We start from the raw sequence: 57,671 nt of genomic DNA on the forward strand, positions 1-57,671 counted from the left end.
CGAATGCTATCGCGGCCGGCAACGCCTCGGGTGCCTCCGGCCTCGATGCAGCGGCGTTCGGATACATATCCAAGGCCACGGGTGACTTTAGCACCGCCATGGGCGCTGATGCCAATGCGACGGCCACATCCACTACGGCGATCGGCCAGAACGCGTTCGCAACCGCCGTTCAGGCAACCGCTGTCGGCGTCAACGCCAATGCTAGCGGCGCGAGTGCGCTCGCGCTGGGCGCCAACGCCGCTGCGGGCAACGCGGGCGACGTGGCACTTGGTTCGGGCAGTGTCACCGACGTCGCCGTCGGCACCACCAGCACGACGATCAACGGCACGGCCTACAATTTCGCCGGCACGACACCGACCTCGACGGTCAGCGTCGGCGCAGTCGGAACCGAACGCACCATCACCAACGTCGCGGCGGGGCGGATCAGCGGGTCTTCGACGGACGCGATCAACGGCTCGCAGCTCTTCGCCACCAACCAGGCGGTCGACGCCATCGGCACGACGGTCAACAACATCAACACGGGCGGCGGCATCAAGTATTTCCATGCCAACTCGACGGCGGCGGACTCGTCGGCGACGGGGGCGGACTCGGTCGCGATCGGACCTCTCTCGACTGCGACAGGGGCGAATGCCATCGCGGCAGGCAACGCTTCGGGGGCTTCCGGCCTCGACTCAGCCGCTTTTGGATACATAGCCAAGGCCACGGGTGACTTTAGTACTGCCATGGGCGCTGATGCCAATGCGACGGCCACATCCACCACGGCGATCGGCCAGAACGCGTTTGCGACCGCCGTTCAGGCAACCGCTCTCGGAGTCAACGCCAATGCTAGCGGCGCGAGTGCGCTCGCGCTGGGTGCCAACGCCGCTGCGGGCAACGCGGGCGACGTGGCGCTTGGCTCGGGCTCGGTGACTGCGGTCGCGGTCGGCACGCCCAATGCGGTGATCAACGGCACGACCTATGCCTTCCAGGGTACCACTCCAGCCTCGACGGTCAGCGTCGGCGCAGTCGGCGCCGAGCGTACGATCACCAACGTTGCGGCGGGGCGGATCAGCGGGTCTTCGACGGACGCGATCAACGGTTCGCAGCTCTTTGCCACCAACCAGGCGGTCGACAGTCTTGGTACTCAGGTCACCACCATCGGGGGCCAAGTCACGCAGAACACGACCGACATCAGCAATCTCGGCAATACGATCAACAATATCGCCGGTGACACATCGGCGACCTATACCGACGCCAATGGCGATGGCATCCGCTATGTGCGCACCAATGACAGGACCCTTGCCGTCAGCGACTCCTCCGCGCAGGGCATCGGTTCCACCGCGGTCGGATATAATGCGACTGCCGTCGCCGACAGTTCGCTTGCGCTTGGACGAGAGAGCCAGGCTACCATCGATGGCGGCGTAGCGCTCGGCTCCGGCTCGATCTCCAACCGTGCCCTCGCACCGGCCACCGGCCAGATCGCGGCCGGTCCATCGAACTTCATCGAATACAACACAACCGATAAAACGTTGCTGGGCGCGGTCTCTGTCGGTTCGGATACGTCTTACCGGCAAATCACCAATGTCGCCGACGGCACAAGCTCTCAAGATGCCGTCACGGTTCGCCAGCTTCAGGGCGCCATCGCTTCGGTTGCGGCCTCGCCGAGCAAATACTTCCATGCCAATTCAGCCGCCGGCGACTCCCTTGCCGTCGGCGCCGAGTCGGTGGCGGTCGGCCCGACGACAGTAGTCAATGGTGACAATGGTATCGGTATCGGCAACGGCGCGATCGTCGATCAGGTCGCGCCTGGCGGCACGGCCATTGGCCAGAATGCCCATGTCATGCTGGCGGACGGTGTCGCACTCGGCACGAACTCGACGGCGGCGGGCATTCAATCGGTCGCGCTCGGCGCCGGTGCGCAAAGCAACAACATCAACAGCGTTGCGCTCGGCGCGCAATCCATAACCTCCGTGGGGGCACAGACGAACTATACCGCCTTTGCCCTTGCGAGCCCGCAAACCTCCGTCGGCGAAGTGTCGATCGGTTCGGCCGGATCGGAGCGCAAGCTGACCAATCTCGCGGCCGGTTCGGCAGACACCGATGCCGTGAATGTTAGCCAGCTCAAGAGTCTCGGCACCAATGTCACCAACTTGATCGGCGGCAACACGACCGTAAACCCCGACGGGTCGATCACCGGTCCAACCTACAACATCCAGGGCAACAACTATTCGACCGTATACGACGCCTTCGGCGCGGTCGACAACACGCTGACCAGCATCACCAATGGCGGCGGCATCAAATATTTCCGCGCCAATTCGACGCTGGCGGACTCTGTTGCCTCTGGCACTGATAGCGTCTCGATCGGTCCGGAAAGCGTTGCCAGCGGGACGGACAGCCTGGCTGCCGGTCATGGAGCAGCGGCTACGGGGGCGGGTGGCGTTGCTCTCGGTCAGGGCGCGCAGGCCAATAATGCCAATGATGTGGCATTGGGCTCCGGTTCCACAACACAAGCGGCGGTCGGTACGTCCAGCACCACCATTCAGGGCAAAACTTATGACTTTGCCGGCACCGCGCCTGTCGGAACGGTCAGCGTTGGTGCTCAAGGTGCGGAGAGGACCATCACGAACGTCGCCGCCGGCCGCATTTCCGCCGACAGCACCGACGCCATCAACGGATCGCAGCTCAACGCGACCAATTCGGCGATCAATGATCTGCAGACCGGCGTCGGGACCATCACCAAAAACGCCGTTACCTATGACCTCAATCCGGATGGCAGCAAGAAGAATAGCATCACCCTGCAGGGCGGTGATGTGAACGCGCCGGTGGTCATCTCTAATGTCGGCAAGGGTGTAGCCCCGACCGACGCCGTCAATGTCGCCCAATTGGGCGACAGTATCACCCAGGCCAATTCCTACACGGACACGGCCGTTGCCAATGGCTTGACTTCGGCCAACAACTATACGGACCAGAAATTCGGTCAATTAAACCGGGAGATTGGCGACGTACGGTCGGAGGCAAGGCAGGCGGCCGCAATCGGGCTCGCAGCGGCATCGCTTCGTTATGACGATCGCCCCGGCAAGCTTAGTGTGGCGGTGGGCGGCGGCCTGTGGCGGGGCGAAGGCGCTCTCGCCTTCGGCGCCGGCTACACCAGCGAGAACGGCCGGGTTCGCGGAAACCTGTCGGGTACGGCAGCCGGCGGACAAGTGGGCGTCGGTGCCGGCCTCAGCTTTACTTTGAATTGAGCCCGTCATGTTCAAAGGAGCGCTTTCCGGCGTCCTGGCCTTCATGACCTGCCTGCTCCTGTCCGGCCCACATGCGGCCGGGCAGGAGGCCGCATCTTCCGGTTATCGCATAAAGCCTTCCGAGGTCGTCGTGCCCGCCGAGGCGAAGCTTGGCGACTATCAAAGGACCATCCGTCCATTCGAAAACTGGACACTGATCTGCGATGAGAACCTGAAGGTGCGTCAGCGGGTTTGCAACGTGACCCAGATCATCGAGAACGAGGCGGGACAGGTTGCATTCAGTTGGTCGCTCGCGGCCACCAAGGGAGGCGAGCCCTATATGATCCTGCGTACCGCGCCGGTCGCCAAGAACGATGGTCGGATCTTGCTGAGCTTCGACGGGCGCAAGGAACCGATACAGGTTCGGCTCGACGGATGCAGCAAGACGGTTTGCGTCGGCATGCTGCCGGTGGGCCCCGTCCTGCGTGAACAGATTTCCAAAAGCGCGGCACCGACAATTTCCTATCCGACGATGGATGGGCAGACGATCAGCGTAACCGCAACCCTCAAGGGCCTTTCCACAGCCGTTAAGGCAATCAAGTGACGGATAGATTTTCAATGAACCAGCAATCAATCCACGATCGGATCATGTCCCGGAGCCAGGGTGGCGCTGCTGTCCAGAGCGGAGCAGACGACCAGGAAAAGCCGAAGCCGAACTGGCGGAAAGCGACGATCCTCTCGTTGCTCGCAATCGCTGTCGTCGGTGCTGCCGGTTACGCCGCCTTGCGATACAATGTGGTTGGCAACTTCATATCGCAGCCGGCCGTTGCCGGGACGAATGACGTCAACCCGGCGCTGCCGGATACGCCGTTTCTACAGCACGCCAAGCAGGCTGGCCTGCAATCCTGCTCCACCGTCTTTCCGGTGCTTGGAGATTTGCTGACGAGCGGCACCCAATACAATGTCCAGTCTGTCTGGAACAACGAGGCGGCTGACAAGCATGCGGTGCAGGCGCTTGTGGGCATGAATTATGCCACTCAAGGCTATAGCGGGCCGGCGGCCGGCATCGTCTTCGCGGCACCCGTCGCATCCGGCTGCGAAGGCTCAATGGTTCGTGTCGCGCCGTTCACCGCCTCTTGCCCTGATATTTCGGCCAAGTTTCCGAACGGAAGCAAGCTTGTCAACAATCTCGGGCAGGTCGGCGTCTACCAACTGGCCAATGACGGAGGCGAGGCGATGCTTCTGCCAACCGGAAACGGTTGCGTCGTCATTTCCGTGGCCTCGGCAGCAGGAAAACAAGGAAACGCAAAATGAGATCGAGATTCGTCATTGCAGCAATTGGCATCTTATTGGTCTCCACGGGGCAGCTGGGCGCGGCTGATCTCTTTGCACCGGAGGAGGCGCCGGTTCCGCCGCCTCAAGAGGAACGCGGCATCTGGGCGGCGATCGCCTACTCCACCCCCGATGAAAAGCATGGTTTCTTCTGGGGTGCCGACAAGCGGCAGGAAGCCATGGATATCGCGCTCAAGCATTGCGAACGGGACGGGGGCAGCAAATGCACCGTGGTCACCGTATTCCGCAATCATCGGCATTGGGATGACGACGACAATACCGGTTTTCCCTACAATCATTGCGGCGCGCTCGCTATCAGCAAGGAAGAAAACAATCGCGTCACGCCGTGGGGCGCAAATTCGGCACCGACGCGCCGGGAAGCTGAAGACCTCGCTATCAAGGCATGCGAACACTCGGGAACACAATGCAAGGTTCGCGAGTGGGTGTGTACCTGACCCAGCCATAATCACATACGGCCCGCCAGGATAGAAACCAAATATAAAGGACGTGCCCCTTTGCCGATCTCGACATCGACCTCATTTCATAAGACAAGCGCCGGCACGTCTCGTGCGAAGTTCGCCCTTCTTTGTTCGAGCATTATCTTCATGCTCGCTCCGGCAGCCTTTGCCCAATCGGCTCTGCCAAACGGCGCATCGACGCTGCAGGAGACCTACCAGGACTGGCGGGTTGCATGCAGCCAACGCGACAAGGCGACTGCATGCGCGATTTCGCAGGATCAGACCCAGCAAAATGGTCAGAGGTTGCTTGCAGTCGAGATGCAGGTGCGCCCTGATGGCAGCGCGATTGCAACCTTCCTTCTTCCGTTCGGCATCGTCCTCGACTCCGGTGTGACGCCGAATGTCGATGATCAGCCGCCTTTAAAGCCGGTGCGTTTCCGCACCTGCTTGCCGACGGGATGCATCGCCTTGCTTCCGATCGATGCCGCAACACTTGCCAAATTACGGACCGGCTCACGCCTGAACCTCAGGGTTACCGCCGATGCGGACAAGCCACTGAGCTTTCCGGTGTCGCTGCATGGCTTCTCGGCCGCCGTCGATCGCGTAGCCGCCTTGAACCCCAGATAGGGATGCCGGAAAAGCCAAAGTTTACGATCCCGGTAAACAGATATTCTTAGTCAAGGTGCCGGCTTGAGATGAAAACTTCGAGAGCCCTTGTTCGCGTCAGCTACTCACGATAGCGGAGAATGTCGACGAGCAGGGTCAGGGCCGGTGAAGAGTGCCTCCGGCTCGGATAGTAGAGGTGATAGCCGGGGAAATAGGGACACCAGTCCTCAAGAACCCGGATAAGCCGCCCTTCGGCAACGTAAGGGAGCACCTGATCCTCCGGCATGTAGGCCACGCCCAGCCCGTCGAGAACCGAGTGCAGTCTCATGCCGAGATTGTTGAACACGAGCTGCCCTTCGCCGCGCACCTTCACCTCTCGTCCATCCTTCTCGAGACCCCAGGGAAAGAGCCCGCCATAGGTCGGAAGCCGCATATTGATGCAGCTATGTGCGGTCAGGTCCTGTGGCGTTTGCGGAGCAGGCCGCCTCTCGAAATAGGCCGGCGATCCGACGACGGCCATTCGCATCTGGGGACCAATACGCACAGCAATCATATCCTTTGCCACCTGTTCGCCCATGCGGACACCGGCATCAAAGCCCTCGGCAACAATATCGGTCAGGCCATAGTCGACGATGATCTCGACGTTGATGTCGGGATAGTTCGGCAGAAACCGCTTGAGAGCGGGTTGAAGCACGGAGATGGCCGGATGCTCGCCGGCCGTGATGCGTATTGTGCCGGCCGGCTTGTCGCGCAACGCACTCAACGCCGCCAACTCCGCTTCTATATCCTCGAACCTCGGCGCGACTGTTTGCAGCAGGCGTTCGCCCGCATCGGTTGGAGCCACGCTGCGCGTCGTGCGCGTGAGCAAACGGAACCCAAGCCGTTCCTCCAGGGCGCGGATCGTCTGGCTGAGCGCAGATTGGGAGATCCCTAACTTTGCTGCCGCCTTTGTGAAGCTGCGCTCCTTCGCGACGGTGGCAAAAGCAGCGAGGTCGTTGAAGTTTTCGTGCGGCATTGATTAGCCCATCTTATAGGAACATGTAGATTATAACACCTAATCGCATGGCGCCAGGCGCGTTAAATTCGGGCCAATCCGCAAAATGACGAAACGAATGGCGTTGCGGCGCGTGGTGGCTGCTGACGGGTAGCACCCTCGGACATCAAGGAGAACGACGATGGAAAAGAGACGGATTGGAAATCTCGAAGTGTCCGCGCTCGGCCTTGGCTGCATGAGCATGAGCGCTCTCTACGGGCCGCCGGCCGACAAGGCCGAGATGATCAAGCTCATCCGGGCCGCGCATGATCGCGGGGTGACGCTGTTCGACACGGCTGAATCTTATGGTCCCTTTATCAACGAGGAGCTCCTTGGCGAAGCGCTTGTCCCGATCCGCGACAAGGTGGTTATCGCCACCAAATTCGGCTTCGATATCGACCTGAAGACCGGCGAGCGCCGTGGGGGTATGAACAGCCGACCGGACCACATCAAGGCCGCTGTCGATGCCTGCCTAAAGCGCCTGCGGACCGATCGCATCGATCTCTTGTACCAGCACCGTGTCGATCCGGAGGTGCCGATCGAGGATGTGGCTGGTGCCATCAAAGAGCTGATTTCCGCGGGCAAGGTCAAGCATTTCGGTCTTTCCGAAGTGGGTGTTCAGACGATCCGCCGAGCGCACGCCGTCCAGCCGATTACGGCGGTCCAGAGCGAGTATTCGCTGTTCTGGCGCGGGCCGGAGGTAGAGCTTTTGCCGGTGCTTGAGGAGCTCGGCATCGGCTTCGTGCCGTTCAGCCCGCTGGGTGCCGGTTTCCTAACCGGCAAGATCGACGAGAACACCAAGTTCGATCCGACCGATTTTCGCAACAATGTGCCCCGCTTCTCACCCGAGGCCCGCAAGGCGAACTTCGCCCTAGTCGACCTCATCAAGGCCGTCGGTGAGCGCAAGGGTGCAACGCCGGCTCAGGTCGCGCTCGCCTGGCTGCTCGCCCAAAAGCCCTGGATTGTGCCGATCCCCGGCACCACCAAGCTGCATCGCCTTGAGGAGAACCTTGGAGCGGTCGATCTCGAACTGAGTGCGGACGATCTCGCGGAGATCAACACGGCGGTGTCGAAGATCGAAGTTCAGGGCGAGCGCCTTTCCGAGGCCGCACTGAAGATGACCGGCCGATAGAGGCTGATGGAAAATGGGCACCTCCGGGCTGCACTCTGCCTGCATGGCCCTTTCGATGTTGCTCTCGTCAGCGTCCGTGGAAGCTGGTGGGAGCGACGGCGCGCAATCCAATGGAGACGCTACGATGCGTCTGGAGCGTCAATCAAACGAAAGAGCATCCGCGCATTTGCGCCCTGACAGCCGGATAGCCGACATGCTGGGCAGCCCCGCTTTTGCGGGCTTCGATCGATTGCTGTTGCCCTGGGACAATCGTGGCTATGACCAAAGGATGCGCCTTCGCGATATCGGTTCGCTTCTGCCCTATCACAGTCATGTGGATCCCGTGAATGTCGTCTCGGCGCTCAATCGCATGATCGATGACGTGAACAAGGGCGGAACGATCTTCTACGACTTTTACACCGAGGCGCGGAAACGGGAAGATCCGAGCAAAGAGAATACTGGCTTGTTTTTCTTTCGCGGCGAACCGGGCGCGCCCTTCGCTGTTGTCTCTCCCGGCGGCGGGTTTGCCTATGTCGGCTCTGTTCACGAGGGCTTTCGCTATGCCTCGGAGATCAGCAGCCGCGGATACAATGCCTTTGCGCTGAGATACCGGGCCGGAGGTGGCGGCCGGGTCGCGGCCGAGGACCTTGCGGCCGCCATCTCCTACATCTTCAAGAATGCCGGCACTCTCGGTGTCGACAACAGGGACTATTCCCTGTGGGGCAGTTCGGCCGGAGCGCGGATGGCGGCGGCGATCGGTTCGCACGGCGTCGCGGTTTTCGGTGGCGACGATCTTCCCAGGCCGTCCGTGGTCGTGACGGCTTACACCGGCCATTCAGACCATGCGCCCACGGAGCCTCCCACTTTTGTCGCCGTCGGTGAGCAAGACGGAATCGCACCTCCATCCCTCATGGAAAGACGCATTGCGGCCCTGCGCCAAGCCGGCACCGAGGTCGAATATCATAAATACAGTGGTCTTGGTCACGGCTTCGGACCCGGCATCGGCACCAGCGCCGAAGGATGGATCGCGGATGCCGTCCGGTTCTGGGAACGTCACATGAAAAATAGCAGCCACCAATTGCGAGGAAACGCCATGGGCAAGTCGCGGATTAATTAGCTCAACTTCTAAAGCCTATCAGACTTAGCTGTCTAATAAAAAAGTCACATTGCGTTTAGCGTTGGGGTCGTCTTGATTTGATAGAAGGACCCGACTGTGAGCGCCTGTAAGTATCTATTCGCACCATTACTGGTGTCCACCGGCATCCTGATATCGCCTGTGGCAATGGCTCAGCAGGCGAGCAGGCCCGAGCCGCTCGTCATTCAGGAGCAGGGCAGCTTTGCGGTCGGGGGCAGGGTTGCAACGGCACCCGGCACTTTCGATCCGAGGAAGCCGCTGGAACCTGCCGGGCAGACTTATCACGGCGATCATCTCTACGCCTTCTATCAGGTCCCGGTTAATCCGCGGAAGTTTCCGATCATTATGTGGCATGGCGCCGGCCAGTTCTCCAAGACATGGGAGACAACGGCGGATGGTCGCGAGGGCTTCCAGACCATCTTTCTGCGCCGGCGTTTTTCCACCTATCTGATCGACCAGCCGCGTCGGGGCGATGCCGGTCGCAGCATGATCGAGACGACAATCAAGCCGACACCGGACGAACAGCTCTGGTTCAACCAGTTCCGCGTCGGCCTCTGGCCGAATTACTTTGAGGGCGTCCAGTTCGACCGCAGCCCTGAGACGCTCAATCAGTTTTTCCGATCGATGACGCCCAATACCGGGCCGTTCGACATGAACGTTGTTTCCGATGGTGTCTCCGCGCTGTTCAGCCGGATCGGTCCCGGCATTCTCTTTACCCATTCGCAAGGTGGCGGACCCGGCTGGCTGGCCGCTATCAAGAACCAGAATGTCAAGGCGGTCGTCTCGTTCGAGCCCGGCAGCAGCTTCGTTTTCCCCGAAGGCGAGGTGCCCGCTCCGATCCCAAGCGCCTTTGATACCGTTCAAGGCGCGACGGTCCCCACGGAGCAGTTCATGGCACTGACACGGATTCCGATCCTCATCTTCTACGGCGACAATATTCCAGACCATCCGGTGGACCTGCCGGCGCAGGATAGCTGGCGTGCCCGACTTCAGATGGCCCGGCTATGGCGGGACGCGGTCAACAAGCATGGCGGCGATGTGACCGTCGTGCACCTGCCGGAGATCGGCATCAAGGGCAACACGCACTTTCCCTTTTCGGACCTGAACAACGTCGAGATCGCGGATCAGGTATCGAAGTTCCTCGACGAGAAGAACCTCGACTGATCCCGCGTTGGCGCCTTTCGTCTGTCGATGTTGGCGTCGGCGTTTTTTGCACTGGGACAAAGGAATGCAAATGAAGACAATTGTGCTGACTATCCTCTCGCTATCCCTCCTTGCTTCGGCGGCGTTGGCCGAGCCCGAGCGGGCGGTCGTCGTCACCCGCGCCGGCTCGCAACCCTCTACCTTGGGACCCGCCGACAATTTCACCGGCTCCGTGCGTGTCGATTCCCGGTTTCAGAGGGATGCTCCGGCGCGGATCGGCGGCGGGATCGTGACGTTCGAGCCCGGTGCGCGCAGTGCCTGGCACTCGCACCCGCTCGGCCAGACGCTGATTGTCACGGCTGGGGTCGGCCTGGTCCAGCAGTGGGGCGGTCCCATCCAGGGCATCAGACCTGGCGACGTCGTCTGGATTCCGCCTGATGTCAAGCATTGGCATGGCGCGCCCGCCACCACGGGCATGACCCATATCGCGATCGCTGAAGCGCTTAATGGCAAGTCGGTGGACTGGATGGAGCAGGTTTCGGACGAACAGTACCGGCGCTAGGCCGCATCAATGCGCTTTCCAATTCACTTTGCAAACTCGCTCGAGGTTATTCATGAAGGCATTTGCAAGCCGTTTCCTGGTGATCTCTATGGTCGTTGCCGTTGTGTCGCTTGTCGGATGGCAGGCGGCCGCGGAAACCAATCGCGTGAACTTCCCCGAAAACCTCGATCAGCTGGTGCATTACACGACCGTTCGACGCGGCAATGTGACCGAGCACATCATGACGACACGCGAGGCGATGGAAGCCGTCAGGAACGGACAGCTTACCCGAGCGGCACCTATTTCGTGCTCGTCGACCATTGGGATGGCAAGCTCTACCGATATTTCGTCATGGAAAAGGGCAGCGGCTGGGGCGCCGACTATGACGAACGTCGCCGCACCGGCGACTGGCAATTCCAGTGGTTCTGGCCCGACAAGACGGTCAACATGAGCGAGAATACCGCTCGCTGCCAATCCTGCCATCAAGGGCAAGCGGAGAGCGATTACCTTTATTCCGGTTACCGCATTCCCAGGTTCAACGGCACGCCGGTCGAATAGGTTGAGGGCCAGTGCCTTGAGTGCCGTGGTTGGCATATTCTTCATATAATCAAGCATGCTGATTAATTTTCACGAGATTTAACAAGAAATAATATTCAGAAATACCGGAGTCGTATTGCGGCCCCCGTCGTGTTGAACCGTATGCGAGCGTCGGCGCTGGTTCAGTCATAAGTGGCCAAGCTGCACAGGGGATCAAACACTTGGCTTGTTTGCGGTACGTCGAGGGCTGGGTATGGGTATCTTAGGCTGCATGATCCTGCTTGCCATCCTCATTTTTGCTCTCAACCGCGCTGTTGGGCCCTACCTTCTTGAAGATGATGACGACGATAGCTGGGGCTGGTGAGGTTTCGGCGGCAAATGCCTTCCTGATAACTCGTTCAGTGCAGCCGCTTGCCGCTTGCTGGGTCGAACAGATGTATCTTCCGCGTATCGATCCTGAGCGGGATGGACTGGCCAACGGATACCGAGGGGCGGTCCCTGACGGAGGCGATGATCGATTGGAAGCCGGCCTGCAATTGCAGGTGCGTATCGGAGCCTGTCGGCTCGATCATGGTGACCTTCGCCTGCACGCCGTCCGTGTCGACGGCAATATGTTCGGGCCGGATGCCCAATTGAACGGACTGTCCGATATAAGCGCGTACATGATCCGGCAGCGGCCAATGCACACCCTCCGCTGTTGCCAGCGCCACCGTTCCGTCCCGGTCGACGACCTGACCGTCGATGAAATTCATCGACGGCGATCCGATAAATCCGGCGACGAAACTGTTGGCCGGTCTATCGTAGATTTCGAGCGGCGAGCCGACCTGTTCGATGTGGCCGCCGCGCATCACCACGATGCGGTCGGCCATGGTCATGGCTTCCATCTGGTCATGAGTCACATAGACCATGGTGGTGCCGAGGCGCAGGTGCAGTGTCTTGATCTCGGTGCGCATTTGAACGCGTAACTTGGCGTCGAGATTGGAGAGCGGTTCGTCGAACAGGAACACCGCCGGGTTGCGGACGATGGCGCGCCCCATGGCCACGCGCTGGCGTTGCCCGCCAGACAGCTGACGCGGGTAGCGGTCGAGGAGCGCGGTGATATCAAGAATGCCGGCGGCGTCATTGACCTTTTGTTCGATTTCCTGCCGGCTGCGGCGCGCCAGTTTCAGCGAAAATGCCATGTTGTCGCGAACGGTCATATGCGGATAGAGCGCATAGGATTGGAACACCATGGCGATGTCGCGCTCATTGGGCTCGAGGTCATTGACGACGCGGTCGCTGATTTCGATCTCGCCATCGCTGATGCTTTCAAGGCCGGCAATCATCCGCAGCAAGGTGGATTTGCCGCAGCCCGAAGGTCCCACAAGCACGACGAATTCTCCGTCCTCTGCCGCGACGGATACGCCGTGCAAAACTTCGAGTGCACCGTAGCGTTTGACGGCATTGCGGATTGTCAGTTTCGCCATGTCTTCGCTCCCGAGAGTCTGCAGGCGCCTAGCGCCCGCCCATGCCCGCATTGAGGGCTATACTATTGTAGATGAGCTTCTGGAGGATGATCGCGAGGACAATCCCCGGAAGCATGGAAAGGGCGGCACCCGCCATCAGGTAATTCCACTGCGTCCCCTGCTGCGTCTGGAACAGGGTGAGCCCCACCGGCAGGGTGGCATTGTCGGCTCCGGTCATGACGATCAGCGGCCAGAGAAAGTTGCTCCACTGCCCCATGAAGGTGAATAGCGACAAAAGGCCGATCGCCGGCATCGACAGCGGCACGATGATGCTGACCAGGATGCGCAGTCGCGAGGCACCGTCGATCCGTGCCGCTTCTTCGAGTTCCATCGGAATGGAAAGAAAGAACTGCCGCATCAGGAATGCGCCGAAAGTACCGAAGGCGACCGGCAGGATCACACCCGGAAAGGTGTTGACCAGGCCAAGCCTGTTGACGATCAGAAACAGCGGGATGATGAGCATCAGCGGCGGCACCATGAGCGTGCCGATATAGCCGAGCAGCAGCATCTCGCGTCCCCTGAATTTCAGCCGCGCGAAGGCATAACCCGAAAGGCAGGACACCACGACGGTGATCGCCGTGACGCAGATGGCGATGACGGCGCTGTTGAGGAAAAACCGGCCGAAGGGCAATCTGGTCCAGGCGGCAGCGAAATTGCCCCATTCGAAGACCTCTGGCAGAAGACGCACCGGTATCGCCATCACCTCTGTGTTGGAGCGCACCGCATTCGAGACCATCCAGAAGAACGGGAACAGGAAGGCAAGCGCGACCAGAAGCAGCGCGGCGTGATTGAAAATGTCGAGCGCCAGCTTTCGGCGCGCCCTGGCCTTGGACTTAAGCGTCATAGTGCACCCATTTGCGCTGGAGCCAGAATTGCAGGGCTGTCAGCGCCATGATCAGCGCGAACATCACCCAGGCGATGGCTGAGGCGTAGCCCATCTGGAAGTTCTGGAAGCCGCGCTGGTAGATGGCGTAGCCGAGCGTCGCGGTCGATGATCCCGGCCCGCCCTTGGTCATGACGTAGATCTGGTCGAAGACCTGCAACGAGGTAATTGCCGTCATCACCGTGCCGAAGAACAGGGTCGGCGAGATCAGCGGCAGCCGGATTTTCCAGAACCGGTCCCAGGCCGTCGCGCCGTCGATCCGCGCGGCCTCCAGATAGGTTGCCGGCACCATGTCGAGTGCCGCGTTGAACAGCACCGTATTGTATCCGATGCCGGCCCAGAGCGAGGTGATGATCACCGCCTGCATGGCCAGCGTCCGGTTGTTGAGCACGCCCGAAAACGGCAGCGAGAGCTGTGCCATCAGGCTGTCGAAGAGGCCGCCGCTGGTGAAGATCAACATCCAGACGATGGCAACCGCAATCAGCGGCGTGAAGGTGGGGAGAAAGAAGACCACCCGGAACCATCGCTGGCCGATCTTCAGGCTGGAGATCCATGTCGCCAATCCCAGCGATATTGTGATGTTGAGGATCAGATACTCGATCGTGAAAAACACGGTGTTGCGCATCACCGTCCAGAATTGCGGATCGGTCGTAAACAGCCGCGTATAATTGGAGAAGCCGACGAAACGCGGCGTGCCGAGCAATTGCCAGTTGGTGAAGCTCAGCGCGATCGAAGCCAGGATCGGCAGCACAAGAAACAGGAAAATGCCGATAAGGCCTGGCAACAGGAAGAGCAGGGCTGTCCATCCTTCTCCCCTGAACCATCTTCTGGAACGCGGCCTTGGTCTCGCATTGAGGTCGGTGTGTCTGGCCAGCATCATGGGCCTTTCCTTTCCGGCAAGCGGCCTGCGCCCGGGCCGATGCACTCGGCCGCAGGCCCGCCACGCGCCGAGGGTTATGGAAGCTGGCTCTGAATGTCGGAAAGCACGCCTTCAGGGGTCGAATCTCCCGTCAACGCCACCGGCACATATTGCATCACGAGGTTCTCGAACTGGTTCCATTTCTCGTTGATGCGGAAGGGGGTCGTATGGGCGAACATATACTGCAGCGTATCGCGGGTGCCGGCCACATTCTTGGCCGCTCCGTCATACCAGTATGTCTGCTGAGCTAGCCGGGCCGGTAGCGCCCGACCGGCCGACCCCAGGATTTCCGCCGCCTTCGGGCCGGTCAGCACCTGCAACGCCTTGAAGGCGGCATCCTTATGCTGGCTCGTCGCCGAAATGCCCCAGCCTGAGCCGGCGGTGATGAAGCGCGAGGGGCCGCTGCCACGCGGTAGCGGCGCAATGCCGATCTTGAAGTTGACGTTGGCCTGCGCCGTAATCAGCGTCCACGGACCATCGATATACATGGCCACATTGCCCGAAGCGAAACGGCCGCTGGCGGCCGATGCGTCTGACGCGGAAGCGAAGACCGGCGAAAGCTTGTCCTTGGCGGTGAGATCGGCATATTTGCTGAAGGCTTCGACAAAGCCTGCATTGGTCAGATCGAATTCGTTGTCGGCATTGAAGTATTCCGCGCCGAGCGCGATCGGGCCGGCAATGAAGTCGAAGGCCTGCGTTCCGTAGCCGTAGGTCCCTTCTTTGGTCAGCGCTTTAGCATCCGCCTTGAAGTCATCGAATGTCCAATCCTTAGCCGGCTCTTTCAGGCCAGCCGCCGTGAACTTGTCGCGATTGTAGAACACCATCCACGGACCAACGTCATAGGGCAGCGCATAGAGTTTGCCGTCACGGGAGAGGCCGGACATGATCGAGGTTTCGAAGTCCGCAACCTTCACGTCACTTTTCTTCACATAGTCGTCGAGCGGGTCGAGGATCGAATAGAAGTTCGGCATACGCATGGACTGCATCGAGACGATATCGGCGACCTGGCCCGATGCCGCCAGAACCGGCAGGCGTGTCCAGTACTCCGCCCAGCCGGAAAGCTGCAGCTTGACCTTGATATCGGGATATTGCTGCGTGACGAGATCGGCCAGCTGCTGCCAGAGCTGCGCATCGTTCGGTTCACCCCACATCTGCCATGTGACGGTAACCGGCGCATCCTGCGCCTTAGCGCCGATGCCGAACAGGGAACTTGCCGCCAGGGCAGCCGCAAAGATCAACGAGCGTTTCATGATGGTTCCTCCTCCTCAAGGACTATGGTTGCGATGACGGTCGTCCGTGTCCGGACACTCTCCTCCGGTTTGGTCTTGCAGTCTCCTCAGGCTGCGATCAGCGCCTCCAGATCCGCGATCATTCCGATCAGTTCCGTTCGCTGGCGCCGCCAGGCGTCGGGATCGTCTCCCGGTTCCAGAATGGCGGTCATCCGCGACAGGAAATCGGGTGGCAGCAGGTCGAGTTCGGCTGCCATGGGCAAGTTCCAGCCATCGCCCGGATAATAGGCCCGGTTGAAGGCAAAGACGGTCTGCAAAATGGCGTTGGCCAATTTCCCGGTCAGCCCCACCAGAAAGACGAGGTCACGGCGAACGACCTTGCTTTCATAGTGATAGTCCTTGGCCCAATAGCGCAGAATGTCCATGTGCTGGCGCAGAACCGAGGCCCTGAGCGCCTCGGGATATTGCGCCAATTGTCGCTTCCATCCCGCCAGCAGACCACGCGGATCGGCGATGATCTGCTGGCTGGCAAGGTCCGTCGGTAGATGATAGCCCCAGATCGTCCATTCGAAATTCTTCGGGACTGCAATGCCGGCAAGCCATGCGTCGAGATCGCTCTGCACGCCGGCATAGCGCCGCATCCACACCCCGTCCATCCGGATCCCCTCGGCCTGCCAGCCGCGCATGGCCTCCTCGAAGCGTCTCCATGAGTCGGTCTGCCTAAGGTCCGGCCCGTGATAGGCATCGGCATAGACCCGGAAGTCGAAATCCGATTGGGCATCCGACCGTCCCTTGCCGCGCGAGCCGGCCAAAGCGACGGCGCCATTGCCGTCTTCGGCCAGATCGGCGATCAACGGCGTCATTGCGGCAATGAGTTCGGCTTCGCGGCTCATGACAGCACCGACCGGAGGACGCTCAATCCTTCAGGATCAGTTCGATCACTGGAACCACCACATCGGGCTTCAGGACCGGCAATTCGAGGGTCAATATGCCCTCTCCGACGGCAACGCCGATGTTGGAATCCACCTCGGCATCCGGATCCAGCCAGTGCAGTTCACTGGCGTCGTGCAGGAACTGCGCATATTTCACCTTGCGCCCCAGTCCCTCGATATGGATATGCCGGAACGGCCAGGTCTGCACATGCAAATAGAGCCGGTTACCCTTCTGGGTAAAACGGCATCCGTTCGGCGCCTTGTACGTGGACGGTCCGGCGCCATAGATGGCGCGCCCGTTGAGCCGCATCCAGTCTCCATAGGTGTCAAGCGCGGTGATGGCGCGGGTGTCGAAGGTGCCGCGTCCGGTCGGGCCGACATTCATCAACAGGTTGCCGCCGAGCGAGACCGTGTCGATCAGGATATTGATGAGCTGGCCGGCATCCTTCCAGGTCGTCTCGTCGCGATAATAGCCCCAGGAGCCGCTGAAGGTGTGGCAGGCTTCCCAGCGCACCGGCAGCCCCGCGACGGTCGGCGCGACACGCGGCGTGTATTGTTCCGGGGTCACCAGATCGGGCATGTGATCCGCGTCGCGCGGCAGGTCGAGGCGGTCGCCGACGATAATGTCGGGCTGCAGCTCACGCACCAGCTTGATCAGGCGATCGCTTTCCCAATCGGAGCGGCCTTTGCCGGGAAGTCCCTTGTGCACGCGGCGAGGATAGCTGAAATCGAACCAGATAACGTCGATCTTGCCGAAATCGGTCAAAAGCTCGGTCACCTGATCGCGCATATATTGGGCGTAACGGGAGATGTCGCGGCCTTCATTGAGTTTGGCCGCATCGGGATGGTTGCGCTGCGGGTGATGCGTATCGATCGGGAAGTCTGGGTGGTGCCAGTCGAGCAGCGAATAATAGAACCCGACCTTGAGCCCTTCGGCCTGCAAGGCTTCGACATAGGGTCCGATCAGGTCCTTGCCGTAGGGCGTATTGGTGACCTTGTAGTCGGTGACTTTGCTGTCCCAGAGGCAGAAGCCTTCGTGGTGTTTAGCGGTCAGTACGACATATTTCATGCCGGCCGCGCGGGCGCGTCGTGCCCATTCGCGGGCGTCGTAGAGATCCGGATCGAAATTGTCGAAATACTTCTGATAGGCCTCGGTGGTGAATTCCTCTCGGTTCTTCAGCCATTCGTGCCGCGCGCCGAGCGCGTAAAGCCCGAAATGGATGAACATGCCGAAGCGGTCATGCGTAAACCACGACTTGCCATCGACCGCATCGCGGCCACCACTGATCGTTGCTGCGTTGGTCACACTATCCTCCCAAGGTTTCCAGCTTTATCGAACCGGTTCGATTAATCATTGATTCTCTCATCCCGGATGTCAAGCGTACTGTTGAAATCGTCGCCCGGCATATTGTCTGGGCGCCAGCAAATGATAGATATGTGACAGAGGATTGCTTAAAAGCGTGCCTTCAACGGGAAGGCTGAAGGCGATAGAAACGGTTCGAAAATCTGATGGCCACAATTCGCGATGTCGCCAAACTCGCTGACGTATCCGTATCGACGGTCTCGTTGGCTCTGAGCAATCCGGCTCGCGTCAGCCAGAAGACGCTTGAAAAAATCCGCCATGCCGTCGCGGCGGTCGGCTACGTTGCCGATCCGCTCGCCCAGAGCCTGGCGCGCGGACGCAGCCGCATGGTCGGCTTTGTCGTTGGCAATGTCGGCAACCCATTTTTTGGCGACATCCGGCGCGAACTGGAGAACTACGCGCTCGACCATGGCCATTTCGTGCTCGTCACCGATTCCTCCGGCAAGACGGAGCGTGAAAGGGCCATGGTCGAACACCTGATTGGCCTCAAGGCGGCAGGCTTGGCGCTTGCGCCATCGGGATATGATCAGGACTATGTCGACTTCATCGGCGGATTGAACGTGCCGGTCGTCTGCTTCGACCAGAAGGTTGCTGGCATCGAGCGCGACTTCGTGGGCTCCGACAACCACCTCGCCGGAGCGATGCTCACCGAACATCTCCTGCAGCTTGGCCACCGGCGCATCGCCTTCATTGCTGGTCCGAGCCATATGCACACGGCGACCGAACGTTATCGCGGTTTCGTGGACACCATGGCGAATGCCGGCGTCGAGGTGAATCCGAATTTCGTCGTCGACGGACAGTTCACCCGTACCGCCGGCTACGAGGCGGCAATGCGCCTGCTCGTCCAGCTCGAACGGCCCACGGCCATCCTCGGGGCCAACAACGCGGTGGCTTTGTCGGCGCTACAGGCTATGCAGGAATTGGGCTTCCGCTGCCCCGAGGACATTTCGCTGGCCATGATCGATAATGTGCAATGGAGTTCTGTCATCACCCCACGGATCACCATGGTGGTCCAGGATACGCTGGCCTTGGGGGGTATCATTGCCCGGCGCCTCATGCACCGGATCACCAGCCCACAAGCTGCCATCGAGCCACCGCAGGATTTCGTTCTCACTCCCAAATTCGTCCCCGGCAATTCCTGTCGAAGGATCTAAGGGGTCTTTTGACCGGACTATTCCAAATTACTTGGTCGGCGACTCGATGCGTTCAAGGCGGTCGCAAGGAAAAGGGCCAGCTCGAAGCTGGCCCCGATCATCATTTCTTCAATTTGGAATAGTCGAGCTTCGGCGCCTTCGAGAGATCATCCTTCGAGGTGTCGACATAAGCCTTCCAAGTGCTGTTGTCCTGTGCCAGCGCGATCGAGGATGGATCGAGAACGACATAGCTTTCGCCGATGCCGAGGAAACCGCCGACACTTGCGACAATGCCAATCACCGACTTGCCGTCCCCGATGACTACGTCGGATATTTCACCGATGGCCTCGTTTTGCTTGTTGTAGATGCCGACGCCGACCAACTTGGACGTGACGAGATCGTTATCCTGGATGTTGACATATTTTAAGGGGCCGCTTGCCGTCTTGCCCATCGTGATACCGGGGCCGGCCAGGGCGGCATCTGCACCGGTTGCAGCGGTCGTCTGAGCGAAGGCCGCGCCGCTGATGAGCGTGAGAGCCAAACCCGAAATGAGCGAACGAATTTTCATGCGATACTCCTGTAAAATGCGGCAGACGAACATGCGTGCCGTTACAAGAAGGTAACTCCTGCCAGCAAAAGACGTTCCATAACTCATTGATTTATCTTATTTTCCGGCTTCTTCGTGAGGATTGCCGACAATGCCACCTGCGCGGTAACAAAAGCTGAGCCGATATGGATGATGACCGGTGGCGGCCTTTCTCAGGCCGCCACCATTTCCCTTATGGTGTTGATAATTTTTTCGGGATCATAGGGTTTGCTGAAAAACCGCCCATCGACTGGAAGGTTCTCTTCCCGAATGGATTGGTGGCCGGACGTCACGATAATCTTGATGGGCGGCCATCGATCGCGAACGGCGAATGCCAGCTTCAGCCCGTCCATGCTGCCGGGCATATCGATATCGGTGAACAGGGCCCGGATTTCTGCGTGTTCCGCGAGGATGACAATGGCTTCATCGGCGTTTGCAGCCTCGAAGACCAGGAACCCGCCATCCTCCAGCGCACCGGCAATGTCCATCCTCATCAATGGTTCGTCCTCGACCACGAGAACGGCAATACGGGCATCGGTCATTGAGGTCTCAATTCTCTTTGGTCACCTCACTTGCGAAGCTGGTGACAGCAGGTATGAATCGGCGCGGTTCAAGACAGGCTTCAGAGCATGGGTAACGCGGCGTGCCTCGGAATTGATCCGTGCCTTTCAATTATATTGACGGTAAGCGCACCGTGACCATCGGCGGATTCAGGCAAGCCGATGGGTCACCGGCGCTTCTCTTATTGCAAGACGTCTCTATTTAACCGGAGAGAAGCGATGTAAGGATTTGCATGACCGACGAGCTGCAGCCGCCAAATGTGAATGGGAATGTACTACGGGAACTCGTTGCCGGGTTGAGCGATGGCATTATCCTGCTTGACCCGGAAGGAGGGATCTCTTGGGCAAACAGTGCGGCGCTTCAAATGCACAGGGTCTCCGCAATCGAAGAGCTTGGCGGCGATGTTGAAGGCTACCGGAAAGCCTTCAAGCTCAGATACCGCAACAACCATCCGCTGGACGAGGGCCAATATCCGATAGAGCGCCTGCTCGATGGCGAGACGGTCGAGGAGGTGACGGTCGAGATATCGCCAGTCTCCGAGCCGGATCTCGTCTGGGTTCATACAGTCCGCAGTCTGATCATCGTGGATGCCGGTGACCGACCAAATGTGCTCGCGCTCGTGATCCGGGACGACACGCCGCTCTTTGAGGCGGAGGAGCGTTTCGAACGCTCCTTTAATGCCAATCCCGCGCCTGGTTTGATTTGCCGCCTTGACGATCTTCGTTTCATTCGCGTCAATCCGGGCTTCGTAGAGATGACGAATTATACCCGGGAAGAGGTCATCGGAAAGACCGTCGATCAGATCGGCCTCTTTGCCAATTGCGATACAGGCGAGGACGCCACGGCGAAGCTCATGGAAGGAAAGATGATCCGGCAGCGGGAGGCCCTGCTTCCTCTTCCGGGCGGTGGTGATTGCCTGGTGATCGTTGCCGGCGAACCGATTGCGGTCGGTGAAGAGCCATGTATGTTGTTCACATTCGCGGATCTTGATGCGCGGAGAAAGGCGCAGAACGCACTTCGCCAGAGCGAAGAGCGGTTTTCGAAGTCATTCAGGCTCTCGCCCACGGCCGCGGCGATCTCTCGTCTCGATGATTTTGTCTTCACGGAGGTCAACGATGCTTTCGTCCAGCTCTCGGGTTATAGCCTGGAGGAGGTCGTCGGAAAGACGGCAAGCGAGTTGCACTTATGGGACAATATCGCCGCCCGGCGTGCTGTGGAAAAGAAGCTTACCGACACTGTAGCAGTTCGCGACGAAGCGATGCGGATGAAGCAAAAGGATGGAGGGATGGCGGATTGTCTCGTATCCGCCGAGCGCGTCGAAATCGGCGATCAGCAATGTGTGATCTGGTCGCTGCAGGATGTCACCGAACGCAACCGCAGCGAAGCGGAACTGGTTGAGGCGATAGAGAGTGTCATGGCCGATACCTCGTGGTTCAGCCGCTCGGTCGTCGACCGTCTCGCCACATTGCGCCAGGTTTCGAACGGCAAGGCTCCCTCGGCGCAATTGCTCGATCTCAGCGATCGTGAAAAGGAGATACTTGCCTTGATCTGTCGCGGTCAAAGCGATGCGGAGATGAGTGAAACGCTTCGTCTGTCCAAGAATACCATCCGCAACCATGTCGCATCGCTTTACGTAAAGATTGGCGTAAACCGGCGAGCCGCCGCCGTCATCTGGGCCAGGGAGCGTGGTTTCACGGGTGCCTCGGCATCGTCCAAGGGCCTTAAGTCAAAGTGACGGCTCTATACTCACGCTAGGCTCGATAAGGCCTGCATTCGCGAAATGAAGCGGATGGAGTGAGAAAAGGCTATTTCCTACTAGCATGCCTAGTATTTTCTGATCTGCAATCTGTCGTTCTGAGGCTCTAATTCTTGGATCATGGCTTCGGTCGAAAGCTCGATGCCACTTCGTTCTAGACCCCAACCAAAGGAGACGAGACGATGGACAAGAACCGTATCAAGGGCGCAGTCAAGGAAGCCGCCGGAACGATCAAGGAGACGACCGGGAAATTGACCGGCAATGATCGACTTAAGGCAGAGGGTGCCGCCGAGAAGACCGAAGGAAAGATCCAGGGTGAAATTGGCAAGGCCAAGGACGCAGTCAAAGACATTCTTCGATGAGATGACGGCCGCCTGAATTCCCGATCATGCGATCTCACGGAGGCGTCTCGATGCTCTTTCTGGCCAAGCTTTCATCGCTGACATCCATCTCGGATAGGGGCGCGACCTGTGCAGCCATCCGCTGCCTGATTGCCTATGCCGATGGGCTCGAGGGCTCAAGGATCGACGTGACCGCGACAGAAGGCGCGATCATTCTCTCTGGTGTCGTGACGACCGATCAGGCGCGTGAGACAGCAATTGCGATTGCCGGCGAATATGCCGGCAATCGCGTCGTCGATAATATCGCCATACAGGCAGATATTGCCGGTCTTTCGGCCTGCCATATCTGACGTGAAGGCTGATGAGCAACGGTCGTGCGGACAAAGACACCCAGGCTATGAAGGAAACCTCGTGAAAAGATCATCGTCGCAGTTGCGACCGTTTCCATGGCCTTGGGACCAGTCGCCAGCGCACTCCATCCCCAGCATGCTTAACCTGTAGGTATGGGGACCAGTTCGCAATGAACTTACAACGAACCCCTCTATGATATTATTTCACTAAAATACGATGCCCTCCGATTGGACTTTGGCTTTATGCGCAGAAGACCTACGCTTGCCGAGACATCAGTATGTGAGCATTGCCGGGTAATGGAGCATACGGGATGAGCCATCTGTCGACCAATGATAATGAGACGGCCGCCGAATATGTCGACATGTCCGTGAGAAGCGGGTCTCAACCCAATTTGCTCCACCATCCGCTGGCACTTCAGGACATCCTGGAAGCGTTGCCGGAGGCTGTTTACACGACCGATGCGCTCGGCCGGATCACCTTCTACAACAAGGCAGCAACCGAGATGTGGGGTGTCAGCCCCAAGCTTGGTGAGACCGAATTCTGTGGCTCCTGGAAGCTCTACTGGCCCGACGGAACGCCTCTGCCGCATGACGAATGCCCCATGGCAATCGCGCTGAAAGAGAGACGTGCCGTCAGAGGGCTTGAAGCGATTGCCGAGCGCCCGGACGGTACGCGTACCGCGTTCCTCGCATTTCCAACACCGATCTTCGATGCCGCCGGCAACCTTAGCGGTGCCGTCAATATGCTCGTCGATCTGACCGATCGCGCAAGTGTTGAAGAGGCGGCCCAACGGTTTGCGGCCATCGTCGAATCGTCCGACGACGCGATCCTCGCCAAGGACTTGAACGGTAAAATCGTCAGCTGGAACCGTGGTGCCGAGCGCCTTTACGGTTATACGGCGCACGAAGCGATCGGCCAGCCCGTCCTCATGCTTATCCCGCTTGATCGGCAGAACGAGGAGCCGGAACTCCTGGCTCGCATCCGCCGTGGCGAACGCATCGATCACTATGAAACGATCCGACGCCGGAAGGACGGCAGTCTCGTTGAGATATCGCTATCGGTCTCGCCGATCAAAAATCGCGAAGGCCGCGTCATCGGCGTGTCCAAGATCGCGCGCGATATAACCGAGCGCCGACGCGCTGAAGAGCAGCAATATCTGTTGATCAGGGAGATGGACCACCGCGTCAAAAACCTGTTCAGCCTTGCAAGCAGCGTTGTGTCTCTGAGCGCGCGAGCCGCGACGACACCTGGAGAGCTTGCCTCCGCTGTTTCGGCCCGATTGAACGCGTTGGCGCGGGCGCATGCCTTGACGGTTCCTCGCACGTCGGACGCGGCCAGTCGAAACGAGCAGGCAACCACGCTGCATGCCCTGATCCAGACGATTGTTGCGCCCTATGATATCACCACCGACAGCCGGCAATCGCGAGCCATCGTTACGGGTCCCGATATCGCCATTAGCGGCAGCGCGGTCACGAGCTTTGCATTGCTGCTGCACGAATTTGCAACCAATGCCGCGAAATATGGAGCTCTTTCCACCTCGGGCGGGCGAGTCGATATCGCATGCGTCGAGGATGCGGAGCACTTTATCCTGACATGGACCGAGAGTGGCGGTCCGCCGGTCGACCGGCAAACCGACGGTGATGGTTTTGGCAGTATCCTCGCCAAGGCGACGGTCCGCAGCCAACTCGGTGGCGAGATTTCTCGTGAATGGAGAAGCGAAGGCTTGTCGATTCGCCTCATGGTCAAGGCAGATCGTCTCGTCGCATGATCTGCGCTACCTGTTTCGGTCACGGATAGCGTCGCATTTGCGAAGAGATCTGCATGACGTCTCGTTCGGTTAGAGCGTTTCATGTTTTGACGGAAGTGTATCCGGCGTTGGAGAAATAGTTGGCGCATTCGTCTGGCTTGATGGTGCCTGCGATGGTTCTTTTTCGAGCGTGGCGCATCCAATACTTGATCTTGGCGGAGGCCTGTTCGATGGGGTTGAGATCGGGCGAATATTTCGGCAGAAACCATAGTCTGGCTCCGGCCGCCCTGATGGCATCGCGAATGGCGTCTTCAAGTGATCGTCCAGCACGGACTTGCATAGGTGTGAAGTGCTCCTTGGAGTGACCAGGGAAGGAGCCGCGAGCCAAGGCCGTAGAGCCATGCGTGAGAATTCGCCTGCGCCCAGAAGATAAATCGCGTGGAAGTCGCTCGCTCAGTCAGTCACCGAGCTTCAAGCGAAACGCTTGGACAAATGCGGTGGGTACGGCATCCTCGTCAAGCCCGAGCGGAGCAAGGTCGCCATGAGCATATGAGTAAGTTGCATTTGAGAGAAATGCGATCACTCAGCGGCTTGCCGCGCGTCAGGTCGGCGGGCAGCCGATATCAAAAGCCGCCTTGCCCGGATTGCGGTCCATTGCTGGTCGATCAGCACCCCGATCAGGATAACGCCGCCCATGACGGCGAAGTTGAGCGAGGAGGGGATGCCGAGAAGATTGACGAGGTTCTGCAGTTCCTGGAGCAGGACCGTGCCCAGGACCACACCGATCAGGGAGCCTTCGCCGCCGCGCAGCGAAAAACCGCCGAGGACCGCCGCCGCAATGGCATAAAGCTCGTAGAACTGTCCATGGCTCGCCGGTGAAATCGAGCGTGTGTACATCGCGAAATAGATCGCGGAAAGCGCCGTCAGAACGCCGCATATGACATAGGCGATCATCACCATCTTGGCTGTGCGGATGCCGGAATATTTCGCGGCTTCCTCGTTCTTGCCGATGGCATAGAGATAGCGTCCGTAAACGGAGCGATGCAGGACTACCCACATGACGGCCGCGATAATTACCAGTGCGATGAAGGTATTCGGCACGCCGTAAAATCGTCCCGCGGTCAGGAATTCCAGGGTGGGAAAGTTCTGGCCGAAGGCGAAACCAGCCGTGCCATCTGCCGTATAGAAACGCGCCGCGCCGCGATAGATCAGCAAGCCGCAAAGGGTGACGACAAAGGGCTGGAGGTTGAGCCGTGTAATGAGCCAGCCGTGGATGGCACCGAAAAAGCCGCCGAGGATCAGGATCACCGGCAGCGCGATGGGCCAGGGCATGTTCTGGACGGCGACGAAATCGATGAAGAGTACGCCCAGGAAGGCGACGAGGGAGCCAACAGAGAGCTCGATCCCGCCGGTGATGATCACAAAGGCCTGTCCGATCGACAATATTCCGAAAAGGCCGATGAGATTGGAGGTGTTGGCCAGGTTGATCGGCAGAAGGAAGCGCGGATTGATGATTGCGACGACAACGCCGACGGCGATGATCAACAGGAGCAAGCCCAGATCTTTCTTACTCATCGTATATCCATTCGATTTGGCCGCAGCCGTTAGTGTATCGCCTTGCCGACGGCCAGCAAAAGCACGTTTTCCTGACTGAACCTGTCCTTCTCGAGGATCCCAGCGATTTGCCCCTCATGCATGACCGCGATACGGTCGGAGACGCCGATGACCTCCTCCATGTCGCTTGAGATCATCAGGACCGCCACGCCGGCATCGGCGAGTTTGCGCATCAGGCCGTAGATTTCATTCTTCGCCCCGATATCGATGCCGCGCGTTGGCTCGTCGAAGATCATCACCTTCGGGTTCATCGACAGCCACTTGGCCAGAACGACCTTTTGCTGGTTGCCGCCCGAAAGTGTGCCGGTGCGGGTCGACACAGAGGGCGCCTTGATGCCGAGCCGTTTGCCCTGGATTTCGGCGGCGGCATTTTCCCGCTCGGATGAAACCATGAACCGGCGCGCGTGGGCGGGAAGATTGGGCAAGGATATGTTCTGCGAGATCGGCAGGTCCAGAAGGATGCCGTTGAGCTTGCGGTCCTCGGGGACCAGGAAGATGCCATTGGCGACCGCCTCCGTCGAAGAGGTGAGCTTTATATCCTGTCCATCGAGCACCGTGGAGCCGCCATAGCTCTTGTCGATCCCGAAGAGCACACGAGCGAGCTCAGTGCGGCCCGATCCGACGAGCCCCGCGAGCCCCAGGATCTCACCATAGTTGATCGCGAGATCGACCGGCCGGGCCGGATAGGCGGCAGTGCGGATGGCGGTGACCTGTAATGCGACATTGCCGGGCGCCCGCTGGGCTTCCGCAACGCGCGCGCTCAATACCCGACCGATCATCAGCTTTACCATCCGGTCGTGATCGATTGCGTTTTTGGGGAGCGTTCCCGCCAGCGCCCCGTCTCTGAGAACAATGACGCGGTCGGCGACGCGTTCGACTTCATGCAGGCGGTGCGAAATGAAGATGACGCTGATACCGTCCGCCTTAAGTGCTGAGATGACGGCAAGCAGTTTTTCGGTCTCGGCAAGCGGCAGACTGGATGTCGGCTCGTCGAGGATCACAAGGCGGGCGTTAATGGACAGTGCCTTTGCGATCTCGACCATTTGCTGCTGGGCAAGCGACAGCGAGGCCACCGGCGTGTCCGCCGAAAAGTTCGCACCCACGCGCTTCAACAGCGGCGCAACCATCATCCGGAGACGGCGGCGGTCGACGAGCTTTAGGGGGCCTCCGCGCAGGGGTTCGCGGCCGAGATAGATATTGGCGGCAACGTCGAGATTGTCGAACAGGTTGAGCTCTTGATGCACGAAGGCAATTCCCGACGCGATGCTGCTCTCGACGGTCAAGGCGGCATGTTCGGCTCCGTCGAGCAGAATGGTTCCGCGATCCGGCTTTACGACGCCGCCCAGGATTTTCATCAGCGTCGATTTGCCGGCGCCGTTCTCGCCGACGAGGCCGATCACTTCGCCGGGGCCGACATCCATCGAGAAGTCGTCCAGCGCAACGACGCCCGGATAGGTTTTGCCGATGCCCGTGAGGCTAAGAAACGGAGCCGTCGCTTTTGCTGATACCAATGGATCTGATCGTTGGTTCATAACGGATACAAGGCCTGCAGGGTATGCGATGCGGCTTCAATGCCGATCGCAGCTTGGCGCGCGATCAAAATACAGCAGCGCCGGATCAACCGCCGGCGCTGTCGCAGGATGATAGTCAGTTGCCGGCCATCGCTTTCAGATTTGCGGCATAGGCGTCGACGTCATCCTTGCCGATGATCTTCGTCGGGATGATGATCAGCTTTCCATCAGGAATACCCGATTTGTCGCCCTTCAGATAGGCGGCCATCAGTTTCATGCCCTGATAGGCCCACAGATAGGGCTGCTGCACGACCGTGCCGGCAATCGTACCTTCCTTGACGCCGCCGAGCGTGATCGGATCGTCGTCGAAGCCGACGACGGTGATCTGGCCAAGCTTGCCCGCTTCGCGCAGCGCCTCGTAGATGCGAGGCGTGTTGTAGGAATAGAAGCCGACCATGCAGGTGACGTCAGGGCTGGCAACAAGCGCGTCCTCGACGTTCTTCTTGGCGCGCGTCTGGTCGATATCGTCGCCACGTACGTCCGTCAGCTCGATCTTCGTGCCGGCGATACCGTCCTTCATGCCCTGGATACGCTCCTTGGCATTGTCGGCACCGAGAAGGCCGACAAAGCCGATGCACTTGCCGCCATCCGGCATGGCCTTCTTGGCGATTTCGGCGGCTTGCTTGCCGGCATCGACATTCGACGAGCCGATATAAGCAACGCGGTTTGTGTTCGGCGCATCGCTATCCGTCGTAAACAAGGCGGTTTCCGAGGCGATCTTGTTCAGGCCGTCCGTCGAGGTCTTGGGATCGACGGCGGACACCATGATGCCCTTGACGCCGGCCGAGACCAGGTCTTCCATCAGTCGCTGCTGGATCGCGACCGAGGATTGCTCGGGATATTTCAGCTCCAGGGTGAAATCCGGCAGCTCCGCCTGCGCCTTCTTGACACCGGCTTCGGCGGCCTTCCAGAAGTCGGATGCGCCATTGACGACGAATGCCAGCGTCGGCTTGTCGGCGGCGTAGGTCACCGTCGTCATTGCACAGCTCAGCATCAGCCCTGCCGCAAAGGCGGCAGCACCACGAGTTACGTATTTCATGATATTCCTCCCGTAGACCCGTTGTCGGGATCTAGTTGCAATTCGCGGCAGACCGGTCCTTCACCCCCTCCTAGGGCCTCTCGCAAGCGAGAAACGGCACGTCCAGCCACGCGAGCAACGGTATACAACTAATTTCGATTAGTAAATAGTATTACTAAAGTGGCCATGCGGCATATCATCCGGCTCGGCAGCGAACATATCGCTTTCAATCAAGATTCTGGGTGATGAGCCGCTTTGATACGTGGGTGGATCGCCATTTTCCCCCTTCGACGGTTGCCGAAATCCTCTCATTGATGCTAATGAAAATTAGCGCGCGAAAAGGGCGGTGGGGAAATGTCCGCCAGTTTCGCTTCAGGGGAGACGAGACATCGTTATGAAAAGGACAAGCGCCGCAGACGGCGAGCAAACGGCCGACGGCAATACAACGCCGAAGCGGAAGGGCCGTCGTCTGGGCAACAGGATCACGATGACGGACATAGCCAAGGCTGCCGGATGTTCGCAGGCTGCCGTCTCTTTCATTCTCAACAATACGCCGGGCATGCGCCTGTCGCAGCAGACCCGCGACAGGGTCATTGAGGTGGCCCGCCAGCTCGGCTATGTCGCGCCGGTGTTTGCCGTTCCGCCGGCGCTTGTATCCGTGTCGAAACTGGATGGCGTCATCGGCTTTGCAGTCGACCAGCTTGCCACCAGCCCGGAGGCGGTCGTTGCCATAGAAGGCGCACGCCAGGCGTCGTGGAATGCCGGAAATGTCCTGCTTGTCGCCCAGACCATGAGCGATCCGGTGATGGAACCACGCGCGATAAAAGCCCTTGCCAATAGCGGGATCTCGGCGCTGATCTATATGACGATCTTCACTCGCGAGGTAGAGCTCCCGGACTATCTCTACGATCTCAATATTCCGCTTGTCCTTCTCAATTGCTACACCTCGGACTATGCCTTTCCGGCGGTGGTCCCAAGCGAAATCGCAGGCGGCCAGACCGCTACCCGGCATCTGATCGCCCATGGCCATCATCGGATTGCGACGATCACCGGTGAGCCGTGGATGCAAGCGGCCCAGGACCGGTTGACGGGCTATCGCCGTGCCCTGGCAACGGCCGATATTCCGTTCGACCCGGAGCTGGTCATCGAGGGCGACTGGTCGGCGAGCGCTGGTTATTCTGCGACAATGAAATTGCTTTCGCTTGCTGAACGCCCAACGGCAATCTTCTGCCAGAACGACCGCACAGCCATCGGGTGTTACGAAGCTCTGAAGGAGGCCGGACTGCACATTCCGGAGGATATGTCGGTGGTGGGCTACGACGACGAGGACATTTCCCGTCATCTCGTGCCTCCTCTGACCACCTCTGTCCTTCCACACATGGCGATGGGCCAATGGGCGATCGAACATCTCGATACCACGACCTTGCCACGGGAACGCCGCTACCAGATTACCAAACTGGAATGCTCGCTCGTCAAACGGGCGTCCGTCGCCGCTCCCGCCGGGGCGCATGCGATTGCAGGTGCAACGGCAGGCCTTCGCAGGGCGCGCAAGATCTGATGAGATGGCAGCTCGCCTCCATTGGAAAGGCGCTGTTTTTCCTGATCGACTGGCATGAATTTTTTCATGTCAGTCGACAGTTGGCGACGATGTAAATCCGGCAGGGCCGTTCCGATGGAGTGATGACGTGGATGGCATCCTCATCCGGCTTTCATCAGTGCGCGGGTGCTGGCTCTGCTTCAGGCGCATCCTGCTTGCGGTGGTCGGCAGCCAGCAGCATGTAGACGGCAGGCACCACGAAGAGCGTGAACAGCGTGCCGATAGCCAGCCCCGTCGCAATCACCAGACCCATATTGTATCGGGAAGCAGCACCTGCACCGGTCGCCAGGATCAGCGGTATGACGCCCAGAACCATGGCGCCGGTCGTCATCAGGATCGGACGCAGTCGGATGCCGCATGCGCCTTCAATCGCCTCGCGTTTGGATTTCCCCTGAGCCTGCAGCGTGTTCGCCACTTCGACGATCAGGATGCCGTGCTTGCTGATCAGCCCCATCAGCGTCACCAATCCTACCTGCGTATAGATGTTCATCGTCGCGCCGCCGATGCCAAGGCTGATGAAGGCGAGCGCGCCTGCGATCGACATCGGCACCGAGACGAGGATGATGAACGGGTCGCGGAAGCTGTTGAACTGAGCCGACAGCGCCAGAAAGACGATGATCAGTGCGAGAGCGAAGGTGGTGGCCATGCCGCTCGATTCCTGCACGAACTGGCGGGACTGGCCGCCATAATCCACCGTGTAGCCCTGTGGCAGTGTGCGCGCCGCGATCGACTTGAGGGTTTCAAGAGCATCGCCAACGGCGACGCCCGGTGCCGGCACGCCCGAGATGGTGGCGGAGTTCAACTGCTGGAAATGCGCGACCGAGCGTGGGGTTGCCTGGAGTTTCGCCGTAGCGATTGCCGAAAGGGGGATCTTCGAACCGTTCACGTTTGCGATCGGATAATTCATGATCTGGTCGATGGTTTGACGCGAACGCTGCTCCACCTGAGGGATGACCTGGTAGGAGCGGTTGTCGATACTGAAATAATTGACGTAGCCACCGCCCAGCATGGAGGAGAGCGCTGCACCAACCGTGTTCATGGATAGCCCAAGCGCCGATGCTTTGCTGCGGTCGATCTGGATCGAATATTGCGGATTGTCTACGTAGAGATCCTTTGTCAGGAAGATAAACTGACCGGATTTCTGCGCTTCCTGCAGGAAGATGCTGGACACTTCGTTGAGTTGCTCGAAGCCGCTGGTGCTGCCGATGGCGAACTGCACCGGCAAGCCGCTGGCGCCGGGTAGCGGCGGTATCTGGAAGACCACTGCCTGTCCGCCGGCAATTTTTGCCATGTCGCCCTGTACCAGTGGCTGCAGTTGGTCGGCCGTTCTCGTGCGTTGATCCCATGGTTTCAGCACCATACCCTCGAACGACGTACCTGGCGCCTCGACCTGCAGGGTCTTGTCAGTCTCCGGGAAGCTTTTGAAGATCTTGGTGACCTGGTCAGAATTGAGCAGTTTCTGTTGAAGCGTCGCGTTGGGAGCGTTGGTCACCTGCGCGCCGAGGAAGCCCTGATCCTCGTTAGGGGCCAGTTCGTTCTTGGCACTGGAATAGAGGAAATAGATGCTGCCCAGAACGATGGCGGCGAACAGCAATGTCACCGGTACCGTGTTCAAGCTGCCGTGCAGCATGCGCGTATAGGGTCGATGAATCTCCGAGAAGCGGCGGTCGATGAAATCCGAGACACGCTCTTCCCAGCCGCTGCGGTCGGTCAGATGCGGCTTCAGGATGCGCGAGCACATCATCGGCGTCAGCGTCAGCGCGACGATCATGGAGACGGTCACGGCACCGACGAGCGTAAAGGCGAATTCCGTGAAAAGGGCACCCGTCAGGCCGCCCTGGAAGCCGATCGGCACATAGACGGCGATCAGCACCACGGTCATGGCCAGGATCGGCCCGACCAGCTCGTGCGCCGCGTCCAGCGCTGCTCGCATCGGTGTCGCGCCTTCCTCGATATGGCGGTTGACGTTCTCCACCACGATGATGGCGTCGTCGACCACAAGACCGATGGCCAGCACCAAGGCGAGCAATGTCAGAAGGTTTATCGAGAAGCCGAAGACCAGCATCATTGCAAACGTGCCGACCAGCGACAGCGGTATGGCGATGATGGGAATGGCGACCGAACGCGGCGAACCGAGAAATGCAAATACCACGAAAATGACGATGACCAAGGCTTCGAGCAGGCTTTTCACGACCTCATCGATCGAGGTGGTGACGAAGACGCTGGAGTCATAGACGATATAGCCCTCGAGCCCCTGCGGAAGTTGCTCCTGGATGCTCGGAAACACCGCACGCACGCCTGCGATCACATCGAGCAGATTGGCCGTCGGCGCGATCTGGATACCCATGAACACGCCATCCTGCCCATCGAATCCGATCTGGACATCGGGGTTCTGAGATCCGAGCGCGACGGTGGCGACATCCTTCAGGCGAACGATCGAGGTGCCGATCTGCCTGACCACCATCTCGTTGAATTCGTCGACCGAATGCAGGTCGGTCCGTGCGGTGAGCACCGTCTGCGTCATCTGGCCGCGCGTTGTACCGATGCCGGAGATATAGTTATTGGCTGCAAGTGCGGTGCCGACATCGCCAGCCGTCAGCCCGTAGGCGGCGAGCTTGTCTGGCTGCAGCCACGCTCTCAATGCAAAGGTTCGCGCGCCGAGGATTTCGGCCGTTTGAACACCGTTGACCGCCTGCAATTTAGGCTGGACCACACGCGTCAGATAGTCGGTGATCTGGTTGCTGGCCAGGACATCGCTGCGGAAGCCGATATACATCGCATCGATCGACTGGCCGATGGAGACCGACATGATCGGCTGCTGCGTGCCCGTCGGCAGCTGATTGAGAACAGAGGATACCTTGGCGTTGATTTCCGTCATTGCCGCGTCGGCGCTATAATTGAGGCGCAGGTTGACGGTGATGACAGACGTACCGCTGGTGCTCGTCGAGGTCATGTAATCGATGCCGTTGGACTGGGCGATGGCGTTTTCGAGCGGCGTCGTGATGAAGCCGGCGATCACGTCCGGTGCGGCGCCCGGATAGGTGGTCGTCACCGTAACGACGGCATTCTGGGTCTGTGGATATTGGCGCACGGTCAGCGTACGGAACGACTGGTAGCCGATCACGATAATCAACGCGCTTACCACCAGGGCAAGAACGGGGCGCCGGATGAAGATGTCGGTAATATTCATCGTCACGCCTCAGTTGGGATTTGCGGGATTAGCATTCGGGTCGTTCGACGGCTGCACGTCGTTGTTGATAATAACAGGCGAGCCATTGCTCAGTTTGAGCTGGCCGGAGGTCACCACGACGTCACCCGCGTTCACCCCCTTGGTCACCGCGATCTGATCGCCACGCGCCTGCCCCGTCGAGACGAATTTCTGATTGGCGACGAGCTGCGGCTTTCCATCCGGCCCTTTGCCCTTGTCGGTCACGATATAAACGACATTGCCATAGGGATTGATGGTGACGGCCGTCTGCGGCAGGGAGATATAGTTTTGCGGCTCGCCGGTCACCACGGAAACACTGCCGAACATACCGGGCAAAAGCTTGCGATCATGATTGTCGAACGTCGCTCGAATGGTGATGTTGCGGCTCTGACTATCGACCAGAGGGCTGATAGCCGTGATCTTGCCATCAAAGGTCTGAGTGCCATAGGCGTCGACCGTTGCCGTCACCGCCTGTCCGACTTTCAGCTGCGATAGCGCCTGTTGCGGCATCGAGAAATCAAACTGGATCGGGTCGAGCGACTGCAAGGTCACGACGGCCGTTCCCGCCGATAGATATTGGCCAAGGCTGACGAGCTTGATGCCGAGATGCCCATCGAAGGGCGCACGTATGGAATATTGATCGATCAATGCCTGTTGCGACGCGGCCTGCGCCTGCGCGGATTTCAAGTTGGCGAGATCACTGTCGACCTGGCTCTGCGCGATCGTATTGGCCTTGATCAGCTTGGAATCGCGGTCATAGGCGATCTGGGCATTCGCAGCCGACGCCTGGTATTGCTGCAGCGTTGCAATCTGCTGATCGGCGAGCAGTTGCACGATCAGATCACCCTTCTTGACGTCCTGACCATCCTCGAAGCCAATCTTCTGGACGATACCCGAAACCTGCGCCGAAAGGTTGGCACCCTCGACGGCATTGAAGCTGCCTATCGATTGCAGCGTCGTCTGCCATGGGCTCATTGCCGCCGGAATTGTCGAGACGGTCTGCGGCGGTGCCTTGAGGTTAGCCAGATAAGCCGCGATCATGCGGTTCTTGAATGCCTGAAAGCCGAAGATCCCGCCCAGGATCAGGCCTATGACGATCAGCATGATCACCATGCGTTTTATCATGATTGCAGACTCTACTCTTCAGGGATTGGTTGGTATGAGGTCTGATTGACATCGGCTGTAGTGCGTTTCACGGAGAATGCCTCTCGGCCGGCGCGGTCACGAGCACATCGCCAGCTGCATTCACAGCCTGCATGACAATCGATAGGGATCGGTGAGGTAGATTAGGCAAACGCCTGTGCTTTGAAAGGCACCGTGGAACAACATCTCCGACCCGCTGAAGGCGATATCGGCTCCACCATGATCGAAGCAGGTCGCATCGATGCCGACCATCGTCAAGCAAACCGGACCAGTCACGCGTCATGGGCGGGCCTTTGTTCTTGATTGAGCACGAGTTATTACGCTCGGATATACGATAACTGATTTATTGCGTTCGAACCATATCGAAGAAGTCTAAAATAATGGTAATGCGAGATCGAAGGCATCACCGACCTACATTGCACCATGTGATCCGGCATTACCCTGCGCTACATCGACGCGCATTTGCCCGAATCCGGTCTCACATTTGATCGGATTTGCCGGTTGGATATAAATCGACATGTCGACGTTTACAGACGAAGGGCAGTCCATGCGCCGCATCTTCATCACAGGTTCCTCCGACGGTCTTGGCCTTGCCGCGGCACGAACCCTTTTGAACGAGGGCCATGAGGTGGTGTTACACGCGCGGTCTGGGGAACGCGCATCAGCGATTGCGGATCTGGTGCCAAGAGCCCTTGATGTGGTCATCGGAGATTTGAGCAGCGCCGCGGAAACCCGGTCGATTGCGGAGCAGGTCAATGCGATTGGAAGGATGGATGCCGTGATCCACAATGCCGGCATCTATCTTGAGAAGAGTCGTGGCGGCACGCCCGACGGCCATGCGAAAATACTGGCGGTGAACACGCTTGCGCCCTACATGCTGACGGCATTGATCGAGCGGCCAGACCGGCTGATCTATCTCAGCAGCGGCATGCATCGCAGCGGCACCGCTTCGCTCGAGGATGTCGACTGGAAGGCGCGGCCGTGGAATGCGAGCCAGGCCTATTCGGACAGCAAGCTCTATGTGGCGACGATGGCAGCGGTCGTCGCCCGGCATTGGTCTGATGTCGTCAGCAGTTCGGTCGATCCCGGGTGGGTGCCGACGAAGATGGGCGGCGGCGGAGCGCCCGACGACCTCGAGATGGGTCATCAGACGCAGACGTGGCTTGCTGTCAGCGATGATGAGGCGGCAAGAATGAGCGGCTGTTACTGGTATCACCGGCAACAGCGCCGGCCCGCGGCCGAAGTCGACGATCCAGCGTTTCAGCAGAGGCTGATAGACAGGCTTGCCGAACTCACGGGCATCGTCCTTTTCGAACGGCGCTCGCAGGCCTGAACGTCGCCAACGATCCAACCCACCGACACGACGTCAGACGGCTGAACCGAACTCAGAGAAGGGCTCGATTGTATTAGACCGTGGGCGGCCGATTCTAAAACCCAACGAAGATGCCGCGAAACCAAAGTGGGTTCGCATCCCTTCGGGCGATGGGGATGGTTTAGCCTGCCTGCACACGGAAACAGGCTAAATCCTCGGCTAATTCTTCAGCTGATACGATCAGAGTACGCTGACGTTTTCGGCTTTCGACTTTCCGGTCTTGCGATCCTGGCCCAGCTCGTAGCTGACCTTCTCGCCTTCTCTGAGCGAGCCGCCCCGCTGCAAGGCAGACACGTGAACGAACACATCAGTTCCCCCATTTTCAGGGGTAATGAAGCCAAATCCCTTGTCTTCATTGAAAAATTTAACGGTACCTGTAGGCATGACATTTCCTCTTCAATTGTGCGGCGAGCTTGACTCGCTCATCGAACTTATAGTTTGCATGTTTCGTTATTAACAGACGGCAATTTCTCTTTAGTTCGAGATTCGCCGGGAATTTCGGCCACAGCGATAGAATCTGGGAGCCGAGTTGACTGCCGGAGCGCTTGAATTGTGGGGCCGACGGTTCAAAACGAGATCCGCCGCTGTCCGGAGGCCGGGTTGGCCCTTCGATCACATCATCGCCTAAGAAACGCTCATCTCTTGCGGGATATGCAGGACCAATGCGCGGGATGCATGGGTGGGATGAGGGATTGGCACTGTTTTAAACCGATTGAAATAGCTATGTTACAACCATCGAAACGACGCCGGAGCCGAGCAAGGTTGCTGACGTCATCAAGCCCTCAGGAAAGGGGATTATCATGAACGTAGCACGCTCTTTCAACAATTGGCGCAAGTTCCGTCAGACCGTCAACGAACTCGGCCGCATGTCCAGCCGTGAACTGCAGGACCTCGGCATCGATCGCGCCGACATCCGCAGCGTTGCCCGCGCATCGGTCGCACGCTAACCGCACAGCATCCAGTCTCCAGGACTGCTCGACGCCCGCTGATGACGCGGGCGTTTCTGCGTCGGGATCCCAGTGTGAGGATCGGTTTGATCCTTGCTCGATCGCCAGTCTTTCCGATCTGTATTTCTTGCATAGCTGCAGTGCAGCATAAGGCATAGGAATCGTCCGTGGTCGGTGTATGGTCACAGCCATCGAAGCAATGCACCTCCTCCCGCAGAGCTTCGGAGATCAGACGGCCCACTCCTCCTCCCAGGGACGTCTGTAGGAACAGCGACACTCCTCCTCCCAGTCGCTGTTCGGTTCTTTTCGAAAAGCCTGCCGCACCTCCTCCCGCGGCAGGCTTTTTCGTTTCTGGGGACATTTCGGGCAGTCAGCAGCTGGTACGTGCCCATCGCCGTCATCGGCATGGACAGTCTCACGGCTTGCTAATGATTGTGCTGGCGCTTGCTCGATCTGCCGGCGGCCACTGTATCGATGATACCAACGCGATGCCACCGCCAGGGAAGTATCCGCGATTTACCGGTAGATGTGCGACGCGGCGCTGGCTTCAGCCTTCGACGCCAAATCTCTCGACATTGAACGTGTCCTCCGCAATCTCTGAAGCATTGTTCCCGGTGCCGGCTGTATCTGGCTCCAGAGGGAGCGCTGTGCTGACCAGACTGGGGAGCGTCATTTCGATCGCGGTGCCTGGAGGTTGCAAGGCCCATGCGACGAGCGCCCTGGTGTTCATGGCGCCGACACCGGCAGACACGGCCTGCGGGGCGGAGGCCGCCATAGGCTGCATTGTCGCCATGTCACGATTCATCGAATCTTGGGGCTGGTCCGCAACGAGCAATTTGCCAGTTGGGCTTCGGCCCACCACCAGGCTTGCCAAGACCGGGGGAACGGCTTGAACTTTGGTGGGCACGATCGCCTTGGCGTCGCTGCGGCCGTCCGGTCGCAGTGCCGGCAGCGGAACCACATAGGAGGCGAGATCAGCGAAGGGTCGGATTTTGCTGTCTTGCGCTACCTGTTTGCCGAGTTGAAGCTCCAGTCCGTTTGCGGCCCGCTTCTGAGGCGTAGGCAACAGGGCGGTGACGAGACTTCCGGTGGCCACGGGGTCCACGGATATCGTCGGGGATCCCGCATCATCGTCGTCATCCGCAATGCCGGCGATCTTGCTATCCGTCATGCGCAGGCGTTTCTTGGATTGCGCGACTGCCAGCTCATAACCCGGCAGCGGCGTGCCATCTGCCGGCAAATGCAGAGTCCGTCCGGTTGGAAAGAGCCGTGCCAGTTCCTGGCGCGACATTCTCGGCCATGCACGGACATTGCCGACATCCAGATGCACAAACGGCGATCCCGAGTTCGGGTAGAAGCCAACGCCGCCGATCTGCATCTGCATGGCGACCGCCCGCAGGGTCGCGAGCTTCACGCCCGGTATATAGAAGTCCATCGCCTTGCCGAGTGTGTGCTGGCTGTGCTTTGCAACGCCTGAACTCCGCGACCGGCCTCGCAGCATGTTGTTGGTGGATGGCGAACGGTAGGCCGAGACCACGTGTATGGCCTCCTTCGCGCCGCTGCGGCGGTAGACTTCCCAGACCAGGTCGAGCAATTCCGGATCGATCCGGGTCGGCTCGTTCTTTCGCCAATCGCGCAGGAAACGATTGATCTGCGCCAGGCCTTTCGGGTCGAACTTGCCGCCCCGCTTGAAGACGATGGTCGCTTTTTCTCCCGTATGCGTGAAGAAGAGCTTGAGTGCCCGGTCATCGGCCGCCGCCTGTGCGGATCCCGCCAGGGTGGCTAGCACCAGCATTGCGATCAGCACCACTCGCTGAGCGGCGAATGACAAAAGCATGGCTAACGTTGTTGCCGGGATGGAGAGGATCGCTTGGTGCACGGATACGACTTTCGTCTTTGGTAAAAGACATTGGATATCGGGGGCGCCGCACCTGCGGCGTCGCTTCGTCTCTAATTATGGTCAACAGATCCCTAACAGACGGTTTATGAGGTAATCGCAAAGTTTGGCTGCCCAGTGTGCGTTGCCGAGGAGGCCGAACGGCCCTGTCCGGATGCTGTCCCAGATTGTGCGGTGCAGGAGAGCGAAAGGCCCGGAAGCGGCGGCAATTCCGGACCGAGGTGATCAGCGGAAGCAGCGATTATCGTCTCGGTTTGACCGCTACCGCTGCCGAACGGTCCTCGCGGCGCGGGACTAAATCTTTGCTGTACATAACGATTCGCAATTATCTGCTCCAAGCCAGGCTCTCAAATCAAACCATCTCACAACGTGCTCACGTCCTATTGATGTTTTGGTGAAGGCTAATGGGCGTCTTGGCCATTTCCTTCACGGCACTCCTTTCTTATTTCGCACTTGCACAAATATTCATGTGCTAATTCGCCGGGCTAGGGTGCACCCCCAGCCTTCTGTCCGGCCCCTGAGCAAAAGGACCAGACAATGAATGATTTGCTAAAAGGTATATCGAGCTTTCGCGGCGCGGTCTTTCCGAACCATTCAGCGCTTTATCGCAGGCTCGCTGAGGAAGGCCAGCAGCCGCAGGCTCTGATGATATCCTGCGCGGACAGCCGAGTGATGCCGGAAACGATCACCCAATCAGGACCGGGAGAGCTGTTCGTATGCCGAAATGCCGGCAACATCGTTCCACCATTCTCGACGGCCAATGGCGGCGTTTCCTCCGCCATCGAATATGCCGTCCTCGCACTCGGTGTCCGCGATATCATCGTTTGCGGCCATTCCGATTGCGGCGCGATGAAAGGGCTCTGCTGCCCGGAATTGCTGAAGCCGATGCCGAATGTCTCCGCCTGGCTGAAACACAGCTACGCCGCTCACTCGATCGTTTGCGAGGCCTATCCCGCTGATCTGTCCGAACGTCAGAAGGTGCGGGCCGTCGCCATGGAGAATGTCGTTGTCCAGCTGGACCATCTTCGCACGCACCCTTCCGTAGCGGCCAAACTTGCGACCAACGACGTAACGCTGCACGGCTGGTTCTTCGATATCGAAACGGGCGAAGTGCAGGTTTATGACGGTGCAGCCGCGCGCTTTACCGAGATAAACGAGGACCGGCCCTTGCCAGTCGCAGTGACCGGCCGAGGTCATTCGCGGGTCATGCTACAGGCTGAGCCAGCCTTCGTCGCGGAGTAGCGCCATGACCAACAGCTCCAACATTTCCCGCGACTTCGCGTCGTCCCTGGTCGTTTTCCTCGTCGCCATTCCTCTTTGCCTCGGCATTGCCGTCGCCTCCGGCGTGCCTGTCGCCATGGGCCTGATCTCCGGTATTGTCGGCGGTATCGTAGTCGGCTTCCTAGCTGGGTCGCCGCTGCAGGTCTCAGGGCCCGCCGCCGGTCTTGCCGTGATCGTCTTCAGCTTTGTCGAGCAATATGGGATCGCCATGCTCGGGCCTGTGTTGGTCGTTGCCGGACTTCTGCAAGTCCTTGCCGGCTTCCTCCGGATCGGCTCCTGGTTCCGGGCGATTTCGCCCGCTGTCGTTCATGGCATGCTGGCGGGCATCGGCATCCTCATCATTCTCGGACAGGTGCATGTGCTGATGGGCGCCCAGCCGGCGGCCGGCGGCATCGAGAATGTCACCGCCATGGAGAGGACGATCGGGCGCCTTTGGGGGACCGGATTGACGAAAGAGGCGGCGGCCTTGCTGGTCGGCCTGATTTCCCTGCTTGCCATGATCGGCTGGGAAAAGTTCCGGCCAAAATCGCTGACGCTGGTGCCCGGCGCTCTTATCGGCGTCGCGGCGGGAACGGTGTTGACCGTTGCCCTGCAGTTACCGATCGCCAGGGTCGAGGTGCCAGCCTCGTTGGTCGACAGTATTTCGCTGCCGACAATGGAAAGCTTCCGGCAAATGGTGCAGCCGGGCATTATCGTCACGACTTTGGTGATCGCGGTCATCGCCAGTGCCGAGACACTATTGTCGGCCGCCGCCGTCGACCGCATGCATGACGGTGTCAGGACGCGTTTCAACAAGGAGCTTTTCGCGCAAGGTATCGGCAACGCACTATGCGGTTTCCTTGGTGCGTTGCCGATCACCGGCGTCATCGTCCGCTCTTCAGCCAACATCCAGGCCGGCGCGCGGACACGCGCCTCGGCGATCCTGCACGGCGTCTGGATCCTTGGGCTTGTAGCCCTCCTGCCGCAATTGCTCGGCCTGGTACCGCTGACGGCGCTTGCCGCGGTGCTGCTCGTCACCGGATGGCGGCTGATCAGCCTTCATCATGTGCGCCATCTCTTCGATCATCACGGCTGGGTACCGGTCGGGATCTGGGCGGCGACTGTGGCCATGGTCGTCGTGCAGGACCTGCTCGTCGGCGTGGCACTTGGTCTGGCGCTGTCGATCCTCGAGGTCTTCCCGCATCTGCGACGCAAACTTGCCATCGACCGGTCGGAGGATGCGGAGACGGTTCATCTCACGCTCGCCGGTGTGGCCACCTGCAAGGATGTGCCGGTGCTGCTCAATATGTTGGAGACGCTTCCGGCGAGCCGCAAAGTGCGGATCGCCGGCGGCGACCTGCATTATCTCGACCACACCTGCGCGGAAACGCTGCGCGAATGGCTGAAGCGGCAGAAGAAAATAGGCCGCGCTGTCGAAATCCAGCATCCTCCCGCCGGTCGCCATCCCCGGCTGAGCGGAATTTTCGAGCGACTGTCGGCGGAGGTTGCATGAGGTCGAGCGAACCAAGTTTGAATCGGAGCGGGCGCCCAAGGGCGCCCGCTGTATCTCGTAATTTTTCGGCAGTTGCCCGATTCGCCGGAAATGTCGGCTATCGAGGTTAAACTGCGACCGTTCGTTTCAGCGGGTGGAAAGCGCTGGCGGGGGTGGCGGCGCGGTCGAGCCGGAACCGAGTGAGCGCTGGACCATCACGCTGTCGGCCCAGCGGCCGTAACGATAGGCGACACCCGGCAATACGCCGACGCGAACGAAGCCGAAGCGTTCATGCAGGGCGAGTGACGCAACATTGTCGGCGTCGATATAGCCGATCATCTGCCGGAAACCGGCCGCCGCGCAGGCGTCGATCAGCCCACGCATGAGCAGGCGCCCCACGCCCTGGCCGATATGGTCGTGATGCACGTAGATCGAGTGCTTGACGGTGTAACGATAGGCCGGGCGTTTGCGGAACAGCACCACATAGGCATAGCCCACAACCTCTCCGCCCTTGATCGCGACGACATGGGGGAAGCGGCGGCTCTTCAAATTCTTGCGCCGCTCCCGCAGATCGTCCGGTTGCGGCGTGTCGGTATCGTCAACCCCGTCCTCTACGCCGCGGCGAATGTGGCGGCGATAGATCGCCAACATGGCATCGACGTCGGTATCCCGGGACGGGCGAATGACGATTGTTTTGTCCTGCTCCATGATCGAACCTGATTTCCCGGTCTATTCCGCAACGACGTAGGTATAAAGCCGGATGCGGCCAGTGGCATCGGTCTCGCGATAGACCCCCTGAATCTCCACATCAAAACCGGGGAAGGTGTTGAAGCAGGTCTCAAACATCTTGAGATAGTCGATCATGGGCTGTGCCTTCTTTGTCAACCGTTCGCCCGGCACGATGGTGGCGATGCCCGGAGGATAGACCACGAACGGCGTCGTTGCGATGCGGCCGGCAATGGCGTCGATCGGCAGGTACTCCACATCGTTGCGCACCAGGCAGCGTGCGGCATCGTGAGGCGACAGGGCAATGGGGGGCAAGTGGTCAGCCGAGAACTGCAGCGTTTGAAGTGCGCTGACATTGGCCTGGCGGAAGAAGCGGTGCATGTCTGCGCAGAGATCGCGTAGCCGCACCCCTGCATAGCGGTTTGGCCGGCGGCGGTAGAATTCCGGGATTGCCTCCTCCAGCAGCGCATTGTCGTCGTGCAGCCTTTTGAAGGCGACGAGGCCGCTGATCAGCGTGCCGGCTTTACTGGCCTCCACCCCGGGGGTGAGGAGAAACAGCAGGGAATTGAGGTCGTTTTTCTCCGCGACGATGCGGTTTTCACGGAGATACTGCGCCACTATGGGCGCTGGAATACCGTGCTCGGCATAGGTTCCGGTCGCCCGATCAAAACCTGGTGTCAGCAAGGTGAGCTTGTTGGGATCGGTCATGGCGAAGCCCGGTTCCATCGCGGAAAAGCCGTGCCATGCCGCGTCGGGCGTCAGGTGCCAGAAGGCGGGATTGGTCGCGAGCTGGTCGGTGGTGATGCTCTCCCATGGCACATTGTGCACCGCGCCGGGGCTGGATACATCCGGGATCGCCACCCGGTCCGGCACGAAAGGTTCGAAGAACCAGCGACGCTCGGGACGATGTTCCTTCTCCTCGAACTCGCGGCGCACGGCCCTGATCTTCTTGCGTAGTTCGATGCCGAGACGGATCGTGTCGTCCCACAACACTTCGCCCGAACGCCCCTTCATCATCTGCGCGCCCACGTCGAGTGAAGCAAACAGGGGATAGAAGGGTGAGGTCGAGGCGTGCTGCATGAAGCTCTCGTTGAACCGCCGATGCTCCACGCGGCGCTTCTGGCCGGTGATATGCCGGTCCTTCATGTGGATCTGGGATGCCTGCGAGAAGCTTGCGAGCTGTTTATGGGTGGACTGCGTGGCGATAATGCCCGGCGCATCGGGGCCGAGATCGGCAAGACCCATGGCAAAGCGTCCGGCATAGAGCGGGTGGAACTTCATGAACCCCGCCCATGCCTCGTCGAAGAGGATGTAGTCGCACAGATGCCCGATGCGCTTGAGGATCATCTCAGCATTGTGGATGGTACCGTCATAGGTGCACTGCTCCACCACCGCGACACGGAATGGGCGCGGCTTCTTGCAGGCATCGGGGTCTTTCACCAGCGGATGGGTACGGATGCGCTCCCGCAGGGCCTCTTCGTCCATGGCCGCAAAATCGATGGGGCCGATCAGTCCGTGAACGTTGCGTATGGTCGGCAGGTAAACCGGAATGCCGCCGGAGATCATCAAGGCGCCATGATGGGCGGCCTTGTGGTTGTTGCGGTCGAACAGCACGAGATCGCCGTCGGTAACCAGCGCAGAGAGTGCCACCTTGTTGGAGGTGGAAGTGCCGTTCAGGACGAAATAGGTCTTCTCGGCGCCGAAGATCTTGGCCGCTTCCTTCTGCGCGGCAAGTGCCGGCCCCTCGTGGGTCAACAGGTCGCCGAGGTCGAGCACGGAGTTGTCGAGGTCGTCGCGGAACACCGCTTCGCCCAGATGCTCCATGAACACCCTGCCGATGGGGCTGCGGCTATAGAAGATGCCGCCATTGTGTCCGGGGCAGGTCCAGAGGTGGTTGCCTTCCTCTGCATAATCGACCAGAGCGCCAAAGAACGGCGTTTTCAGCGTCTCGGCATATTGCTTGAGCCGGCTGATAAGGCTCTTGGCGATGAAGGCGGGCGTTTCTTCGGAGAGGAAGACATAGCCATCGATGAAGTCGAGTACCTCCACCGGTACATCCTCGAAGCGCTTGCGGCGGATCAGCAGGATGATCGGGAATTCAAGACCACGCCGGCGCATTAGATTGATGAGGGAAGCGGTCTTGCCCTCGAGCCCCTTCTTGCCCCAGTCGACCAGCATGCAGCCGATGGCGGCATCCGTCTGCACTGCGATCTCTGCGTCTTCGAGATTGCGCGCGCGCACCACTTCAAAGCCGGAGCGTTCGATTTCCTCGACGATCTGGTTGTAGCGGGCGCCCTCCAAATCCTCGTTATCGAAGGTCGGTGTCGCGAATAAAAAATTGAAACGTCTGAAATAATCCATCTGGGTACCCGTTCTTGATCCGGCACGAGGTGTCGACGCATTTCATGACAGGGTTGTGACAGAATGCCGAATGTCCGAGGCACCCGCACAGAATGGTTCCGCCATTCACATGGCAAGATCGTGCAATGTCAAGAATGGCGGAATAGCGGGCAGTCGTTGAAGAGTGACAAGTCGGATAGATCATGCCGAAGCATGCTTGTTCTTTCAATTAGACGCAGTTGCCTCAGCGCTCCACGACAAGGTCGCTAAGAGGCTTCGAGCAGCAGGGCAGAAACAGGCCAGCGTCGATCTCGCGCTGCCTGATGCCGCCGTTGTGGCTCATTTCGACTGATCCGGACACCAGCTTGGACTTGCAGGTTCCGCACACGCCGTTGGAACAGGAAGATGGGAGCCGGATGCTCGACTTCTTTGCGGCGGAAAGAACTGTTTGTTCGGTCGAGACTTCGATCTTCCGATTTTGCTTGGTGAACTCGACCTGGAAGACCTTGCTGGCGGCGACTTGCTCGGCAACAGGTCCTGGTGCGTCGATGACTGCGGCGTCGAAGCTCTCTTCGATATAGCTAGCCGGAGGAACACCCAGGCTTGCTGAAATCGAACGCGCGGCTACCATGAACGGGGCTGGACCGCAGCACATCACCACCCGTTCGGCGATATCGGGAACGGCCAGTTTGAGGTACTCGGGCGTAATGCGGCCGGTCAGCCCAGGCCAATCCGGCTCACCAAGCACGCTTTCCGGCAGGAAATGAAGGCGCAGACCCTTCATGCGGGATGCCAGACACGAGAGCTCCCTGCGAAAAATCAGATCAAGCGGAGTCCTCGATGCGTGAATGAAGATCACGTCGGCCGGCTCGCAGCTATCGGCCAGACTACGGACGATCGACATCACCGGAGTAATGCCGGACCCGCCTGAAAGCAGCAAAAACTTGGCTGCAGTCGTTTTCGGTCGAACGAAGTGCCCCAGGGGCCCCTGGCCCTTCACGGCCGTGCCACTGGTCATGTTGTCGTGAAGCCAATTCGACATCTTGCCGTTCGGGACACGCTTAACTGTAACAGTGAAAGCGTTGGTTCGATGAGGCGAGGAAGAAATGCTGTAGCATCTTGCCTCCGCGTCGTCTCCCGCCGGGAAATCAAAGAGAAAGTACTGGCCGGCTTCGAAGTCGAAACGCTTGCCTTCCGGCGACGCGAACGTGAAGCTCTTCACATCGTGCGTCTCTTGGTGGACGTCGATGCAGACAAGATTCTCGTCGTGCTCCGGGTTCCAGATCTGTGGGGTGGTCTGACCGCGATGCATCTGTGCGAACTCAATACCCATGAGCCCGCATCCGATCGATGTACCACGTCGCGAACTTGTCCAGATTGGTCTCAGAGAACTGCGAATATGGGCCTGGCTGGTAAGCGGGGTCGAGCGCGCCGGCATGCGAACGAGCGACGAGGTCCGCGTCTTGGTCGGTTGTGGCGATCCAGACGTCGGTGAGCTTGTCGAGGTCGTAGTCTTTGCCCTCGACGGCGTCCTTGTGGACAAGCCACTTCGTCCGGACCAGCGTCTTTCCGGCAGAAAGCGGGATGACGATCGCGACAATTGCGTGATCGCCCATGAAGTGGTTCCAACTATTGTGGCCCCAGAGGTGCGTGTCGCCCAGATCCTTGCGGGTCATTTGGCCCAGAGGCTTCGAGACGGCGGCCGTTGCATCGTGCGTCTGAGATTCGCCGGCGCCTGCAATGATCAGGCGCTGGGTCCGGAAATTTGTCGCGCAGTCAACAAGCTGTTCGATTGCCGCCGATGGAAAACCATCCGCTTCCCACGCTTTGGTTTTTTCCTCATATAGACGGAAATGCTCTTCAGCCTGTTCGCGATCTTCCGGGCTGAGCGTTTCGGGGTCGAACCCAAAGTCGAGGTCCACGAAGGATACGCAAAGTTCGGGATGGTTCGCGGAACAGTGGTAGCACTCGCGATTGTTTTCCATCGTGAGCTTCCAGTTGCCGTCTTCAATGACGTCGGTCTGATGCGCAACCTTTGCATTGCGGATGTCGTAGGGTGCCAGACGCTCGATCATAGCCTGTTCGAGGTTGGCAATATCTTCAGGCGGACTATCAGACAGACAGACGTAGATGAGGCCGCCAACGGACTTGAAGTTTACAGGCTTCAGTCCGTGGCAGTTCTTGTCGAAATCCTTACCCATGTGAGGCGCATAGTTTAGCTCGCCGGACAGCTCATAGGTCCATGTGTGGTAGGGACAAACCAGCTTCGATACGATCGTTGTCCCAGAATCGAGTAAACGGGATCCGCGATGGCGACAGACATTATGAAGTACGCGGATTTCACCATCATCGTCGCGCAAGAGGATCAAGCTCGTCTTGCCGATGTCGATTACGGTCGCATCGCCGGCCTCGGGAACGTCGCAATCCAGGCCGATGCAGATCCAGTGCTTGTGAAAGAATACGTCGATGTCGGCATCGAAGACGTCGTCGCGCGTATAGAGGCCCGCCGGCAGCGAGTGACCATTTGCGCGAGCGTCAAGAAGAGCTGAGATCGAGGAAGGCAGCCTGTTTAGCATGATAACCTCTTATGCTTGGTTGATGGCAGTTTGCCCTTGTGCTGTGGCGCTTTCAACGGCATTAATTTTCCATTTCGCATAAGTTAAAGTTATGGGGAGTGAATGGACTTTCGAAGACGCATTCCATCACTGACAGCGCTTATGACCTTGGAGGCGGTAATCCGTCGCAAGAGCTTCACTTTGGCTGCTGTCGAGCTCGGCGTTACTCAGGCCGCGGTAAGTCGCCAAATCGCCGGACTGGAAGAAGACCTCGGGCAGCCGATGTTCGTGCGCAAGCATCGCGCGATCGAACCGACCACTGCCTGCCTCGCCTTAGGGGCCTCGCTCGCGCAGAGTTTTTCGAACATCGCTGATACGATCGAGGTCATCCGCTCGTCAGAGAAGGACGTCGTCACGATTGGCGCAACGGTTGCGTTTTCATCCTTCTGGCTTCTTCCGCGTCTTGCTCAGCTGCGACGGGAAAACGCTGGAATACAGATCCGTGTCGTCTCACAGGACACTCGCATCGATCTTGACGCTGGTGAGATCGATATAGCCATCCGCTACGGCACGCCGCCCTTCAGCGATGGAACGGTTATCGCTTCGCAGAGCGACGTCGTCGTTCCGGTGTGCTCGCCAGACTATATGCGCACCCGTAGCTCGCGCCAGCTTTCCGAGTCGGATGAGTTTATCGAAACGGATGTGCAGGATCGCTCCTGGCTGTCCTGGACGAGGTGGATGGAGAAAACCGGACATTCGTTGAACGTCAAGCCCTCGCTCCGTTTCAACCACTATACCGAGACTATAGCGGCTGCTCGGGCGGGACAGGGAGTGGCTTTGGGTTGGCGTCTTCTTGTTCAAACGTTTCTCGACGATGGAACGCTTGTCGAGCTCGATGAGTCAGAGCTTGTGGCGGACGATCATTACAACGTGCTTCTTCCTCTCAGGATGCGTCGAACCGTCGCTGCGGACCATGCTGCCAAATGGCTGAGCGCCGCCCTCCACCATTGAAGGTCGGCGGCTAGCAAATGGAGTGGTCTTGCAGGCGCTTAGCTGAACGATGCGAGAGGCGCATTCAAGGGCGTCTCGTTGGGAAGCACGCCCAAATCGCCGACACTTCTTTTCCATTTCGCGCACAATGCACCGAATAGAAAAAGGTCGATTCAGGCCGACTTTTGCAGGTCGCTGCTTCGCGGGACCGTCGTGGAAGACGGCAACAGGCCCCACGCGCGCAGCGCGGCTATGGCACTTTCAACGCCTTGCTCCGCCTCTAGTTTCTCCGCGAGCTTTTTGGCGCTCGCGCGCAATTGCGGCGCGTCGGCTGCCAAGATCGCAGCGGCGAGCGTATCGGCTGTCAATTTTTCTCTCGGCAAGGCTCTGGGCGCGACACCCAAATGTTCGAGCCGTGCAGCCCAGAAGGGCTGGTCGCCGAAAACAGGCGTGACGACCGAAGGGATGCCGGCTCTGGCCGCGGCGGCCGTCGTTCCGGCGCCACCATGATGCACGGCCAGGGCCATGCGCGGCAGGAGCCAATCATGCGGGGCGCGCTCAAGGGCAAAAATTGTGCTGCTATCGAAGTCTGCCTTTGCGTTCAGACCTCCCCATCCTGTCGCCAGGACGGCGCGTTTGCCGGTCATCTTGATCGCGGCGAGTACCTTATCGGTAAATCCTGACGCATCGTGATTCAGCATGCTGCCGAAGCCGACGTAAATGAGCGGCGGACCACTCTCCAGAAACTGCATCAGAGCTTCGGATGGCTGCCATTTCTCCCTGCTTTCCAGATACCATGGTCCGGTCACGAGGGTTTGCTCGGGCCAGCTTGCCGAAGGTTCGATCAGTGTCGGGCTGAAGCCGAAAAGGCGCGGATGGTTGAGAAATTTATCCTGAAAGGGTGCAAAGCGCGGGTAGGCTGGCAGCCCTAAAGCAGGCCTGACAATCTCGTTATAGGCGGGCTTCAGGGTCTTCCAGACCAGAAGACGGGCCGCATGGCCGAACGCCTTGTTGGCAAAGCCGGGAAGGCGGTACATCCATGGGGGCAAGGGCAGTGGCGGAGATGTGTGGGACGGCAGTGTCGGCATCAACTGACTTTCGACGACCGGCACCCCAAGCCGCTCTCCCAACGATGCGGCCAGATAATAGACCATGCCGTTGCCGATCAGCAGATCCGCGCCCTGCGCGGCGGCGCGACCCTGTTCAGCCCAGTCGACGGCCATGGCCAGCAACCTGCGACGGGCTTCCGCCATGATCGCGAACGAGGCAAGCCCGCGTTCCATCGTTCTTTGGTCGCTTCGCATCCAGGCGAGAAAATCGCCGTTCAAACAAGCGTAGTCTATGTCGTTTTCCCTCACCAGATCGGCGCAACTTGGGTCGGTAGCAATGCGGACCTGATGGCCCCCCTGCCGCAATCCCAAGGCAAGGGCAACCAGGGGACGGACATCGCCTTCCGTCCCAATGGTGAATATGACGATTCTCATGAACCAACCGCCCCTATGCCGTCATGGCATTTTCGGAGTAGTCGGACGCCCGCAAAACCAGAAATTCGCGAAGCACCTCTGCCTGAACGACGGCACCGATTTCCCGTGCCGGAGCCGGATCGAGCATCTCTTCGTGATGGCAATCGAGATGACGGCGATAAACCCGCCCGCCGACATGGGGGAGCCATGCTTCGGCGCGATAGTTCATCACATCATCGATGGCTTTTCCCTTGCCGCGATTGGCTGAGAAAAAATGCATGTCCAGCTCGGCAAATCCCGGCTTGAATTTCCGGGCAAGACCGAGGTGATGGATGATGATCGCGCGCGCCTTTTCCAGAATGTCGGGTTCATATGTCTGGATTTCATGGATCAGCGGATGATTGCCCATGTCGTACTGGGCAATCAGGTAGTCGTACAGGATGGAGAAGGCGGGCCGGCTGGGGTCGAGTGCCGCTATATCGACATCGACGCCGAGGAAGCCGAGTGCGGCCTGAACCAGAATGACGTCATCCGATGACGCATCACGGATCTTCTGGAGATAGGGATAGGAGTCCAGCAGGCCGAGGAAGGCCACCGTCTCATCCTCCTCCCGCAATTGCCGGGCCATCTCATGAGCGACGAGGCCGCCAAAGGACCATCCCAGGATATGGTAGGGACCATTGGGCTGTATCTTGCGGATGCGGTCGACATAGCGCTCGGCCATTTCCTCGACGGTGTCGGGTAAGGCAGAGGGATCGCTCAGTCCTTCCGATTGCAGAGCATAGATGGGCATGTCCGCCGCGATATGCTCGGCAAGCGAATGGAAGGCCCAGCCCATGCCGAGAATCGGATGGATGCAGAACAGCGGCGCCGAATTCCCCTTATGGCGGATGGGCAGCACCGGATCGAGGTACTCGTTCTTCACAGCGGGATTGCCGATCAGCACGGCAAGGCTGGCAATTGTCGGTAATTCGAAAATAGCTCCCAGCGGAATGGCCGGGTTGATTTTCGAGCGTACGGCGGCGATCATTCTGGCGGCGGCGAGGGAATCGCCGCCGAGCTTGAAGAAGCTGTCGTGGACGCCGACCTCATCGAGCCCGAGCGTTTCGCACCAGATGCGGGCGATCATCTTTTCCGCCTCGCTTCGAGGCGCAACGAAGCCTTCCTGGATCTGCCATTGGGGCGCCGGCAGCGCATGGCGGTCAATTTTGCCGTTCACGTTGAGCGGTATGGTGCTCAGTGTCACATAGGCCGAGGGTATCATATGGCTGGGCAAGCTGTGGGCCAGTCTGGCGGAGACATCAGGCCCGTCGACCGCCTCGCCATGCGCCGAGACCAGATAGGCGACAAGCCGTTTGCCCTGGCCCGGATCCTCGCGAAGAATGACGACGGCCTGGCGGATTTCAGGCTGGGAAACGAGAGCGGCCTCGATCTCGCCAGGCTCGACGCGAAAGCCGCGGATCTTGATTTGATGGTCGTTCCGGCCAAGATATTCCATCACGCCGTCACCGCGCCAGCAGGCCATATCGCCGGTGCGATACACGCGGCTGCCATCGCCCACGAACGGGTCGGGCAGAAAGCGCTCCTGCGTGAGGTCGGGTCGGTTGAGGTAGCCTTTCGCAACCCCCGCGCCGCCAATGTAAAGTTCTCCGGCAAAGCCGGGCGGCAGGGGGGCGCCGTTGCGGTCGAGAACATAGAGCCTGGTGTTCCAGATCGGGCGGCCGATCGGGGGCGCGTCGAGATCCTTACCCTTCAGCGGCATCGCGGTGGACCAGATTGTGGTTTCCGTCGGACCATAGACGTTCAGCACCGCATGATCGAACCGTGCCATCTTATGGGCAAGGTCAGCCGGAAGCGCTTCGCCGCCAACCACCGGGCGCAGGCCGCGCACGCCATTGCCGTGATCCTCGAGCAAGGCACGCCACAGCGATGGTGTCGCTTGCATGATGGTGGCCTTCGACTGCTTGAGAAGCTGTGCAAGAGCCGCCGGATCCCGCACGGTTTCACGGGTGGCGATGATAGTGCGTGCGCCCGCCAGCAGGGGTAGATAAAGCTCAAGTGCGGCAATATCGAAGGCGATGGTGGTGACGGCCAGAAGACGATCCTCTGACGTCATCTTCAGAAGATCCTGCATGGCGAACAGGAAGTTCGTCAGCGCGCGATGTGGGATCTCCACCCCCTTCGGCCGTCCGGTGGAGCCCGATGTGAAGATGACATAAGCCCTGTCGTCGGGGGAAGGCGTTCCGGTCACCAGATGCGGAGAGCAATCCTCCGGATGGTCGAGGAGCACCGTCGGGATACCCTCCACCGGAAGCTTGGCGGCAGCCTCGCTTGTGCTGATGATCGCGCTCGGCTTGGCGTCCTCGAGAATGATGCCGATACGGCTTGGCGGATCGGAGGGATCTAGCGGCAGATAGGCCGCACCCGCCTTGAGTACGGCGAGCAGACCGACGAGCATCTGCTCCGAGCGGGGAGCCGCCACAGCCACCAGATCGCCACGGGCGACACCGCGCTTGCTCAGAAGGCCAGCCCAGTTGTCCGAAGCGGCATCCAGTTCAGCATAGGTCAGCTTCTTGTCATCGAAGGCAACAGCAATAGCATTCGGATTGTTGGCTGCCTGCTGGCGGAAAAGTTCCGGCCATGTGAGATCGGGGACCGCACGAGCCGTATCGTTCCATTCCACCAGGACCTTTTGTCTCTCCTCATCCGAAAGCAGGCTGAAGGAACTTAATTTCTGACCGGGCTCCGTCAGCAGCGTGTTCATCATCTGCGTAAAGCGCGCCTCGTGCGACTGTAGCTCTTCCAGGCTGTAGAGCCCTGGATTGGCATCGAAATCGATGCGCATCTCGCTGCCGTCGCCACGATCATAGGCGAAGATCGTCATGTCGTTCATAGAGCCATTGGACAGGTTGTGAATGGTCGTCGGATGGCCGGCGAAGCGAAGATCGTAGTCGAAGGGCTCGATATTGACGCCGAGCCAGGCGATCTGCTCGTCGTGGCGCAGGAGAGCGAGATCCCGCCGCATGTCTTCGTAGCGATAGCGCTGGTAGCGCAGCGCCCGCATCATCTGTTGCGAGACCTGCTTGACGAGATCCTGCAGCGTCAGTTCGGGCGAGAGCTTGAAACGCAGCGGAACGGCGTTGGCCATCATGCAGGGGATGCGGCGCATGGCCGGGTTTATGCGCGCGGTCAGCATCGTCAGTATGACCAGATCTTCGTAATCAGTCGCCCGCGCATAGTAAGCTGCGACGAGCGCAATCAGCATTTGCGGTACCGAGGCGCCCAGGTCCTTTGCGACGTTGCCAAGTGTATGGGCATTTTCGGCGCTCAGATAGGTGCTGTGGCGTAGCAGGCCGCCTGTCTGCGTCGCGCGTCGTTTGGCGAGCGTTGGGGGCGGAGGGGTTTGCCGGAGCTGGTCCGTCCAATAGGCGCGGTCGCGCTCGAAATGCTGCGACGTTCGGTAGGCCCGATCGGCCTCCAGCATCTCTTCCAGCGTGCCATAATCGACCGGCGCGGGCTCTCGCCCTTCTTCCAGTGCCGTATAGATTTCCGCGACACGGCGTGACGACAAGCCGGCCGTGAAGCCATCAAAGGCGATGTGATGCGCCCGCTGGAACCATAGCCAGTGATCGGCGGCAAGCTTGAGGAGCGCGCTGTTCCACAATCTGTCATGCGCAAGATCAAGCGGAGCCAGCACTTCGGCCGCCATCCAGGCTTCCGCTGCCTTTCGCGGCTCCTCGGTAGCGGAAAAATCGACCACGCTGAAGTCGCCCTCGAATTCTTCCATCACGAGCTGATAAGGCTGGCCCTCGATCTCGTGAATGCGAAGCTGGGTGGCGTCGATCTCTTCCGTCAATTGGCGCAATGCCCGCCGAAAATTTTCCGGGTTCACCGGCCCGTGGATCTCGACAGATTCTGCAAGATTGAAGATAAGGCCGGCCGCCCCGACCTTCTCGCCGATCCACATGCCGGCCTGCGCCGGAGAAATCGGGAGACGTCTCTCCTTCCTAGTCATTCTTAAATCCTTAAATCCATGTCTCTCTTTGAAACCCTGCTGTAGAGAACGGCGGCGGATGCAGAACGGGTTTGGGTTGCTGCTTCAGACCGCGTAGATGCCGAACAGCCCGTTGATCGGACAGTTTCTTCCCATGGCGCAGTCCCCATATCGCCAGATTGTCGTCTGGTCTGTGTTCAACGCACGCGTCATTTTGAAACCTTTCAGCGTGGAATAGGCCGTCTTCACCGAAGTGAAGCCCAGTGAGGGTCTGATCGATCTCCTTGACTTGCCAGGGTTCGCCACCGCTATACCGCTGACGAACTGCAACTTATGGTTTGTTACGTCGCTCTGGCACTTCGCCTTCTTGCTCCTGTCGGCAATGGCCGTGCCGAAGGCTGGAATTCTGCCGGTAAGAGGGATCCGCGGCTCGTCATCGCTCGTCAGCCCAGGCAGGTACTTGCCCGGAGAATATTCGCTGGCTCTGGCGGCGTGGAACGGGGGATGCATGTCGATACCATGGCTGCGCGTGTTAGAAATGCCTTCAAGGCCGCAGTTGTTTTCGAGGCCAACGTGATGCCAATGCGTCGCCCAAAAAATGCCCAAATCGCGCATCAACGCTCCTGCCAAAGGTTACCGTAGCCAGATTCGGCAAGCCACGAATTTTGCAGCGGAGTCTGGTCAGGCAGTGCAAAGAGAGCGCACCGCACCTCGCTTTTTGCAGGCGCCGTCAATGTGCGGAAATTGCCTTCACTGTCCGACAACATGACCCTTCTTCTCCAGCAGGCCCAATACTTCGACACTTTGCGCACAATGCGCGAGATCGCCTCCGGCCGCCAGTATGCGTCGATCATTCGGACTAAGTTACTGTTTTAGCATAAATAAATTAATGATTGCGCTGCAGCGCAATGTAATTTCGTGCAAAATCTTGCATAGCCGAAGAGTGGGGATTGCAGTATCCTGCACAAATGAAGCGTGTCTCATTGAAAACCAAGTTTGCGGTGCCGATCGCAATCTTGCTGCTGATGGCGGGCCTATGGGGCCTGGCAACCTCATGGACGGAAAGGGAAGCGCTCGCGCGGCTAGGAGCGAGTGCAGGACTCGTTGCCCGTCAGCAAAGCCGGTTTATCGATAGTGAGCTGGCAAAGTATCGGCTGCTCCCCGTGGCGCTTGGGGAATACAGCGATCTTGAAGATGCCTTGGCCAGCGGATCGCCTGCCGTAGCGGCACGCCTCAACGAGAAGCTTGCATTCCTGGCGTCGCAGACTGGCGCGCCTGTCATTTACATCATCGACGGCAATGGGCGGGTCATCTCTGCCTCGAATGCCGATACACCGGAAAGCTTTGTCGGTCGCAACTATGGGTTTCGTCCCTATTTTACCGAAGCATTGTCCAACGGTTCGGCAGAGTATTATGCCGTTGGCGATCTCAGCGGACGCCCGGGCCTGTTTCTTTCACGGCGGGTCGGCAATGCGCAGGGTGCGCTCGGAGTGGTGGTCGTCAAGTACGAGTTTCAAGCGCTGCTTCATGTCTGGGCGGATGATCCAGGCCAAACCTTCGTGATTGATCCGCGCGGTATTGTCCTTGCGTCCACCGATCCGGAAGAGGAGCTGCGTACTTTCCGGCCGCTTTCAGCGGTTGATCGCGCGCAGATTGAACAGAGCGGCCAGTTCAATCATATGCCGTTGGAGCCTAGCCGCCATAGCTTCGATGCGCACGGAATGATGCGTGATCCGTCGGGCGCGGTGCTGATGCCTGTCGAGGAGCCGATCGCCGAGACGAAGTTGAGGCTGATCCATGTGGTCGGGGCCGCGCCGGCGTTAGGCGAGGCACACGACCTTGCCTGGTTGATCTCAATTGCCGCAACCATTGTCTTGGTTGCTCTTGCCGTCACGATTTATTGGCGCGTGACCCGTGCGGTGCGGATCGCCGCGGACCGGGCGGTGCTTGAAGCCGCCGTCGCGACGCGCACCGCCGAGTTGAGCGCCGAGATGGCCGAACGCGAACACGCAGATCGCCGCTTTCGCGAGGCGCGAGAAGAGCTCGCGCAGGCAAACCGGCTGGCCTCCCTCGGTTCGATCACCGCCGGCCTGATACATGAGATCAATCAGCCCGTGGCGACGATCCGCACCCTTGCAGAAAACGCGCAGCATCACCTGGCAAATGCCCGCATGGATCGTGTTGCCGCCAATCTGGCCACGACAGTCGACCTGACGGCCCGCATCGGTGCGATCACGCAGGAAATGCGGCGTTTTGCGCGGCGCGGGAAGGGGGAGACCGGCCGGGTATCCCTCGATGGGATGATCGAGGGTGCGCTGCTTCTGATCGGCGATCGCTTTCGCAATGCGCAGGTGCGGCTTGATTTGCCGAAGCCCGGCCAGCTGGATGTGCTTGCCAATCGGGTCCAACTGGAACAAGTGCTTGTGAACCTGCTCCAGAATGCGCTGGACGCGGTGACAGGCCGTCCCGATCCGCGCGTTGTCGTGAGTGTCAACGAGGATGAGACATCGGCCACGCTTGTCGTTGCCGACAACGGCCCTGGTATCGATCCCGAGTTGGGCGAAAAGATATTCAGTCCGTTCGTGACCAGCAAACCCGACGGTCTGGGTCTTGGGCTCGGTATCGCGCGCGACATTGTTGCCGAGCTGGGCGGCACGCTCAAAATCATGCCGTCCTCTCTCGGAGGCGCGGCTTTTGCTGTTAAGGTAAGACGAGCATGACACAGATCGAAACGTTGCGCGTAATGCTCGTCGATGACGATGATGCCTTTCGTGTCGCACTGGCGGATTCGTTTGCAATCGCCGGGCTCGATATCGAGACCTATAGCGACGGGCACTCCGCTTTGGCGAGCCTGAACGCCGACTTTCCCGGCATTCTCGTCACCGATATCCGCATGCCGCGCGTGGATGGGCACGGCGTGCTGGATGCCGCTCTGGCCCGTGATCCGGAACTGCCGGTCATCCTGATGACGGGGCATGGCGATATTGCCATGGCGGTGGCTGCGCTGAAGCAGGGAGCGTTCGATTTCATCGCGAAGCCGTTTGCCACCGATCATATGATCGCCAGCGTGCGCCGTGCACTTGAGATGCGCCGTCTGGTACTTGAAAATCGCCGCCTGCGCCAAGCGGCGGCCGAGGCCGAAGAGAGTTTGCCATTGCTTGGCGAAACGCCCGTCATGGTTCGGCTGCGTGAGACCATTCGCCAGCTGGCGAGCGTCAATGTCGACGTGCTGATCGAAGGTGAGACCGGGACGGGCAAGGAACTCGTCGCGCAGCTCCTGCATCGCTGGAGTGCGCGCCGCGCCCGGCGCTTCGTGGCCGTGGACTGCGCGGCTCTGCCCGACGCTATCGCTGACGACGCGCTGTTCGGCAACCGGCTCCAGCGCGGGCGGATCGCCGATGCGGACCGAGGCACGCTTTTTCTGGACGAGATCGACAGCATGTCGTCGGCATTGCAGGGGAAACTGTTGCGGGTGGTCGAAGAGCGCGAGCTGCCCTCGGTTGGGGGGGAGCCGCGCGCCGTCGATTTGCGGATCGTTGCCGCGGCCAAGGACCATCTTGCCGGCGCCGTCGCAAATGGGCGCTTTCGCTCCGACCTTCTCTACCGGCTCGAGACGGTGCGGTTGCGAATTCCGCCTCTGCGCGAGCGGCGGGCGGATGTCGGGCTGCTTTTTGCCTATTTCATCGGTGAGGCCGCCAAACAGTTCGGGCGCCCGCGCCCGGCGATCAACGCCGCGATCGAAGCGCGGTTGATCTCGGACAACTGGACCGGCAATGTTCGCGAGTTGCGAAACTTCGCAACGCAAACCGTGCTCGGTCTCGGGCTTGCCAACGACAGCGATGGCGACCGGCTTTCACTTTCCGAGCAGATGGATCGCTTCGAGATCGGGATCATCCAGGCGGCGCTCAACCGCGCCCAGGGAGATGTGGGCCAGGCCGCCGAAGCCCTCAAGCTGCCGCGGCGAAGCCTTTACGCCCGACTGCAGCGCCATGGTATCGATGGGGCGGCTTTCAGGAACCGCAGCTGATAGGGTGAATGAGATTGCAGGGCCTCCCGAAAGAGCATGATCGTCTCGCGATTCA

The 57,671-nt window shown here is 59.5% G+C and carries 45 protein-coding genes and 2 pseudogenes; 23 read left to right on the top strand and 24 right to left on the bottom strand.

Going from position 1 to position 57,671, the window contains the following annotated elements; translation table 11 throughout:
• From AB6803_RS17875 to AB6803_RS17895, 5 genes are all read left to right on the top strand, one after another.
• A partial coding sequence (locus AB6803_RS17875) for a YadA-like family protein (protein WP_371110145.1) occupies positions 1–3,221 on the top strand: 3,221 nt, incomplete at its 5' end.
• A 7-nt stretch (positions 3,222–3,228) separates the two neighbouring features.
• Positions 3,229–3,804, top strand: a complete 576-nt coding sequence (locus AB6803_RS17880) for an invasion associated locus B family protein (RefSeq protein ID WP_371110146.1) — start codon at positions 3,229–3,231, stop codon at positions 3,802–3,804.
• A 14-nt stretch (positions 3,805–3,818) separates the two neighbouring features.
• Positions 3,819–4,514 carry a hypothetical protein gene (locus AB6803_RS17885; protein ID WP_371110147.1) on the top strand — a complete coding sequence of 232 codons (696 nt, stop codon included), beginning with the start codon at positions 3,819–3,821 and terminating at the stop codon, positions 4,512–4,514.
• Positions 4,511–4,987, top strand: a complete 477-nt coding sequence (locus tag AB6803_RS17890) for a DUF4189 domain-containing protein (protein WP_371110148.1) — start codon at positions 4,511–4,513, stop codon at positions 4,985–4,987. The genes AB6803_RS17885 and AB6803_RS17890 overlap by 4 nt, the downstream gene beginning before the upstream one ends.
• A gap of 150 nt (positions 4,988–5,137) precedes the next feature.
• A complete protein-coding gene (locus AB6803_RS17895) occupies positions 5,138–5,617 on the top strand; it encodes an invasion associated locus B family protein (RefSeq protein WP_371110149.1) in 480 nt (159 codons plus the stop codon).
• 100 nt (positions 5,618–5,717) lie between these two features.
• On the opposite strand, the gene AB6803_RS17900 is transcribed toward AB6803_RS17895, so the two are convergent.
• A complete protein-coding gene (locus tag AB6803_RS17900) occupies positions 5,718–6,611 on the bottom strand; it encodes a LysR family transcriptional regulator (protein ID WP_371110150.1) in 894 nt (297 codons plus the stop codon).
• A 160-nt stretch (positions 6,612–6,771) separates the two neighbouring features.
• Between AB6803_RS17900 and AB6803_RS17905 the strand changes: the two genes are divergently transcribed.
• The 5 genes and pseudogenes from AB6803_RS17905 to AB6803_RS17925 all read left to right on the top strand — a co-directional run bounded on the left by AB6803_RS17905 (position 6,772) and on the right by AB6803_RS17925 (position 11,117).
• Positions 6,772–7,761: an aldo/keto reductase gene (locus AB6803_RS17905; RefSeq protein ID WP_371110151.1), complete on the top strand. Its 990-nt coding sequence runs from the start codon at positions 6,772–6,774 to the stop codon at positions 7,759–7,761.
• A 193-nt stretch (positions 7,762–7,954) separates the two neighbouring features.
• Positions 7,955–8,857, top strand: coding sequence for an alpha/beta hydrolase (locus AB6803_RS17910; protein ID WP_371110152.1), 903 nt, complete (start codon positions 7,955–7,957; stop codon positions 8,855–8,857).
• A 165-nt stretch (positions 8,858–9,022) separates the two neighbouring features.
• Positions 9,023–10,039 (top strand): alpha/beta fold hydrolase, encoded by a 1,017-nt coding sequence (locus tag AB6803_RS17915; protein WP_371110259.1) that lies wholly within the window; start codon positions 9,023–9,025, stop codon positions 10,037–10,039.
• Between the two features lie 70 nt (positions 10,040–10,109).
• Positions 10,110–10,580 carry a cupin domain-containing protein gene (locus tag AB6803_RS17920; protein WP_371110153.1) on the top strand — a complete coding sequence of 157 codons (471 nt, stop codon included), beginning with the start codon at positions 10,110–10,112 and terminating at the stop codon, positions 10,578–10,580.
• Between the two features lie 52 nt (positions 10,581–10,632).
• A pseudogene (locus AB6803_RS17925) lies at positions 10,633–11,117 on the top strand (cytochrome P460 family protein).
• 377 nt (positions 11,118–11,494) lie between these two features.
• Here AB6803_RS17925 and AB6803_RS17930 read toward each other — a convergent pair.
• The 6 genes from AB6803_RS17930 to AB6803_RS17955 all read right to left on the bottom strand — a co-directional run bounded on the left by AB6803_RS17930 (position 11,495) and on the right by AB6803_RS17955 (position 17,870).
• Positions 11,495–12,562, bottom strand: a complete 1,068-nt coding sequence (locus AB6803_RS17930) for an ABC transporter ATP-binding protein (RefSeq protein WP_371110154.1) — start codon at positions 12,560–12,562, stop codon at positions 11,495–11,497.
• 28 nt (positions 12,563–12,590) lie between these two features.
• Complete coding sequence (locus AB6803_RS17935) at positions 12,591–13,445, bottom strand: carbohydrate ABC transporter permease (protein ID WP_371110155.1); 855 nt, start codon at positions 13,443–13,445, stop codon at positions 12,591–12,593.
• The gene (locus tag AB6803_RS17940; protein ID WP_371110260.1) at positions 13,435–14,361 is read right to left on the bottom strand and encodes a carbohydrate ABC transporter permease; all 927 of its coding nucleotides are present in this window, start codon (positions 14,359–14,361) and stop codon (positions 13,435–13,437) included. The genes AB6803_RS17935 and AB6803_RS17940 overlap by 11 nt, the downstream gene beginning before the upstream one ends.
• Positions 14,362–14,438: 77 nt before the next feature.
• Positions 14,439–15,653, bottom strand: coding sequence for a sugar ABC transporter substrate-binding protein (locus AB6803_RS17945; protein WP_371110156.1), 1,215 nt, complete (start codon positions 15,651–15,653; stop codon positions 14,439–14,441).
• A gap of 86 nt (positions 15,654–15,739) precedes the next feature.
• A complete protein-coding gene (locus AB6803_RS17950) occupies positions 15,740–16,525 on the bottom strand; it encodes a DUF4037 domain-containing protein (protein ID WP_371110157.1) in 786 nt (261 codons plus the stop codon).
• Between the two features lie 22 nt (positions 16,526–16,547).
• Positions 16,548–17,870 carry an alpha-L-fucosidase gene (locus tag AB6803_RS17955; RefSeq protein ID WP_371110158.1) on the bottom strand — a complete coding sequence of 441 codons (1,323 nt, stop codon included), beginning with the start codon at positions 17,868–17,870 and terminating at the stop codon, positions 16,548–16,550.
• A 203-nt stretch (positions 17,871–18,073) separates the two neighbouring features.
• On the opposite strand from AB6803_RS17955, the gene AB6803_RS17960 reads away from it, so the two are divergent.
• Positions 18,074–19,081, top strand: coding sequence for a LacI family DNA-binding transcriptional regulator (locus tag AB6803_RS17960; protein WP_371110159.1), 1,008 nt, complete (start codon positions 18,074–18,076; stop codon positions 19,079–19,081).
• A gap of 100 nt (positions 19,082–19,181) precedes the next feature.
• On the opposite strand, the gene AB6803_RS17965 is transcribed toward AB6803_RS17960, so the two are convergent.
• Both AB6803_RS17965 and AB6803_RS17970 read right to left on the bottom strand, forming a co-directional pair.
• A complete protein-coding gene (locus AB6803_RS17965) occupies positions 19,182–19,628 on the bottom strand; it encodes a PRC-barrel domain-containing protein (RefSeq protein WP_371110160.1) in 447 nt (148 codons plus the stop codon).
• A gap of 191 nt (positions 19,629–19,819) precedes the next feature.
• On the bottom strand, positions 19,820–20,188 hold the full coding sequence (locus AB6803_RS17970) for a response regulator (protein WP_371110161.1): 369 nt from the start codon (positions 20,186–20,188) through the stop codon (positions 19,820–19,822).
• Between the two features lie 251 nt (positions 20,189–20,439).
• On the opposite strand from AB6803_RS17970, the gene AB6803_RS17975 reads away from it, so the two are divergent.
• From AB6803_RS17975 to AB6803_RS17990, 4 genes are all read left to right on the top strand, one after another.
• Complete coding sequence (locus tag AB6803_RS17975; RefSeq protein ID WP_371110162.1) at positions 20,440–21,942, top strand: PAS domain S-box protein; 1,503 nt, start codon at positions 20,440–20,442, stop codon at positions 21,940–21,942.
• Between the two features lie 203 nt (positions 21,943–22,145).
• Positions 22,146–22,325 (top strand): CsbD family protein, encoded by a 180-nt coding sequence (locus AB6803_RS17980; protein WP_371110163.1) that lies wholly within the window; start codon positions 22,146–22,148, stop codon positions 22,323–22,325.
• A 50-nt stretch (positions 22,326–22,375) separates the two neighbouring features.
• Positions 22,376–22,654 carry a BON domain-containing protein gene (locus AB6803_RS17985; RefSeq protein WP_371110164.1) on the top strand — a complete coding sequence of 93 codons (279 nt, stop codon included), beginning with the start codon at positions 22,376–22,378 and terminating at the stop codon, positions 22,652–22,654.
• A gap of 311 nt (positions 22,655–22,965) precedes the next feature.
• Positions 22,966–24,423, top strand: a complete 1,458-nt coding sequence (locus AB6803_RS17990; RefSeq protein ID WP_371110165.1) for a PAS domain S-box protein — start codon at positions 22,966–22,968, stop codon at positions 24,421–24,423.
• 79 nt (positions 24,424–24,502) lie between these two features.
• On the opposite strand, the pseudogene AB6803_RS17995 reads toward AB6803_RS17990, so the two are convergent.
• The 4 genes and pseudogenes from AB6803_RS17995 to AB6803_RS18010 all read right to left on the bottom strand — a co-directional run.
• A pseudogene (locus AB6803_RS17995) lies at positions 24,503–24,709 on the bottom strand (transposase); the annotation flags it as partial.
• A 272-nt stretch (positions 24,710–24,981) separates the two neighbouring features.
• Positions 24,982–25,977, bottom strand: a complete 996-nt coding sequence (locus AB6803_RS18000) for an ABC transporter permease (protein WP_371110166.1) — start codon at positions 25,975–25,977, stop codon at positions 24,982–24,984.
• Positions 25,978–26,006: 29 nt separating this feature from the next.
• Positions 26,007–27,548, bottom strand: coding sequence for a sugar ABC transporter ATP-binding protein (locus AB6803_RS18005; RefSeq protein ID WP_371110167.1), 1,542 nt, complete (start codon positions 27,546–27,548; stop codon positions 26,007–26,009).
• A 115-nt stretch (positions 27,549–27,663) separates the two neighbouring features.
• Entirely contained in the window at positions 27,664–28,626 is a 963-nt protein-coding gene (locus tag AB6803_RS18010) for a sugar-binding protein (protein ID WP_371110168.1), read from the bottom strand.
• A gap of 466 nt (positions 28,627–29,092) precedes the next feature.
• Between AB6803_RS18010 and AB6803_RS18015 the strand changes: the two genes are divergently transcribed.
• A complete protein-coding gene (locus tag AB6803_RS18015; RefSeq protein WP_371110261.1) occupies positions 29,093–30,163 on the top strand; it encodes a LacI family DNA-binding transcriptional regulator in 1,071 nt (356 codons plus the stop codon).
• Positions 30,164–30,317: 154 nt separating this feature from the next.
• On the opposite strand, the gene AB6803_RS18020 is transcribed toward AB6803_RS18015, so the two are convergent.
• Entirely contained in the window at positions 30,318–33,392 is a 3,075-nt protein-coding gene (locus AB6803_RS18020) for an efflux RND transporter permease subunit (protein WP_371110169.1), read from the bottom strand.
• 9 nt (positions 33,393–33,401) lie between these two features.
• Positions 33,402–34,535 (bottom strand): efflux RND transporter periplasmic adaptor subunit, encoded by a 1,134-nt coding sequence (locus AB6803_RS18025; protein WP_371110170.1) that lies wholly within the window; start codon positions 34,533–34,535, stop codon positions 33,402–33,404.
• 565 nt (positions 34,536–35,100) lie between these two features.
• Here AB6803_RS18025 and AB6803_RS18030 point away from each other — a divergent pair.
• Positions 35,101–35,886 carry an SDR family NAD(P)-dependent oxidoreductase gene (locus AB6803_RS18030; protein WP_371110262.1) on the top strand — a complete coding sequence of 262 codons (786 nt, stop codon included), beginning with the start codon at positions 35,101–35,103 and terminating at the stop codon, positions 35,884–35,886.
• Positions 35,887–36,105: 219 nt separating this feature from the next.
• Here AB6803_RS18030 and AB6803_RS18035 read toward each other — a convergent pair whose 3' ends face one another.
• On the bottom strand, positions 36,106–36,309 hold the full coding sequence (locus tag AB6803_RS18035) for a cold-shock protein (RefSeq protein WP_007693942.1): 204 nt from the start codon (positions 36,307–36,309) through the stop codon (positions 36,106–36,108).
• Between the two features lie 416 nt (positions 36,310–36,725).
• Between AB6803_RS18035 and AB6803_RS18040 the strand changes: the two genes are divergently transcribed.
• Positions 36,726–36,872 (top strand): DUF1127 domain-containing protein, encoded by a 147-nt coding sequence (locus tag AB6803_RS18040; protein ID WP_007690640.1) that lies wholly within the window; start codon positions 36,726–36,728, stop codon positions 36,870–36,872.
• Between the two features lie 547 nt (positions 36,873–37,419).
• On the opposite strand, the gene AB6803_RS18045 is transcribed toward AB6803_RS18040, so the two are convergent.
• Positions 37,420–38,709, bottom strand: a complete 1,290-nt coding sequence (locus AB6803_RS18045; protein WP_371110263.1) for a DUF882 domain-containing protein — start codon at positions 38,707–38,709, stop codon at positions 37,420–37,422.
• Positions 38,710–39,306: 597 nt separating this feature from the next.
• Here AB6803_RS18045 and AB6803_RS18050 point away from each other — a divergent pair.
• Together AB6803_RS18050 and AB6803_RS18055 are read left to right on the top strand one after the other, a co-directional pair.
• Complete coding sequence (locus AB6803_RS18050) at positions 39,307–40,011, top strand: carbonic anhydrase (protein ID WP_371110171.1); 705 nt, start codon at positions 39,307–39,309, stop codon at positions 40,009–40,011.
• Positions 40,012–40,015: 4 nt separating this feature from the next.
• Positions 40,016–41,542 carry a SulP family inorganic anion transporter gene (locus tag AB6803_RS18055; protein ID WP_371110172.1) on the top strand — a complete coding sequence of 509 codons (1,527 nt, stop codon included), beginning with the start codon at positions 40,016–40,018 and terminating at the stop codon, positions 41,540–41,542.
• A gap of 126 nt (positions 41,543–41,668) precedes the next feature.
• On the opposite strand, the gene AB6803_RS18060 is transcribed toward AB6803_RS18055, so the two are convergent.
• The 4 genes from AB6803_RS18060 to AB6803_RS18075 form a co-directional block, all read right to left on the bottom strand.
• Entirely contained in the window at positions 41,669–42,229 is a 561-nt protein-coding gene (locus AB6803_RS18060; RefSeq protein WP_371110173.1) for an N-acetyltransferase family protein, read from the bottom strand.
• Between the two features lie 21 nt (positions 42,230–42,250).
• Positions 42,251–44,608, bottom strand: a complete 2,358-nt coding sequence (locus AB6803_RS18065) for an Orn/Lys/Arg decarboxylase N-terminal domain-containing protein (protein WP_371110174.1) — start codon at positions 44,606–44,608, stop codon at positions 42,251–42,253.
• 223 nt (positions 44,609–44,831) lie between these two features.
• Entirely contained in the window at positions 44,832–45,920 is a 1,089-nt protein-coding gene (locus AB6803_RS18070) for an FAD-binding oxidoreductase (RefSeq protein WP_371110175.1), read from the bottom strand.
• On the bottom strand, positions 45,910–47,163 hold the full coding sequence (locus AB6803_RS18075) for an SRPBCC family protein (RefSeq protein ID WP_371110176.1): 1,254 nt from the start codon (positions 47,161–47,163) through the stop codon (positions 45,910–45,912). The genes AB6803_RS18070 and AB6803_RS18075 overlap by 11 nt, the downstream gene beginning before the upstream one ends.
• A gap of 102 nt (positions 47,164–47,265) precedes the next feature.
• Between AB6803_RS18075 and AB6803_RS18080 the strand changes: the two genes are divergently transcribed.
• Positions 47,266–48,153: a LysR substrate-binding domain-containing protein gene (locus AB6803_RS18080; RefSeq protein WP_371110177.1), complete on the top strand. Its 888-nt coding sequence runs from the start codon at positions 47,266–47,268 to the stop codon at positions 48,151–48,153.
• A 152-nt stretch (positions 48,154–48,305) separates the two neighbouring features.
• On the opposite strand, the gene AB6803_RS18085 is transcribed toward AB6803_RS18080, so the two are convergent.
• From AB6803_RS18085 to AB6803_RS18095, 3 genes are all read right to left on the bottom strand, one after another.
• Entirely contained in the window at positions 48,306–49,616 is a 1,311-nt protein-coding gene (locus tag AB6803_RS18085; RefSeq protein WP_371110178.1) for a glycosyltransferase, read from the bottom strand.
• Between the two features lie 13 nt (positions 49,617–49,629).
• Entirely contained in the window at positions 49,630–53,610 is a 3,981-nt protein-coding gene (locus AB6803_RS18090) for an amino acid adenylation domain-containing protein (protein ID WP_371110179.1), read from the bottom strand.
• A gap of 84 nt (positions 53,611–53,694) precedes the next feature.
• On the bottom strand, positions 53,695–54,204 hold the full coding sequence (locus AB6803_RS18095; RefSeq protein ID WP_371110180.1) for a hypothetical protein: 510 nt from the start codon (positions 54,202–54,204) through the stop codon (positions 53,695–53,697).
• A 353-nt stretch (positions 54,205–54,557) separates the two neighbouring features.
• Here AB6803_RS18095 and AB6803_RS18100 point away from each other — a divergent pair, with 353 nt between their 5' ends.
• Both AB6803_RS18100 and AB6803_RS18105 read left to right on the top strand, forming a co-directional pair.
• Complete coding sequence (locus AB6803_RS18100; RefSeq protein WP_371110264.1) at positions 54,558–56,309, top strand: ATP-binding protein; 1,752 nt, start codon at positions 54,558–54,560, stop codon at positions 56,307–56,309.
• Positions 56,306–57,616 carry a sigma-54-dependent transcriptional regulator gene (locus AB6803_RS18105; protein WP_371110181.1) on the top strand — a complete coding sequence of 437 codons (1,311 nt, stop codon included), beginning with the start codon at positions 56,306–56,308 and terminating at the stop codon, positions 57,614–57,616. The genes AB6803_RS18100 and AB6803_RS18105 overlap by 4 nt, the downstream gene beginning before the upstream one ends.
• Positions 57,617–57,671: the final 55 nt, after the last annotated feature.

The sequence above is a fragment of the Rhizobium sp. RCC_161_2 genome (assembly GCF_041355235.1).
GTDB lineage: Bacteria > Pseudomonadota > Alphaproteobacteria > Rhizobiales > Rhizobiaceae > Rhizobium.

What these genes read in the sequence shown, in the direction of transcription:
- AB6803_RS17960 (WP_371110159.1), top strand. Translation starts at nt 18,074, where the DNA reads ATGGCCACAATTCGCGATGTCGCCAAACTCGCTGACGTATCCGTATCG.
- AB6803_RS18050 (WP_371110171.1), top strand. Translation starts at nt 39,307, where the DNA reads ATGAATGATTTGCTAAAAGGTATATCGAGCTTTCGCGGCGCGGTCTTT.
- AB6803_RS18045 (WP_371110263.1), bottom strand. Translation starts at nt 38,709, where the DNA reads ATGCTTTTGTCATTCGCCGCTCAGCGAGTGGTGCTGATCGCAATGCTG.
- AB6803_RS17975 (WP_371110162.1), top strand. Translation starts at nt 20,440, where the DNA reads ATGACCGACGAGCTGCAGCCGCCAAATGTGAATGGGAATGTACTACGG.
- AB6803_RS18040 (WP_007690640.1), top strand. Translation starts at nt 36,726, where the DNA reads ATGAACGTAGCACGCTCTTTCAACAATTGGCGCAAGTTCCGTCAGACC.
- AB6803_RS17890 (WP_371110148.1), top strand. Translation starts at nt 4,511, where the DNA reads ATGAGATCGAGATTCGTCATTGCAGCAATTGGCATCTTATTGGTCTCC.
- AB6803_RS18070 (WP_371110175.1), bottom strand. Translation starts at nt 45,920, where the DNA reads ATGGGTATTGAGTTCGCACAGATGCATCGCGGTCAGACCACCCCACAG.
- AB6803_RS17980 (WP_371110163.1), top strand. Translation starts at nt 22,146, where the DNA reads ATGGACAAGAACCGTATCAAGGGCGCAGTCAAGGAAGCCGCCGGAACG.
- AB6803_RS18000 (WP_371110166.1), bottom strand. Translation starts at nt 25,977, where the DNA reads ATGAGTAAGAAAGATCTGGGCTTGCTCCTGTTGATCATCGCCGTCGGC.
- AB6803_RS18035 (WP_007693942.1), bottom strand. Translation starts at nt 36,309, where the DNA reads ATGCCTACAGGTACCGTTAAATTTTTCAATGAAGACAAGGGATTTGGC.
- AB6803_RS17905 (WP_371110151.1), top strand. Translation starts at nt 6,772, where the DNA reads ATGGAAAAGAGACGGATTGGAAATCTCGAAGTGTCCGCGCTCGGCCTT.
- AB6803_RS17965 (WP_371110160.1), bottom strand. Translation starts at nt 19,628, where the DNA reads ATGAAAATTCGTTCGCTCATTTCGGGTTTGGCTCTCACGCTCATCAGC.
- AB6803_RS17945 (WP_371110156.1), bottom strand. Translation starts at nt 15,653, where the DNA reads ATGAAACGCTCGTTGATCTTTGCGGCTGCCCTGGCGGCAAGTTCCCTG.
- AB6803_RS18090 (WP_371110179.1), bottom strand. Translation starts at nt 53,610, where the DNA reads ATGACTAGGAAGGAGAGACGTCTCCCGATTTCTCCGGCGCAGGCCGGC.
- AB6803_RS17900 (WP_371110150.1), bottom strand. Translation starts at nt 6,611, where the DNA reads ATGCCGCACGAAAACTTCAACGACCTCGCTGCTTTTGCCACCGTCGCG.
- AB6803_RS18005 (WP_371110167.1), bottom strand. Translation starts at nt 27,548, where the DNA reads ATGAACCAACGATCAGATCCATTGGTATCAGCAAAAGCGACGGCTCCG.
- AB6803_RS17985 (WP_371110164.1), top strand. Translation starts at nt 22,376, where the DNA reads ATGCTCTTTCTGGCCAAGCTTTCATCGCTGACATCCATCTCGGATAGG.
- AB6803_RS17990 (WP_371110165.1), top strand. Translation starts at nt 22,966, where the DNA reads ATGAGCCATCTGTCGACCAATGATAATGAGACGGCCGCCGAATATGTC.
- AB6803_RS17885 (WP_371110147.1), top strand. Translation starts at nt 3,819, where the DNA reads ATGAACCAGCAATCAATCCACGATCGGATCATGTCCCGGAGCCAGGGT.
- AB6803_RS17935 (WP_371110155.1), bottom strand. Translation starts at nt 13,445, where the DNA reads ATGACGCTTAAGTCCAAGGCCAGGGCGCGCCGAAAGCTGGCGCTCGAC.
- AB6803_RS18080 (WP_371110177.1), top strand. Translation starts at nt 47,266, where the DNA reads ATGGACTTTCGAAGACGCATTCCATCACTGACAGCGCTTATGACCTTG.
- AB6803_RS17880 (WP_371110146.1), top strand. Translation starts at nt 3,229, where the DNA reads ATGTTCAAAGGAGCGCTTTCCGGCGTCCTGGCCTTCATGACCTGCCTG.
- AB6803_RS18020 (WP_371110169.1), bottom strand. Translation starts at nt 33,392, where the DNA reads ATGAATATTACCGACATCTTCATCCGGCGCCCCGTTCTTGCCCTGGTG.
- AB6803_RS18100 (WP_371110264.1), top strand. Translation starts at nt 54,558, where the DNA reads ATGAAGCGTGTCTCATTGAAAACCAAGTTTGCGGTGCCGATCGCAATC.
- AB6803_RS17950 (WP_371110157.1), bottom strand. Translation starts at nt 16,525, where the DNA reads ATGAGCCGCGAAGCCGAACTCATTGCCGCAATGACGCCGTTGATCGCC.
- AB6803_RS18055 (WP_371110172.1), top strand. Translation starts at nt 40,016, where the DNA reads ATGACCAACAGCTCCAACATTTCCCGCGACTTCGCGTCGTCCCTGGTC.
- AB6803_RS18025 (WP_371110170.1), bottom strand. Translation starts at nt 34,535, where the DNA reads ATGATAAAACGCATGGTGATCATGCTGATCGTCATAGGCCTGATCCTG.
- AB6803_RS18010 (WP_371110168.1), bottom strand. Translation starts at nt 28,626, where the DNA reads ATGAAATACGTAACTCGTGGTGCTGCCGCCTTTGCGGCAGGGCTGATG.
- AB6803_RS17910 (WP_371110152.1), top strand. Translation starts at nt 7,955, where the DNA reads ATGCTGGGCAGCCCCGCTTTTGCGGGCTTCGATCGATTGCTGTTGCCC.
- AB6803_RS17940 (WP_371110260.1), bottom strand. Translation starts at nt 14,361, where the DNA reads ATGCTGGCCAGACACACCGACCTCAATGCGAGACCAAGGCCGCGTTCC.
- AB6803_RS17920 (WP_371110153.1), top strand. Translation starts at nt 10,110, where the DNA reads ATGAAGACAATTGTGCTGACTATCCTCTCGCTATCCCTCCTTGCTTCG.
- AB6803_RS17895 (WP_371110149.1), top strand. Translation starts at nt 5,138, where the DNA reads ATGCTCGCTCCGGCAGCCTTTGCCCAATCGGCTCTGCCAAACGGCGCA.
- AB6803_RS18030 (WP_371110262.1), top strand. Translation starts at nt 35,101, where the DNA reads ATGCGCCGCATCTTCATCACAGGTTCCTCCGACGGTCTTGGCCTTGCC.
- AB6803_RS18060 (WP_371110173.1), bottom strand. Translation starts at nt 42,229, where the DNA reads ATGGAGCAGGACAAAACAATCGTCATTCGCCCGTCCCGGGATACCGAC.
- AB6803_RS18085 (WP_371110178.1), bottom strand. Translation starts at nt 49,616, where the DNA reads ATGAGAATCGTCATATTCACCATTGGGACGGAAGGCGATGTCCGTCCC.
- AB6803_RS17970 (WP_371110161.1), bottom strand. Translation starts at nt 20,188, where the DNA reads ATGACCGATGCCCGTATTGCCGTTCTCGTGGTCGAGGACGAACCATTG.
- AB6803_RS18095 (WP_371110180.1), bottom strand. Translation starts at nt 54,204, where the DNA reads ATGCGCGATTTGGGCATTTTTTGGGCGACGCATTGGCATCACGTTGGC.
- AB6803_RS17930 (WP_371110154.1), bottom strand. Translation starts at nt 12,562, where the DNA reads ATGGCGAAACTGACAATCCGCAATGCCGTCAAACGCTACGGTGCACTC.
- AB6803_RS18075 (WP_371110176.1), bottom strand. Translation starts at nt 47,163, where the DNA reads ATGCTAAACAGGCTGCCTTCCTCGATCTCAGCTCTTCTTGACGCTCGC.
- AB6803_RS18015 (WP_371110261.1), top strand. Translation starts at nt 29,093, where the DNA reads ATGACGGACATAGCCAAGGCTGCCGGATGTTCGCAGGCTGCCGTCTCT.
- AB6803_RS18065 (WP_371110174.1), bottom strand. Translation starts at nt 44,608, where the DNA reads ATGGATTATTTCAGACGTTTCAATTTTTTATTCGCGACACCGACCTTC.
- AB6803_RS18105 (WP_371110181.1), top strand. Translation starts at nt 56,306, where the DNA reads ATGACACAGATCGAAACGTTGCGCGTAATGCTCGTCGATGACGATGAT.
- AB6803_RS17915 (WP_371110259.1), top strand. Translation starts at nt 9,023, where the DNA reads ATGGCTCAGCAGGCGAGCAGGCCCGAGCCGCTCGTCATTCAGGAGCAG.